Here is a 57,671-nt window from a genome sequence, read left to right as displayed (position 1 = left end):
CTGGCGAACTGTTTGTTCACCGTAACGTGGCCAACCTGGTGATCCATACCGATCTTAACTGTCTTTCTGTCGTTCAGTATGCCGTTGATGTTCTGAAAGTCGAGCATATCATTATTTGCGGCCACTACGGATGCGGCGGCGTCCAGGCAGCGATTGAAAATAAAGAACAGGGGCTGATTGATAACTGGTTACTGCACATCCGGGATATCTGGTTCAAACATAGCTCACTGTTGGGCGAAATGCCGCAGGAACGTCGCATGGACACCCTGTGCGAACTCAACGTCATGGAGCAGGTATATAACCTGGGCCATTCAACCATCATGCAATCCGCGTGGAAGCGCAGCCAGAAAGTTACCATTCACGGCTGGGCGTATGGTATTCACGACGGGCTGCTGCGCAATCTGGAAGTGACCGCCACCAACCGCGAAACACTGGAGCAGCGTTACCGCTCGGGAATTGCCAATCTCAAGCTCAAGCATGTGAATCATAAATAACGTTCTTAAGCGCACATTCGGTGCGCTTTAATATATTCTTAATTATGCGCTCGCATAGCATTTTCATGTTTCCTGTCACGTAACCCTCTAACTCTTTTAGCTTACAGTCCTCCCACCGCAAAGAGATTGTTTCTTTGAATTTTTTTCCTTAATAAAGCAATTCCATCCAATATAAGCAATGGAGTAAAAGATGACGACCAAACCGGTAAAAGCATTTAAAATTATGGGTGCCAGGACCAATAATACCAGTACGTGGCTGTATGCCAGAAAAAAGATCGTAGCGCTGGACAGCAGCACGCTAGAACCGATAGACATTCAGTGGCGATATGAAAATGAAACAAATACTATCACAGCTAAATATTTTACCGATACCGATCCCAACCAGCGTATTATTGCCACCCTGAATAATGAAACGGTCATCCTCAATATTGCCAATATATCAAGTAATGGAGATGCTGTTGTTGCCATCAAAAATAATGGACAGGTGACATCCTGGGGAGGTGTAGCGAGAGGAGTATCACCTGACGACACTAAAAATCATAATATTCGTTTAGCCGCTGGCACAGACCAGGTCCTGTTAGCCGTTAACGGCGAGAATCAGGTGGTTGCTTGGGGCAGCAATGCGAAAAATGAACTTAATGTCCCGGATAATATACAAGAACTGGATATCCAGCAGGTCAAAGGAGCCGCTGACGCCATTTGCGCTCTTGGGAAGCAAGGGAACATCGTCACCTGGGGCGCAGACGCCTTTTTACCTCCGGCAGATATCGCCTCGTTAACGGATGTCAAAAACATCTATTCGGGCTTTGATTTTGCCGTATTAAGAAATACCGGACAGGTAGCGTCCTGGGGAAACAGAACTACTCCCATGCCGCCAGATATTGCCGCCATGACCGATATAGTCGATGTTGCAGCTTCAGGTTATGGATTCGCCGCCATCCGGGAGTTTAAAGTACGCAAAGTAGTGAGTTGGGGAAACTATCAAAGTGGCATGGATCTCCCCGACGAAATTGCCGCACTGGAGGATATTGACGACATAAAAGGGTCTCTTACATTTTATGCTGCGCGGCGAGCCAATGGCTCTGTCGTAGCCTGGGGGGAGAGTGGTTATGGTTGCGAGCAGGTTCCCCCCGACATCGCCGCCCTTACCGACATTGTCGATGTCCAGGTGGCCGGTGAAACCGCCGTCGCCGTTTTACGCGAAAACGGCACCGTAATGGCCTGGGGCGGCCCCACCTCGGGTAAAGTTCCTGAGGGGTTGAATAATGTGGTCGCCCTCTCCGGGATTCGCGGCGCCTTCGCCGCGCTGAAAAGCGACGGCACCGTCACCGGCTGGGGGATCTACACCACCGCAGGGCTGGAAGAACAGTTAACCAACGTGTGCGGCGTTTATTCCAACGGCAACAGTTTCTGCGCAATCAAAGAAGACAACACGGTGGTGGTCTGGGGCGAACAGTGGTATGGAGGTAGCATGAATGACCTGCCTGACGATTTGCAGGGCCATATATCCTACGTAGCAGAATAAAATAGTCTAAAACCGCGCCGGAATGGCGCGGTTTATCATTACTCGTCCAGCAGCACCACTTTGCCAACGTACGGCAGATGGCGATAACGCTGGGCATAGTCAATGCCGTAGCCGACAACAAACTCATCTGGAATAGAGAATCCGATAAACTCAACCGGAACATCCACTTCGCGACGGGAAGGTTTATCCAGCAGCGTACAGATAGCCAGGGATTTCGGCTCGCGCAGGCTCAGAATCTCACGCACTTTAGACAGCGTGTTGCCGGAGTCGATGATGTCTTCGACAATCAGCACGTCCTTGCCACGAATGTCTTCATCCAGGTCTTTCAGGATTTTAACATCACGCGTGGTAGACATGCCGCTGCCATAGCTGGATGCAGTCATGAAATCGACTTCGTGGGAGACATGCACTTCACGGCACAGGTCCGCCATAAACATAAATGAGCCGCGTAACAGACCAACCAGCACCATATCGCTGCCGCTGTCCTTATAACGTTCGTTAATCTGACGTCCCAGTTCAGCAATACGCGCTTTGATCTCCGCTTCCGGGATCATGACTTCAACAGTATGTTTCATATCTCTAACCATATGATTTAAAAACAAATCACTTAATGCTTACTTTTAATAAGCCAGCATCTAAGCGCAAGGCACGCAGTATACCAGCAAAAGCATTCATACGCGGCATCTGTTGATAAAGTTCATAATGTGACAATGGTCACGCGTTTTAGCTCCTATAATTAACTGCTATTAAAGAAATAACACATGTGATGGTATTTTTTATGGCAAATAACAACGTACGTTCTCAACGGCTTATCGTGACCCTGAGCGCCGTGTTCGCGGCACTTTGTGGACTGTATCTCCTGATTGGCGGAGGCTGGCTCGTCGCCATTGGCGGCTCCTGGTATTACCCGATCGCGGGCCTCGCCATGCTCGGTGTGGCGCTTCTGTTATGGCGCAGTAAACGCTCTGCCCTTTGGCTGTATGCCGCCCTGCTTCTCGCCACCATGATTTGGGGCGTATGGGAGGTCGGCTTTGATTTCTGGGCGCTGACGCCGCGTAGCGACATCCTGGTCTTCTTTGGTATCTGGCTTATCCTGCCTTTCGTCTGGCGTCGCCTGATTATCCCTTCCAGTGGCGCAGTAGCGGGGCTGGTGGTGGCCCTGCTGATTAGCGGCGGTATCCTGACCTGGGCTGGCTTCAACGACCCACAAGAGGTTCACGGTATGCTGAGTGCTGATGCCACCGAGGCTGAGGCTATCTCTCCGGTTGCCGATGAAGACTGGCCGGCTTACGGTCGCAATCAGGAAGGTCAACGCTACTCTCCGTTGAAACAAATCAACGCAGACAACGTTCATCAGTTGAAAGAAGCCTGGGTATTTCGTACCGGGGATTTAAAACAACCCAACGATCCCGGTGAAATCACCAATGAAGTTACGCCCATAAAAGTAGGCGATACCCTTTTTCTGTGTACCGCCCACCAGCGACTGTTTGCCCTGGACGCGGCCAGCGGTAAAGAGAAGTGGCATTTCGATCCTCAACTTAATACCAATACCAGCTTCCAGCACGTAACTTGTCGCGGCGTTTCCTATCATGAAGCCAGACCGGATACGGCTTCAGCAGAGGTGATGGCCGACTGTCCGCGCCGTATCCTTTTACCGGTCAATGATGGGCGACTGTTTGCATTGAATGCCGAGACCGGCAAGCTGTGTGAAACCTTCGCCAATAAAGGCATTTTGAATCTGCAGACCAATATGCCGGATACCACGCCGGGTCTGTATGAGCCAACGTCACCGCCCATCATCACTGATAAAACCATTGTGATTGCCGGGTCGGTGACTGATAACTTCTCCACCCGCGAAACCTCCGGCGTTATCCGTGGCTTCGATGTGAATACCGGTAAGCTGCTGTGGGCGTTCGACCCAGGCGCCAAAGATCCTAATTTCATCCCTTCGGATGAACATACCTTCACCTTTAACTCGCCGAACTCCTGGGCGCCTGCGGCCTACGACGCGAAGCTGGATCTGGTATATCTGCCCATGGGCGTCACCACGCCGGATATCTGGGGCGGTAACCGCACACCGGAGCAGGAACGTTATGCCAGCTCCATCCTGGCGTTAAATGCCACTACCGGGAAATTGGCCTGGAGCTATCAGACCGTTCACCACGATCTGTGGGATATGGACTTACCGGCGCAGCCAACTCTGGCGGATATCAACGTCAACGGAGAGAAAGTTCCGGTCATTTATGCCCCGGCAAAAACCGGGAATATCTTTGTGCTCGATCGCCGTAATGGTGAACTGGTGGTGCCAGCCCCGGAAAAACCGGTGCCGCAAGGGGCAGCCAAAGGTGATTATGTCAGCAAAACCCAGCCGTTCTCCGACCTCAGCTTCCGTCCGCATAAAGATCTCAGTGGCGCGGATATGTGGGGCGCAACCATGTTTGACCAGCTGGTGTGCCGTGTAATGTTCCATCAGTTGCGCTATGAGGGCATTTTTACCCCACCTTCAGAGCAGGGCACACTGGTGTTCCCGGGTAATCTCGGCATGTTCGAATGGGGCGGCATCTCTGTTGATCCTAACCGTCAGGTCGCCATTGCCAACCCAATGGCGCTGCCGTTTGTTTCGAAGCTGATCCCACGCGGTCCCGGCAACCCAATGGAACCGCCAAAAGACGCCAAAGGTACAGGCACGGAGTCCGGTATTCAGCCGCAATACGGCGTACCGTTCGGCGTAACGCTCAATCCGTTCCTTTCACCATTTGGCCTGCCGTGTAAGCAGCCAGCATGGGGTTATATCTCCGCGGTGGACCTGAAAACCAATCACGTGGTGTGGAAAAAACGTATAGGTACGCCACAAGACAGCATGCCGTTCCCAATGCCGGTTCCGGTGCCGTTCAATATGGGGATGCCGATGCTGGGCGGACCTATCTCCACCGCGGGGAACGTGCTGTTTATCGCTGCGACGGCGGATAACTATTTGCGTGCGTACAACATGAGTAACGGTGAAAAACTGTGGCAGGGCCGTCTGCCGGCCGGTGGTCAGGCAACGCCGATGACCTATGAAGTGAACGGTAAGCAGTATGTGGTGATTTCCGCTGGGGGCCACGGCTCATTTGGTACGAAGATGGGCGATTATATCGTGGCATATGCCTTGCCGGACGACGCGAAGTAAAATGGAAAACGCCCGCTATTCAGCGGGCGTTTTTTTATTCAAACTTCAGTGACAGTAACGACGCTTTTGCGGCTTCCTGATACTGAGCCACCAGATCTTTGGTCATATTGAAGGAGACCTGCACCGCTTTCTCGTTTTGCGAGGTAATCAGCAGCATATTGAGAATTTCAGTATCCGGCGCTTGAGAACGGAAGGTAATCAGCCACGCTTTATGTCCGTCAACCGTGACAGGTTCGGCCTGCGGGTTGAAGTTGGTCAGCATTTTCAGTGTCGCATCCTTTGCCACATCCAACTGAGCGGCAGGCAACGCGTTGCGCCCGGCGGTAATACCTAAAGACGCCTTACCGCGTTCGTCACCGTAAATCACCTGTGGACGGTTTTCAGAAGGGTATTTGATTTTTGCCATTTCGTCCGGCATCGGCGTGAGCGTCTGCGGAATTTCAAGGCTTAAATTCAGTTTTGAAATCTGTTGGCGTTCCATCTTCATCGCAGCCTGTGCCGAAACAGCCAGAAGCATAATAAAAGATGCCGTCAGTATTTTACGCAAAAGGGTCATGAATACCTCGTGATGAGTGATTAACCTCATCAGTATATGCATGCTTCTACTGGACGATAGGGTAATAATCCGTTTTTGGAATAAACATTTAGCGGATAGCGCCACCGCTATCCGCCGCTGTTTATACGGTAAAACCGAGCATCATCCCGGTGTCTTCATGCTCTAACAGATGACAATGCGCCATATAGGCATGCTCTTTTGGCGCGTCGTGGTCAAACTTCACCAAAACCTCACTCACACCGCCTTCTACCCGTACCGTATCTTTCCATCCCGCGCGGTGCGCGGCAGGCGCTTTGCCATTTTCAGACAAAATGCGGAACTGCGTGCCGTGAATGTGGAACGGATGCAGCATCATGTCGCCCTGACCGGAAATCACCCAGCGCTCATGCTGCCCCTTCGCCGCGGCAAACATCGGTTTATTCATATCAAACGCCTGGCCATTAATCCGATTGGCATTATGGAAATCGAATGTTCCATGCTTCATGTTGCCCATGTCGCCATGCTGCATATTCCCCATCTCACCGTGGTTCATATTGCCATGATTCATATTCCCGTGACCCATATTGTCATTGTTCATATGGCCCATCATTTTCCCATGATCCATACCCGCCATAGCCTGAGCGCCGTACTTCTTCATCAGCATTTGCATGCCCATCATGTCGAGCATCGGATCCATAGACAATTGCAGTTTTCGCACCGTCAGCTCCTCAAGCGATGGCAGCGCGGGCATAGACGTCAGCGTATCCGGCAGCGTGCCGGAAGCGGTAATCAGCAGCGGCTGAACGCGCATCACTGGGTGCGGCTTATCAAATGGCGCAATCGCCATGCCCATCTGGCTGACAGGCAGAGTGACCAGATCAAATGCTTTACCGTCGCTCACATCCACCAGCACTTCGAAGCGTTCGCCCATCAGCATAGGTAGTTCGGTCACTTTTACCGGCTCCGCTAACAGTCCGCCATCGCTGGCAATAACGTACAAAGGACGATTGTCGCTGGCTGCAATATTCAATGAGCGCGCGTTACAACCATTCAACAGACGCAAGCGCAGCCAGCCGCGCGGTGCCGCATGCTGAGGATAAATCGCCCCGTTGGTCAGCAGCGTATCGCCAAACCAGCCGACGGCAGCGGTCATGATGTCGAGTTGATAGTTAACCTGACCATCAGCAGAGAACTGTTTGTCCTGAATAATCACCGGCACATCATCAATGCCCCACTGCTTAGGCAGCAGCAGCTTGCGAATCTCTTCATCTTCAATCAACACGAGTCCGGCCAGACCCATCGCCACCTGGCGACCAGTCTTCCCATGCTGATGCGGGTGGAACCAGCAGGTTGCCGCGCGCTGATCCGGCGTGAAGGTCACTGAACGTTTCCCGCCCGCCGGGATAATGCCCTGCGGCCCACCGTCGACCTCTCCGGGGATTTCCAGCCCGTGCCAGTGCAACGTCGTTTCTTCGGCAAGCTGGTTGTGGATATCCACCGTGACCGCCTGCCCTTTGCTCAGCTTGACCGCTGGCCCGAGCAAGTTGCCGTTATATCCCCATGTGGTGGCGGTTTTACCTGCAAAGCTCGACTGCCCGGCTTGTGCAATCAACTGAATGCGATTAGAAGCATCGGCGGTTAACAGGTCTGGAATGGGTAATGCGGGACGGTCTGCGGCGAATACGCTCCGGCTCCACAAAGGTAACGCTGACGCGACGCCCAGCGCCACGGAGTACTTTAAAAAATCACGACGTTGCATAATCACTTCCTTATATTCAGCAGCTTAAGCAGGCTATCTTTTAAGCATAAGCCTTCCCCTTACGGGAAGGTCAAGTGAACGGCTAATAATAAAGGTCGTCGCTTCGCTCGCAGTGTGCTAACGTTTAAATTCCGTGATGCAGTGGTAGAAGCAATGAAGACGTTTTTCAGAACAGTTTTGTTCGGCAGCCTGATGGCCGTATGCGCAAATAGCTACGCGCTGAGTGAGTCCGAAGCCGAAGATATGGCCGATTTAACGGCAGTTTTTGTTTTTCTGAAAAATGACTGTGGATACCAGAATTTGCCTAACGGGCAGATTCGTCGCGCACTGGTCTTTTTTGCCCAGCAAAACCAGTGGGACCTGAGTAATTACGACACCTTCAATATGAAAGCGTTGGGTGAAGACAGCTACCGCGATCTCAGCGGTATCGGTATCCCAACGGCAAAAAAATGCAAAGCGCTGGCGCGTGACTCGTTAAGCCTGCTGGCGTACGTGAAGTAACAGGCATAGCGGAGCCCGCTGGCTCCGCATGAATTAACGCTGTTGCACAAATTCACGATATGCGGCCACGACCTGAAGAAAATCCTCTACGCCGCAAAGTGAAAAGCTCTCTTCGTCGTAGTAGTTCATCCCTTCTTCCATTTCATCTCCGGTGAACTCCAGCTGATTAGCACGAACCATCACCTCTTCACCATCCAGCCAGAGCGTGTATTCATGCCCTGCTCGCTGCCAGGAGCGCTCACTGCCCTTCACCGCACGCGCCGCCTGTTCCACTTCATCCAGTAAGGCCAGGTTCTCTTTCACTTCTTCATTAAACCAGTGCCCCACCACCTCGTGGCCCATGGACATACGCACTTTTACCACCCCGGTAATATCGCGCAGAAATTCGTAATCCATAATGTCTTCCTCTGCTCCCGGCAATGCGCCAATACCGCATTGCGCCTTGCTGTAATTATCGCAGCAGCGCGGCAGAAAAAAAGCGTAGCGGGTATAAGGAATAGAAATAAAAATGCCCGGAGAAGCAGACTTCTCCGGGCATTGATGCGTTTTTAGACAAAACGCGTTAGCGCATTACACCGCGGTCTGGAAAATCACACCATCGGCTTTCTCGGTGTATTGAGACAGCTGGTCGAAGTTCAGATAACGGTAGGTATCTACGGCAGTTTTATCCACCTGCGCCACATAGGTCTGATACTCTTCCGCCGTCGGCAGTTTACCAATCAGCGCCGCAACCGCCGCCAGCTCAGCAGAAGCCAGGTAGACGTTCGCTCCGGTACCTAAACGGTTCGGGAAGTTACGGGTAGAGGTGGACACTACCGTTGCGCCGTCAGCCACACGCGCCTGGTTGCCCATGCACAGGGAACAGCCCGGGATCTCAATACGCGCGCCGCTCTTACCGAACACGCTGTAATAGCCTTCTTCGGTCAGCTGTGCCGCATCCATACGGGTTGGCGGCGCCACCCACAGACGCGTCGGCAGTTGGCCTTTATGCGCATCCAACAGCTTACCGGCGGCACGGAAGTGGCCGATGTTGGTCATACAGGAGCCGATGAACACTTCGTCGATCTTCTCGCCCTGCACGTCAGACAGCAGGCGCGCATCGTCTGGATCGTTCGGCGCACACAGGATTGGCTCTTTGATATCCGCCAGATCGATGTCGATCACCGCCGCATATTCTGCGTCAGCATCGGCTTCCAGCAGCTGCGGATCCGCCAGCCATTTTTCCATCCCCTGCACACGACGTTCCAGCGTACGGCGATCGCCATAGCCTTCAGCGATCATCCACTTCAGCAGCACGATGTTAGAGTTCAGATACTCAACGATCGGCTCTTTATTCAGTTTGATGGTACAGCCGGCAGCGGAACGTTCAGCGGAGGCATCGGTCAGTTCGAACGCCTGCTCGACTTTCAGATCCGGCAGACCTTCGATTTCAAGGATGCGGCCAGAGAAGATGTTTTTCTTACCTTTCTTCTCAACGGTCAGCAGACCCTGTTTGATCGCGTACAGCGGAATGGCGTGTACCAGATCGCGCAGGGTAATACCCGGCTGCATTTTGCCTTTGAAACGCACCAGAACGGATTCCGGCATATCCAGCGGCATCACGCCGGTCGCCGCGGCAAATGCCACCAGACCGGAACCCGCCGGGAAGGAGATACCAATCGGGAAACGGGTATGGGAGTCACCGCCGGTGCCGACGGTATCCGGCAACAGCATGCGGTTCAGCCAGGAGTGGATAACGCCATCGCCCGGACGCAGCGACACGCCGCCACGGTTCATAATGAAGTCCGGCAGCGTATGGTGCGTGGTCACGTCAACCGGCTTCGGATACGCGGCGGTGTGACAGAAGGACTGCATCACCAGGTCAGAAGAGAAGCCCAGGCATGCCAGGTCTTTCAGTTCGTCACGGGTCATTGGGCCGGTGGTATCCTGAGAACCCACGGAGGTCATCTTCGGTTCGCAGTACGCGCCCGGACGGATACCTTTCACGCCGCAGGCGCGACCCACCATTTTCTGTGCCAGAGAGAAGCCGCGGCTGCTTTCCGCCACGTCTTTCGCCTGACGGAAGACGTCTGAGTGCGGCAGGCCCAGCGCTTCGCGCGCTTTAGTGGTCAGGCCACGACCGATGATCAGCGGAATACGGCCACCGGCGCGCACTTCGTCGATCAGCACGTCGGTTTTCAGCTCAAAGCTTGCCAGCAGTTCGCCGGTTTCGTGGTTGCGTACTTCGCCCTTGAACGGGTAAACGTCAATCACGTCACCCATGTTCATGTTCGACACATCCACTTCGATTGGCAGCGCGCCCGCATCTTCCATGGTGTTGAAGAAGATAGGTGCAATTTTACCGCCGAGGCACAGACCGCCGCCGCGCTTGTTCGGCACATGCGGGATATCATCGCCCATGAACCACAGTACGGAGTTGGTAGCGGATTTACGCGAAGAACCGGTACCGACAACGTCACCCACATAAGCCAGCGGGTAGCCTTTTTTCTGCAGTTCTTCGATCTGTTTGATCGGACCTACCGCGCCCGGCTGATCCGGTTCGATACCTTCACGGGCGTTTTTCAGCATCGCCAGCGCGTGCAGAGGGATATCCGGGCGAGACCATGCGTCAGGAGCCGGAGAGAGGTCATCGGTGTTGGTTTCACCGGTCACTTTGAAGACGGTAACGGTGATTTTTTCAGCCAGAGCTGGACGGTTCAGGAACCATTCGGCATCGGCCCAGGACTGCATTACCTGCTTCGCATATTCGTTGCCCGCTTTGGCTTTTTCTTCTACATCGTAGAAGTTATCGAACATCAGCAGCGTTGAAGAGAGCGCTTTGGCGGCAATCGGCGCCAGTTTTGCATCGTCAAGCGCGTCAATCAGCGGATGAATGTTGTAACCACCCTGCATGGTGCCCAGCAGTTCAATGGCTTTTTCTGGCGTAACCAGCGGGGAGGTAGTGTCGCCTTTCGCGACGGCAGCGAGAAAACCAGCTTTAACATACGCGGCTTCATCTACGCCAGGAGGAACGCGGTTGATCAACAGGTCTAACAGGAATTCTTCTTCGCCCACAGGCGGGGTCTTCAGCAGCTCGACAAGTGCGGCCATTTGGGTTGCGTCTAAAGGTTTTGGCACAATCCCCTGGGCAGCACGCTCAGCTACGTGCTTACGGTATTCTTCTAGCACGACGATATCTCCTCGCTCTCATTGTCATAATGCGGCGCTTTTGTAGATGGGCGATTCTCTTCACGCTCCTGTGAGACAGTAGTTAGTAGGGTAAATGCCCGGTACCGCATAAGGCACAATAACAGGATTTTCATTAAGTGTTAATCCGTTTACAAAAAAGCAACATAAAAAATTGGCTGAATCGTTAAGAATGGTATAGCGACAAGGCGGGAGGCCATTAAGGCTACCTGAAACCGCCCTGAAACGGTTGATTTTCAAGCGTGACCTGCTGAATATTCCAGCGACTTTTCAGCCATCAGATATAATTGTGTAATAAATCTTCACACTCTTTTTCCGGACCTGCCGGGTGAATCCCCAATAAAAGTCAAAACTGTCTAACACGGGTGAATAATACTCGCGGCAACAGGAACGCCTCACGGCACAGCACTTGTCTCGTTGGAGTCATTTTATGAAGTTGCCCTTTAAGCCACACCTGCTTGTCCTTCTGTGCAGTGCCGGGCTGTTTGCCGCCTCTGGCGTGATGTTCGTTAAAAGTCGCGCAACGGAGCCCGCAGCTCCAGCCCCCGTCGCACAACAACCGTCAGCGCCGGCTCCGGCTCCCGTAGAGGCCCCTGCCCCAGCCGCCCCAGCACCTGCTGCAACACCTACGTACACGGCGGCACAAATCGATCAGTGGGTTGCGCCTATCGCGCTCTATCCGGATTCACTGCTGTCGCAGATTTTGATGGCCTCAACCTACCCGGCCAACGTCATCCAGGCCGCGCAGTGGTCAAAAGACAACCCCAAAATGCAGGGTGATGCCGCCATTCAGGCCGTTGCCAGCCAACCCTGGGATCCCAGCGTGAAATCACTGGTCGCATTTCCGCAACTGATGTCGCTGATGGGTGAAAATCCGCCGTGGGTACAAAGCCTGGGCGATGCTTTCCTTGCGCAGCCGAAAGATGTTATGGATTCCGTGCAACGCCTGCGTGCGCTGGCGCAACAGACCGGTGCGTTGCAATCGACACCGCAGCAGACAGTCACCACGAGTGTGAAAAATGTGCCTCCTCCTCGTACCCAAACTCAAGAAGGAGTAACAGTTCAATCGACGGCCCCACCGGCTCCAACGGTAATCAAAATTGAATCCGCCGATCCACAGGTAGTGTACGTTCCCACCTATAACCCGAATACGGTTTACGGTACCTGGCCGAACACCGCCTATCCGCCAACCTATCTGCCGCCAACGCCCGGTGAGCAGTTTGGCAACAGCTTCGTGAACGGTTTAGGCTTCAGCCTCGGTGTTGCCACAACCTATGCCATCTTCAGCAATATCGACTGGGATGACGACGATCACCATCATAACGATGACTGGGATAACCATGGCGGTTATAACCGCAATGGTGATAACAACATTAATATCAACGTTGATAACTTCAATAAAATCAGTGGACAACGGCTGACGGACGCTAACCGTACCTGGCAGCATAACCCGGCCTATCGCGAGGGCGTGCCGTACCCTAACAACCAGCTTAATAACCGCTTTCACCCCACTAACACGGCAACGGGTTTAAGCTCAACCCAGCAAAGACCGGTCAACCGTGATAGCCAGCGTCAGGCAGCCCTGAGCCAGATGGAAAAATCAACGGGGAAAACATTCCCGCAGACGGCGCGTCCAGGCACGAAAGACGCCCAGCGTCAGGCATCCAGCCAACAGCTGAAGCAAATTTCCCAGCGTAATAACTACCGGGGTTACGATACCAAACCGCAAACGGCGAAACGGGCGAACACTCAGCAGCGCGAAAATCGCCAGGCCGCGACCCAACGCCAGGAGAAACGGATCACGCAACCAGCGCAGCAACGCAATGTGCAGCAGCGTAATCTTCAACAGCGGACCAGCCAGCCACGCGCTAATGCACTGAGCGGCAACGACAGTCGCTCCGCCAGTTGGCAGGCGCAGCAGCAGCGAGGTGCTCAAAGCAGACAGGTCGCCCGCAACCAGCCATCTCGCCAGCTTTCCGGCGGTCGTGCTGAACACCGTGAATTCCGTCATCGTTAAGGGAGCCGACATGAAAAATAAACTACTCAGTGGAATGGTGTTGTTCATGGTTTCGGCCACCGCGATGGCACAGCAATCCTTCAGTACGCCAGACCAGGCGACCGATGCCCTGGCAAGCGCTATCAGCGAGCAAAATGAAAGCGCGATGAACAACCTGCTTGGGGAAAACTGGCGCGAGTTTCTGCCGCCGGAAGGCGTTGATCCTGATGCGGTTGATCGCTTCCTGCGAGACTGGAAGGTTCGCCATAACACCATCGTCGACGGCAATACCGCGCATCTGGTGGTCGGGGATAGCGACTGGCAACTGCCGATCCCCGTTGTTAAAACCGCTTCTGGCTGGCAATTTGATATCAAGGAAGCGGCGGAAGAGATCCTGACTCGTGAGATTGGGCGCAACGAACTTTCCGCGATTGAAGCATTACACGCCTATGTAGATGCTCAGCAAAGCTACTTTGCGATGAACCAAAAATACGCGCAAAAGATTGTCAGTTCTGAAGGGAAAAAAGACGGTCTGTACTGGCCTGTTTCGCCCGGCGAAGCCCCCAGCCCGCTAGGCCCGGCCTTTAGCCCACCGGAGCCAGGTACGGGCTATCACGGCTATCATTTCCGTATCCTTCCCGATAAAGCCAGCGGCTTTGCGATGGTTGCCTGGCCCGTCAGCTACGATCACACCGGTGTCATGAGTTTTATCATTAACGGTGAAGACAAGGTCTACCAGGCGGATCTTGGCGAGGAGTCGCAGCAGAAAGCTCAGGCGTTAACCGCATACCATCCGGATAAAAACTGGCAGCCCGTAGCACCCTGATCCCCAGAGGCGAAAAGTTAGGAGGCCGGGTAAGGCGAAACCGCCACCCGGCAACTTTCAACAGATTACAGGATGTTAGCGACGGATTTCGCCAGCTGCGCTTCGAGAACCGGTTTCGCTTCTTCGAACTTCAGATTCACCTTGTTAGCATTCGACACCACGCGGGTCTGGTATTTTGCGCGATCGCCCTGCGCGCTGCTGGTTTGCAGCTTAATGCCAGACGTGCCCTGACGCAGAGCGGCAACGTTATCCGTTGTCACTTTCGCTTTGCTGCGCTCAGAGATTTGCAGGTCGGTAACCATGGTGTAGTTCACATCCTCCACCATAGCATCAGCAGCCATACCGATCAGTCCCGCCGCCAGGCCAACACCCAGCGCCGCACCGGAAGAGTTACTGTTATAGGCGGTAATCCCCGCACCCAACGCAGCGCCCACCGCCGCCCCTTCGTAGCCGGTCTTCAGGAAGCCCTGAGCTTCGCGCAGATCCATTTTGTCTGCTTTCAGTACGTTCGCCTGCACCCAGTAGTAGGCGCTGTCCGGTGAACTGGTCACTTTATAGCCCTTCGCGGACAAATCGTTTGCCAGCAGGGTTTGCAGGTTGCTCATGTCTTTATCAGAAGTGTTTTTTACCTGAATGTAGACGGTCTTCTCGCTGGAAGGCTCCAGCCAGATGGTTTCGCTCATCTGCGTTTTCACTTCGAGGTTACGTTTTTTAACGGCAGTGGTCATCGCGCCACAACCGGTCAGCGTCATTGTCGCGACAACCATGCCAACAACCGCGATTTTTTTTAAAGACATGTATTTTCCTTTTTTCGTGTAATAGAGAGTCCAGAGCCTCTTCTCCGTGCAGCCAGTAGCCACACAATGGCGAAAAAAGTATCGGCAGTTGCGCAGTTTTTTTTAGTGGAAATATCAATAACATGACTACCAAAACTGGTAGCTTTCAGGCAAAAAAAACGCCTCCGAAGAGGCGTATTCACAAAAGCGGGAGATTACTTTTTCTTCGCTTTCGGATTTGGCAGGTCGGTGATGCTACCTTCGAAGATTTCTGCCGCCAGGCCCACGGACTCGTGCAGAGTCGGGTGAGCGTGGATGGTCAGCGCGATGTCTTCAGCGTCACAACCCATTTCGATCGCCAGACCGATTTCGCCCAGCAGCTCGCCGCCGTTGGTGCCGACAATCGCACCACCGATAACACGGTGAGATTCTTTGTCGAAGATCAGTTTGGTCATACCGTCTGCGCAGTCAGAAGCGATAGCACGGCCCGAAGCAGCCCACGGGAAGGTGGCGGTTTCGTAGCTGATGCCTTTTTCTTTCGCTTCTTTCTCAGTCAGGCCAACCCATGCAACTTCTGGTTCAGTGTAGGCGATGGATGGGATAACTTTCGGATCGAAGTAGTGTTTCTTACCGGCGATAACTTCAGCGGCAACGTGACCTTCGTGAACACCTTTGTGCGCCAGCATCGGCTGACCGACGATATCGCCGATAGCAAAGATGTGCGGAACGTTGGTGCGCAGCTGTTTGTCAACGCGGATGAAGCCACGGTCATCAACTTCCACGCCAGCCTTGCCCGCATCGAGGTTTTTGCCGTTCGGTACACGACCGATAGCCACCAGCACCGCATCGTAACGCTGAGCTTCAGCAGGCGCTTTTTTGCCTTCCATGGAAACGTAGATACCGTCTTCTTTCGCTTCAACGGCGGTCACTTTGGTTTCCAGCATCAGGTTGAATTTCTTGCTGATGCGTTTGGTGAAGACTTTAACCACGTCTTTATCGGCAGCCGGGATAACCTGATCAAACATTTCAACCACGTCGATCTCTGAACCCAGCGCATGGTACACGGTACCCATTTCCAGACCGATGATACCGCCGCCCATTACCAGCAGGCGCTTAGGAACAGTTTTCAGTTCCAGAGCATCGGTGGAATCCCACACGCGCGGGTCTTCATGCGGAATGAATGGCAGTTCGATCGGACGGGAACCCGCCGCGATGATCGCGTTGTCGAAGTTGATCACGGTTTTGCCGTTTTCGCCTTCAACTTCCAGGGTGTTAGCCCCGGTAAATTTACCCAGACCGTTAACCACTTTCACTTTACGGCCTTTGGCCATACCAGCCAGACCGCCGGTCAGTTGAGTGATAACTTTTTCTTTCCAGGTACGAATCTTGTCGATATCGGTTTTCGGCTCGCCAAAAACGATACCGTGTTCAGCCAGCGCTTTGGCTTCTTCGATAACTTTTGCTACGTGCAGCAGCGCTTTAGAAGGGATACAGCCGACGTTCAGACAAACACCACCGAGGGTGCTGTAACGTTCTACGATGACGGTCTCCAGACCTAAATCTGCGCAACGGAAGGCAGCAGAGTAACCTGCAGGGCCTGCCCCAAGTACCACGACCTGAGTTTTGATTTCAGTGCTCATCATGACCTCTTAATTTATACCCGTCGTCCACCGGGTCGTTCTATCCGCCCGTATTTTACAAAATTGTTAACAATTTTGAAACAACAAACGGCAACCGATTTGTCTTTCGCACAATAACCTCACTGACTTCATGAGATTACCAGAAAAAAGCCGGCCGTCGGGCCGGCTTTTTCGCTTACATCACCAGGCGGCGAATGTCAGACAGCATGTTGTTGATGATGGTGATAAAGCGCGCACCATCCGCACCGTCGATTACGCGGTGGTCGAAGGAGAGCGAAATCGGCATCATCAGACGCGGCATAAACTCTTTACCGTTCCACACTGGCTCCATAGAGGACTTGGAGACACCGAGGATAGCCACTTCCGGCGCGTTCACAATCGGCGCGAAGTGGGTAGTACCCAGGCCACCGATGCTGGAGATGGTGAAGCAACCGCCCTGCATTTCGCCAGCGGTCAGCTTGCCATCACGTGCTTTCTTGGAGATGGTGGTCAGTTCACGAGACAGCTCGGTAATGCTCTTCTTGTTCACGTCTTTGAAGACCGGAACAACCAGACCATTCGGCGTATCCACCGCAACACCGATGTTGATGTATTTTTTCAGGGTCAGGCGCTGACCGTCTTCAGACAGGGAGCTGTTGAAGCGTGGCATCTGTTCCAGAGCGGCGGCAACGGCTTTCATGATGAAGACCACTGGGGTGAATTTCACGTCCAGTTTACGTTTTTCAGCTTCCGCGTTCTGCTGTTTACGGAACGCTTCCAGATCGGTGATATCAGTTTTGTCGAAGTGCGTAACGTGCGGGATCATCACCCAGTTACGGCTCAGGTTAGCACCAGAGATTTTCTGGATACGGCCCAGTTCCACTTCTTCGATTTCACCAAACTTGCTGAAGTCCACTTTCGGCCAGGGCAGCATGCCCGGGATACCGCCACCAGCAGCAGCCGGAGCAGACTCGGCGCGTTTGATAGCGTCTTTCACGTAAGCCTGAACGTCTTCACGCAGGATACGACCTTTACGGCCAGAACCTTTCACTTTCGCCAGGTTCACACCGAATTCGCGCGCCAGGCGACGAATCAGCGGCGTTGCATGAACGTAAGCGTCGTTCTCAGCAAACTCAGATTTGCCTTCCGCTTTCGCTGCTGGCGCCGCGGCTGGTTTAGCAGCCTGAGCCGGTGCAGCGGCCGGAGCCGGAGCTGCGGCTTGCGCAGGAGCGGCAGCAGGCGCTGCGCCTTCAACTTCGAAGACCATAATCAGAGAACCGGTTTTGACTTTGTCGCCGGTGCTGATTTTGATTTCTTTCACGGTGCCCGCGAACGGTGCCGGAACTTCCATAGAGGCTTTGTCACCTTCTACGGTGATCAGTGACTGCTCAGCGGCAATTTTATCGCCCACTTTAACCATCACTTCAGTGACTTCAACTTCGTCACCGCCGATATCCGGTACGTTAACTTCTTTCGAGCCAGAAGCTGCCGGAGCCGCCGCTGCTGCTGGAGCTGCCGCTTGAGCCGGTGCTGCAGCAGGCGCTGCGCCCGCAACTTCGAAGACCATAATCAGCGAGCCGGTAGACACTTTGTCGCCGGTGTTGATTTTGATCTCTTTAACAGTACCTGCGAACGGCGCCGGAACTTCCATAGAGGCTTTGTCGCCTTCTACGGTGATCAGAGACTGTTCAGCCGCAACGGTGTCGCCGACTTTAACCATGACCTCGGTAACTTCAACTTCGTCACCACCGATGTCCGGTACGTGTACTTCTTTCGCTGCTGAGGCGGCAGGTGCTGCTGCCGGAGCTGCTTCTTTCTTCTCTTCTGCCGGAGCAGGTGCAGCGGCTGCTGCACCATCGGCGGAATCGAAAATCATGATCAGTTTGCCGGTCTCAGTTTTGTCGCCAACAGAGACTTTGATCTCTTTAACGATACCAGCCTGAGGAGACGGAACTTCCATAGAGGCTTTGTCGCCTTCTACGGTGATCAGCGACTGTTCAGCTTCAACTTTGTCGCCCACTTTGACCAGGATCTCGGTGATTTCAACTTCATCAGCCCCGATGTCCGGTACATTGATTTCGATAGCCATTATTCTTTTACCTCTTACGCCAGACGCGGGTTAACTTTATCTGCATCGATGTTGAATTTGATGATTGCGTCTGCAACCACTTTCTTATCGATTTCGCCACGTTTAGCCAGTTCGCCCAGGGCCGCTACAACCACGTAGGAAGCATCAACTTCGAAGTGGTGACGCAGGTTTTCACGGCTGTCAGAGCGACCGAAACCGTCAGTACCCAGTACGCGATAATCATCAGCCGGTACATAAGTACGAACCTGTTCGGCAAACAGTTTCATATAGTCAGTAGATGCTACTGCCGGAGCGTCGTTCATCACCTGAGCGATGTACGGAACGCGCGGAGTTTCCATCGGGTGCAGCATGTTCCAGCGCTCACAATCCTGGCCATCACGCGCCAGTTCAGTGAAGGAAGTTACGCTGTAAACGTCAGAGCCTACACCGTAGTCGTTCGCCAGAATCTGTGCTGCTTCACGCACGTGACGCAGGATAGAACCGGAGCCCAGCAGCTGAACTTTACCTTTCTTACCTTCGAGGGTTTCGAGTTTGTAGATACCTTTACGGATACCTTCCTCGGCACCTGCTGGCATTGCCGGCATGTGGTAGTTTTCGTTCAGCGTGGTGATGTAGTAGTAAACGTTCTCTTGTTTCTCACCGTACATACGCTCCAGACCATCGTGCATGATGACTGCAACTTCGTACGCGTAAGACGGATCGTAAGAGATACAGTTCGGGATAGTCAGAGACTGAATATGGCTGTGACCATCTTCGTGCTGCAGACCTTCGCCGTTCAGCGTAGTACGACCAGAAGTACCCCCTACCAGGAAGCCGCGAGCCTGTTGGTCGCCAGCCTGCCAGCACAGGTCGCCGATACGCTGGAACCCGAACATGGAGTAGTAGATGTAGAACGGAATCATCGGCAGATCGTTGGTGCTGTAAGAGGTCGCAGCAGCCAGCCAGGATGCGCCAGCACCCAGTTCGTTGATACCTTCCTGCAGGATCTGACCTTTCTCGTCTTCTTTATAGTAAGCAACCTGCTCACGGTCCTGCGGGGTGTACTGCTGACCGTTCGGGCTGTAGATACCGATCTGACGGAACAGACCTTCCATACCGAAAGTACGCGCTTCGTCAGCGATGATCGGAACCAGACGATCTTTGATCGACTTGTTCTTCAGCATCACGTTCAGGGCACGAACGAAAGCGATAGTGGTGGAGATTTCTTTGTTCTGCTCTTCCAGCAGCGCACCGAAGTCTTCCAGAGCTGGCAGTTCCAGCTTCTCGGTGAAGTTCGGCTGACGAGCAGGCAGGTAGCCGTGCAGTTTCTGACGCTGAGCGTGCAGATAAGTGTGCTCTTCAGAACCTTCCGGGAAGGTGATGTAAGACAGGTTTTCAACCTGCTCGTCGGTCACAGGAACGTTGAAACGGTCGCGGATATAACGCACGCCGTCCATGTTCATTTTCTTAACCTGGTGAGCGATGTTTTTACCTTCAGCGGTGTCACCCATACCGTAACCTTTAATGGTATGGGCGAGGATTACAGTTGCTTTGCCTTTGGTTTCCTGCGCTTTTTTCAGTGCAGCGTAAACTTTCTTCGGATCGTGACCACCGCGGTTCAGAGACCAAATCTGCTCATCAGTCCAGTCAGCAACCAGGGCTGCAGTTTCCGGGTATTTACCGAAGAAGTGCTCACGTACGTATGCACCATCTTTGGATTTGAAGGTCTGGTAGTCGCCGTCAACAGTTTCGTTCATCAGCTGGATCAGTTTACCGCTGGTGTCTTTACGCAGCAGCTCATCCCAACGACCGCCCCACATGACTTTGATAACGTTCCAGCCAGCACCCGCGAAGATGCCTTCCAGTTCGTTAACAATCTTGCCGTTACCGGTTACCGGGCCGTCAAGACGCTGCAGGTTACAGTTGATAACAAAGACCAGGTTGTCCAGTTTTTCACGGGTCGCGATGGTGATAGCGCCCTTAGATTCTGGCTCATCCATCTCGCCGTCGCCCAGGAAGGCGTAAACGGTTTGTTTAGAGGTATCTTTCAGGCCACGGTGTTCCAGATATTTCAGGAACTTAGCCTGGTAGATGGCACCGATTGGGCCCAGACCCATAGATACGGTCGGGAACTGCCAGAATTCCGGCATCAGTTTCGGGTGCGGGTAGGAAGACAGGCCTTTGCCATGTACTTCCTGACGGAAGTTGTTCATCTGCTCTTCAGTCAGACGACCTTCCAGGAATGCGCGTGCGTAGATGCCCGGAGAGATGTGGCCCTGGAAGTACACCAGATCGCCGCCATCTTGCTCGTTGCGTGCACGGAAGAAGTGGTTGAAGCAAACATCATATACCGTTGCGGAGGACTGGAAGGATGCCATGTGGCCACCCAGCTCGAGGTCTTTTTTAGACGCGCGCAGTACGGTCATGATGGCGTTCCAACGGATAGCAGAACGAATACGACGTTCCAGCTCCAGATTGCCCGGGTATTCCGGTTCATCTTCAACGGCAATAGTGTTTACATAATTGCTGGCCCCTGCACCTGCCGCTACTTTCACGCCGCCTTTGCGGGCTTCTGAAAGCAGTTGGTCGATCAGATACTGAGCACGCTCAACACCTTCTTCACGGATGACCGATTCGATCGCCTGTAGCCAGTCGCGAGTTTCGATCGGATCCACGTCATTTGGGAAACGTTCTGACATGGGGGTATTCCTTATCTATCTAATACGTTGAGTTATCTGGAACCTGTCCCATTACGTTCTCGTCAGAGAGCGTAATAAGACAGGTTCTGCGTTTAGTTGCCGCGCATTTTATTAGCGCTTGATTTACAACATCTTCTGGTTAACGTTCTGCCAGAAAAATCACTAATTCTTTCGTTGCTCCAGGCGGCGTAAGGCGCGTTCACGACGACTTTCCTCACGGCTTCTGTCCAGCAGAATCTCTTCGATAAAGGCCAGGTGACGATGAGACGCTTCACGCGCTTCTTCAGGCTTCCCGGCGATGATTGCTTCAAAGATACGGGTACGATGACTGCTTACCAGCGGCAGCATCTCACGACGCGCATACAGCAATTCGAAGTTTTGCCGAACGTTCTGGGCCAACATCGGCTCCATACACCTTAGCAAATGGAGCAGCACTACATTGTGTGCCGCTTCGGTGACAGCAATTTGATACTGAAGTACCGCATCAGATTCGCCGTCAAGATCGCCGGACTGTTGCGCAAGCTCGATTGCATGGTGGAGTTCACGGATACGCGTTTTGTCTTCATCCGTGCTGCGCAGTGCAGCGTAATAAGCTGCAATACCTTCCAACGCATGGCGCGTTTCAAGCAGGTCAAACTGGGATTCAGGATGGTCGGAGAGCAGCTCTACCAGTGGGTCGCTAAAGCTCTGCCACAGGCTACTCTGAACAAAAGTGCCACCGCCCTGACGACGCAGCAGTAACCCCTTCGCTTCAAGGCGTTGGATCGCCTCGCGTAAGGAGGGGCGGGAGACGTCGAACTGTTTTGCCAGCTCGCGTTCCGGTGGGAGTTTTTCTCCGGGGCGAAGTGTCCCCTCAAGAATTAAAAACTCCAGCTGCTGCTCAATCACATCGGAGAGTTTTGGTTGGCGGATTTTGCTGTAGGCCATGATTTCCTGTCTTAAGCCATTTGCCCGGAGTCAATTGGTCTTACCAATTTCATGTTCTTGACGCTAAAGTAACAAAGTATTCACCTTCTGTCCATACAGGTTTTGATTGAAATCAGTAAAGGGGGCATATTTTAACAACATTACAGAAATAACGTTTCAAACATGTAACTATGCACAAATGTTAAATTTACCCACCACGGGGTAGTTTTAACGGAATTGAAACGAAATATTATCTCATCTGAACCGATTCACCTGCTTATTTATCGACGTATCAACCACAATTAATGAATAGAAATTCAAAACGGAAATTTTGTGGTAGATAAACTCGTATTTACAAATGGTTTCTTTTTATTCAACTCGTCATCTTCCCCGCACAAAGCAGGTGCATTCGCGCTCGCATATCATTATTCTGATCAAGACAAAAGTCTTAAGGCAACATTTTATCTAAAGCATCTGTAAACTAATTAATACAACAAACGGAATTGCAAACTTACACACGCATTACTGCGTAGTTCAAAAAATAAGTACTCGAAATATGAAGAGTAAAACCACACACGAGGTTTAATGATGGAAAGTCAACAGCATGGCGATCAGCTCAAGCGCGGTCTTAAGAACCGCCATATACAGCTAATCGCACTGGGTGGCGCGATTGGTACCGGGTTATTCCTCGGTAGCGCATCCGTTATCCAGTCTGCAGGACCGGGTATTATTCTGGGTTACGCTATTGCCGGCTTTATCGCCTTTTTGATTATGCGTCAGTTAGGTGAAATGGTGGTTGAAGAGCCGGTTGCAGGCTCCTTTAGCCACTTTGCTTATAAATACTGGGGCGGTTTCGCAGGCTTCTCTTCTGGCTGGAACTATTGGGTTCTGTACGTGCTGGTTGCCATGGCTGAACTGACAGCCGTGGGTAAATATATCCAATTCTGGTATCCAGAGATCCCAACCTGGGTTTCTGCGGCGGCCTTCTTCGTGCTGATCAACGCCATCAACCTGACCAACGTGAAAGTGTTTGGCGAAATGGAGTTCTGGTTTGCCATTATTAAAGTCATTGCCGTGGTTGCGATGATCCTGTTTGGCGGCTGGTTGCTGTTTAGCGGCAACGGCGGTCCGCAGGCCAGCGTCAGTAACCTGTGGGACCAGGGGGGCTTCCTACCGCATGGATTCACCGGTCTGGTGATGATGATGGCTATTATTATGTTCTCTTTCGGTGGGCTGGAGCTGGTCGGGATCACCGCGGCAGAAGCCGATAACCCGGAGCAAAGCATTCCCAAAGCAACCAACCAGGTTATCTACCGTATCCTGATTTTCTATGTAGGTTCGCTGGCGGTTCTGCTTTCCTTGATGCCGTGGACGCGCGTCACGGCAGATACCAGCCCGTTTGTCCTTATTTTCCACGAGCTGGGCGACACCTTTGTTGCTAATGCCCTGAACATCGTAGTGTTGACCGCCGCCCTTTCTGTCTATAACAGCTGCGTATACTGCAACAGCCGTATGCTGTTCGGTCTGGCACAGCAAGGCAATGCGCCAAAAGCGCTGATGAACGTCGACAAACGCGGCGTACCAGTAAACACCATTCTGGTCTCCGCACTGGTTACGGCGCTGTGCGTACTGATCAACTACCTGGCGCCGGAATCCGCCTTTGGCCTGCTGATGGCGCTGGTGGTTTCCGCACTGGTGATCAACTGGGCAATGATCAGCCTGGCGCACATGAAGTTCCGCAAAGCCAAACAGCAGCAGGGCGTTACCACACGCTTCCCGGCGCTGCTTTATCCGCTGGGTAACTGGGTGTGCCTGATTTTCATGGCTGCGGTGTTGGTGATTATGCTGATGACGCCGGGTATGGCGATTTCGGTATACTTAATTCCGGTATGGATTGCCATTCTTGGCATCGGCTACCTGTGCAAGCAGAAAACCGCTGGCGCGGTTAAAGCGCATTAATTCTCCCTCCCCCCACCTGCATCGGGTGGGGGTTGTTACCTGCCTCACACTTTCCCACTCACGACTGTTTAGTCCATATCAGCGGCGTTATCCTGCAACGCAAAAACAACGGTGCCAGACAATAATTCTCTCCATATCTCATTAATGGAGTGCAGTTGATGGAAACCAGTAAGCTCACGGTGAAAGAAAAGATCGGCTATGGAATGGGCGACGCCGGATGCAACATCATCTTTGGCGCCATCATGTTGTTTGTTAACTATTTTTATACAGATATTTTTGGTCTGGCGCCTGCCCTGGTCGGCGTATTACTGCTCTCAGTACGCGTTATCGATGCCGTTACTGACCCTATAATGGGCGCGATGGCCGACCGCACCCGCAGCAAATATGGTCGATTTCGTCCATGGCTTTTGTGGATGGCTTTCCCTTACGCATTATTCAGCGTACTTATGTTTACCACCCCTGAGTGGACATATAACAGCAAAGTTATCTATGCGTTCGTCACTTACTTCCTGCTCTCTATCACCTATACGGCAATCAACATTCCTTACTGCTCGCTCGGCAGCGTCATCACCAACGATCCAAAGGAACGCGTCGCCTGCCAGTCATATCGCTTTGTATTGGTCGGTATTGCAACCCTGCTGCTGTCCCTCACCCTATTGCCCATGGCGGACTGGTTTGGTGGAGAAGACAAAGCCAAAGGCTATCAGATGGCGATGGCGGTCCTTGCCTTCATCGGTATGTGTATGTTCCTGTTTTGCTTTGCAACTGTGCGTGAGCGCGTCCGTCCTGCGGTCCCGACTAACGACGACTTAAAAGCAGACCTGAAGGACGTGTGGAAGAACGATCAGTGGGTAAAAATTCTGCTGTTAACCTTGTGCAACGTCTGTCCGGGCTTTATTCGCATGGCCGCCACTATGTACTACGTGACCTGGGTTATGCAGCAAAGCACGCAGTTTGCCACGTTGTTTATCAGCCTTGGCGTTGTCGGCATGATGATCGGCAGCATGCTGGCAAAGGTGTTAACCGATCGCTGGTGCAAACTGAAAGTCTTCTTCTGGACCAATATCATCCTGGCGATTTTCTCCGGCGCATTTTACTTCTTCGATCCAAAAGCCACCATGATGATTATGGTGCTCTACTTCCTGCTCAACATTCTGCATCAGATCCCTTCCCCACTGCACTGGTCGCTGATGGCGGATGTCGATGACTACGGCGAGTGGAAAACCGGTAAACGCATCACCGGAATCAGCTTTTCCGGCAACCTGTTCTTCCTGAAACTGGGCCTGGCGATTGCCGGAGCGATGGTTGGCTTCCTGCTCTCCTGGTACGGCTACGACGCAGGGGCGAAAGCGCAAAGCGACTCCGCCATTAACGGTATTATGCTGCTGTTTACCATCATACCAGGCGTAGGCTACCTGATTACCGCAGGCGTGGTTCGTCTGCTGAAAGTTGACCGCGAGTTTATGCAGCAAATCCAGGCAGATTTAGAAAAGCGTCGCGCCAACTACCGTGAACTGAATGAATACCACGATATAAAAACGACTGAAACCGTAAGGAAAGCCTAATGAATCAGTGGCCTAATCCCTTTATTGAACAGCGTGCCGACCCGTTTATTTTACGTGACGGTAGCCACTACTATTTCATTGCTTCAGTGCCCGAATACGATCGACTGGAGCTCCGTCGCGCTGACACGCTGGAAGGGCTGCGCACCGCCGTCCCGGTTGTCGTCTGGCGCAAACCAGAAAGCGGCCCCATGAGCCAACTCATCTGGGCGCCTGAGATCCATCATCTGGCTGGTAAATGGTACATCTATTTTGCCGCCACCCACACACAGGCGCTCGACAAGCTGGGGATGTTCCAGCACCGTATGTTTGCGCTCGAATGTGCGGACACCGATCCGCTGGCAGGCAAGTGGACAGAGAAAGGCCAGATTAAGACACAGTTTGATACCTTTGCGCTTGATGCCACCACCTTTCATCACCAGGGAAAACAGTGGTATCTGTGGGCGCAAAAATCTCCCGATATCGCCGGCAACTCCAATATCTATCTCGCTGAGCTGGAAAATCCATGGACGATTAAAGGCGAGCCAGTCATGCTCAGCCATCCAGAGTATGACTGGGAATGCCGGGGTTTTTGGGTCAACGAAGGTCCGGCTGTCATGGTTCACGGCGACAAGCTGTTTATCAGCTATTCGGCCAGCGCCACCGATGAGAACTACTGTATGGGATTATTGTGGATTGACCTCAACGCCGATCCGCTCAACCCGCAGAACTGGCACAAATCACCACGCCCGGTCTTTTCCACCAGCTACGAAAACCGCCAGTACGGACCGGGACACAACAGCTTTACGCAAACGCCGGAAGGTGAGGATGTGCTGGTGTACCACGCGAGAAATTACACCGAAATTGAAGGCGATCCGTTGTACGATCCAAACCGCCACACTCGCCTGAAGCTCGTGCGCTGGGACGAAAACGGGATGCCTGATTTTGGCGTGCCGCCAGCGGATACGTATTGAGTCATTGCGCCGTTATCCGGCCTACATATGCGCCAGGCCGGATAAGGCGGTTATGCCGCTATCCGGCAACAATCGCTAGATCAGTGTTCCATAAATTGTCAGCAGCGCAATGACCACCACCACCACAAACGAAGTCTTCTTCGCCATTGAAACAGCCGCTTTTGGCGTTTCGACTTTATCGGTATGGGGTTCACGCGCCAAAGAGAACTGCGCCAGGCGCGTTAGTACCTGATATTGCGAAGTATGTAGATCGGCAAGCGATGCAAACCAGGCTGGCAACGCCTTCTCGCCGTGTCCTAACAGCGCATAGACCACGCCCGCCAGACGCACTGGGATCCAGTCCAGCACATGCAGGATCGCATCAATACCCGATTGCAAACGCTGGTGCGGGGTCTGATAGCGCGCCAGCCAGGACTGCCAGGCACGTAAAAAGGCGTAACCCACCAGCGTTACCGGTCCCCACGGGCCACCGACAATCAGCCAGAATAACGGCGCCAGATAAAAGCGAAAGTTGTTCCATAACAGCGCGTTCTGCAGTTCGCGCAGGAACTCACGCTCATCACAGTCCGGCGGAACACCATGGATAAGCGTCAGCTCGCTGGCCATCGCCTCACGGGCGTGAGCGTCATCGCGAGCCGCCGCGTTCAGATAGGCATGATAATGAAGACGCGTTTTGCCAGCCCCAATACACAGCAAGCCAATTAAGATCCACACCACCAGCAAGGGCACGTTAAACAGCAGTCCATGAAGTGCGCGCAACAGCAGAAACGTCACCCCCATCGCAATCAGGGCCATGCCTACGGTACGCATCATTGAGAAATGCTTCACCCGGCGGAAAAATGCTTCAACCCGGTGATCAAGCTGCCAGTGCTCACCCAGCTTAAACAGGCGTTCAACAATCAACACCAGTAATGTTGTAAACAGCGTCATGTCATCTCCTTTTGCGACGAGGGGGTGACCAGGGCGCGAAACCTTGCCCAGTCAAAAGAGGGCCCGGGATCGGTCTTACGCTCGGGCGCAATATTGCAATGTCCTGTCATATTGTTAGCAATAGCCGGATAACGCGTAATCAGGGCATTGGTCACGGCTGCAAGTTGCTGGTACTGCGCGTCGGTATAGGCCAGCGTATCCGTCCCTTCCAGCTCAATACCAATTGAAAAATCATTACAGCGTTCGCGCCCTTGATAGTTCGACACGCCAGCATGCCAAGCGCGTTTATCAAAGGGGACATACTGCACGATTTCACCATCACGGCGAATTAAACAATGGGCCGACACGCGCAGATGGGCGATCCCGGCAAAATAAGGATGGGCATTAGGATCAATCGTGCCGGTAAACAGCGCATCAATCCACGGTCCGCCGAACTCGCCGGGCGGCAGGCTGATATTATGCACCACCAGCAGAGAAGGGTTTTCGTCATCCGGGCGGCAATCGTAATGAGGAGAGGGTACGCGTCGCGCCTCTGCCAGCCAGCCCTCGTCTAACAACATGCAGAATCTCCTTATTGGTGGTGCTCATATCAGGTTCAGGGTAGCATGTTTCCACCTTATGATTCGTTAGCAATTTGGAGTTTTATCATGCCGCCTCGCCGCTATAACCCTGACTACCGACGTGACGCGCTGTTGGAACGCATAAATCTGGATATCCCTGCCGCTGTAGCTCAGGCGCTGCGTGAAGATTTAGGCGGAGAAGTTGATGCCAATAACGATATCACCGCACAGCTTTTGCCCGAAGATATGCGCTCCCACGCCACCGTGATCACCCGCGAAGATGGCGTTTTTTGTGGGAAACGCTGGGTGGAGGAAGTCTTTATTCAACTGGCTGGCGATGATGTCAACATCACCTGGCATGTTGAAGATGGCGACAGCATCAAGGCCAATCAGCCGCTGTTTGAACTGGACGGCCCTTCCCGCGTGCTGCTGACCGGCGAACGTACCGCGCTTAATTTTGTGCAGACCCTTTCAGGTGTGGCGAGCGAAGTGCGTAAATACGTCGACCTGCTGGCGGGAACAAAAACCCAGTTGCTGGACACGCGTAAAACCCTGCCTGGGCTGCGCACCGCCCTGAAATACGCCGTATTGTGCGGCGGCGGCGCGAATCATCGCCTGGGGCTTTCTGACGCTTTCCTTATTAAAGAAAACCACATTATTGCTTCTGGCTCAGTACGTCAGGCCGTTGAAAAAGCCTTCTGGCTGCACCCGGATGTGCCGGTTGAAGTCGAAGTGGAAAGCCTGGATGAACTTGATGACGCGCTGAAAGCCGGGGCCGACATCATCATGCTCGATAATTTCGAAACTGACCAAATGCGTGAAGCGGTCAAACGCACCAACGGCCAGGCGCGTCTGGAAGTGTCGGGTAACGTCACCTATGAAACGCTGCGCGAATTTGCCGAAACCGGCGTGGATTTCATCTCTGTTGGCGCACTGACCAAGCATGTTCGCGCACTCGATCTCTCGATGCGTTTTCGCTAAATACTGATGGTTTAGCCCGGTAGTGATTTCGCTTATCGGGCCATTCTGCATGCCGGAGAAGGCGTTTTCGCCGCTATCCGGCAGTTTCTTCGAGCCTCTTCGCAAATACGTTGTTTGATTCTGTAATCTCGTAAAGATCCTCGGAACCCGCCTTCCCATTCTGTTTTTTGCCTCTCGCCGTGACCCCGACCGTTTGCCAAAGTAGCGCCAGCTAACTCAAGGAGCGAACGATGGACAAGCAACGCGGCTTCACGCTTATCGAACTCATGGTGGTCATTGGCATTATTGCCATCCTTAGCGCCATCGGCATTCCGGCCTATCAAAACTATCTGCGCAAAGCTGCGCTGACAGACATGCTGCAAACCTTTGTTCCCTATCGCACGGCGGTTGAGCTTTGTGCGCTTGAGCATGGCGGAACAGCAACCTGCGATGCCGGAACGAATGGCATCCCTTCTCCAGCCACTACCCGTTATGTCTCCGCCATGAGCGTTGAAAAAGGGGTGGTCAGCCTCAGCGGACAAGAAAGTCTGAACGGACTAACCATCACCATGACGCCAGGTTGGGACAATGCCAACGGCATTACTGGCTGGAGTCGTAACTGCGTCATCCAGAATGACAGCGCACTGCAACAAGCCTGTGAAGACGTTTTCCGTTTCGACACCAATTAAGGAAAAGAGATGAATACCACCCAACTTACGGCACTGTGCCAACGTTATCAGGGAATATTACTGGATGCAGACAATGAAGTGGTGCACATCGCCGTCGTGGATGCCCCGTCCCACGAACTTCTGGACGCGCTGCATTTTGCCACCACCCGACGTATAGACATTGTCTGCTGGACGCGTCAGCAAATGGAAGGCCACACGCATACGCCGCGGAACATGCTCCCGGCTGTAGTTACCAAAAGCAGCGCCAGCGCAGCAGACCTGCTGAATCAGACGTTTCATTCTGCTCTGGTGCAACGGGCTTCTGATATTCATATTGAGCCAGCGGAAAATCACTACCGAATCAGATTACGTGTAGATGGCGTACTGCATGCTTTACCGGAAGTCACAACTGAGATGGGCATCGCTATCACTGCAAGACTAAAAGTTTTAGGCAGTCTGGATATTGCCGAGCACAGACTTGCGCAAGACGGACAATTTACCGTTGAGATTTCTGGAGAGCCGGTCTCGTTTCGCATCGCCACCCTGCCCTGTCGCTATGGCGAAAAAGTAGTGCTGCGGCTACTGCATCAGGTCGATCAAACGCTGGAGATCGCCGCGCTAGGAATGCAGGACGCGCAACTGGGCGCATTTTCGCACGCGTTACAGCAGCCTCAGGGGTTGATTCTGGTCACCGGACCGACCGGGAGCGGTAAAACAGTCACGCTGTACAGTGCGCTGCAAACCCGAAACACCCCGGATATGAATCTTTGTAGCGTAGAAGATCCGGTAGAAATCCCGATCGCAGGTCTTAACCAGACGCAAATTCATCCTCGCGCCGGTCTCACTTTTCAGGGCGTATTACGCGCGCTGCTGCGCCAGGATCCCGACATTATCATGGTGGGTGAAATCCGCGATGGCGAAACGGCTGAAATAGCCCTAAAAGCCGCACAAACCGGTCATTTGGTTCTATCAACACTGCACACTAACTCCACCACTGAAACGCTGATACGCCTGCAGCAAATGGGGGTCGCACGCTGGATGATCGCCTCCGCGCTGACGCTCGTCATTGCGCAGCGGTTGGTGAGAAAATTGTGTCCCCATTGCCGACAACGACTGGAAACGCCGATCGCGCTCCCGGAAGCGATATGGCCTGCGCCACTGCCACATTGGCAGGCCACTGGCTGTGAACATTGCTATCAAGGATTTTATGGTCGTACGGCATTGTTTGAAGTACTCCCCGTTACGCCGGCATTGCGCCAGAGCATCGCCAACGGTACGTCCGCAGAAGAAGTGGAGTCAGATGCAAAGCAATTGGGGATGAGTACGCTTTTCGAAACTGGTTGCCAGGCAGTCGAACAAGGGCTAACGACATTTGAAGAGCTGATACGCGTACTGGGCATGCCTCATGTCAGCTAAACAGCTTTGGCGCTGGCAAGGCATTAACAACGAAGGTCAACCGCTGGAAGGTGTATTGTGGGCCGATACCCGCCCCTCATTAATGCTTGCTCTCGAGCAACAGCGTATTACACCGCTACGTATAAACCGTATGCGCGTCAAAACCTCACACTGGAGCCGTGAACGAAGCGCCGAAACCATACACCAACTGGCAACATTACTAAAAGCCGGGTTAACGCTCTCGACAGGCCTAACCCTGCTGGCTGAACAGCATCCCAGCCGTCAGTGGCAGGCGCTACTGCGCACGCTGGCTCACGATATGGAGCAGGGCATTTCTCTCTCCACCTCTCTGTCGCAATGGCGCCACGTTTTTCCGCCTCTTTATCAGGCAATGATCCGCACCGGAGAGCTTACGGGGAAGCTGGACGACTGCTGTTTTGAACTCGCCCGTCAGCAGAAGAATCAACAGCAACTTGCCGATAAAGTAAAAAAAGCCCTGCGCTATCCGATTATCATTATCACGATGGCGGTAATGGTCGTGTTTGCGATGCTGCAATTTGTACTCCCTGAGTTTGCCGCCATTTACCGGACGTTTAACACTCCGCTACCAGCACTCACTCAGTGGATTATTGCCATCGCGCACTTTAGCGGCCAATGGGGAGGGCTGATCGGAGCATTCAGCCTGGTCGCGGTTGCTGTATATTATTTGATAAAGCAGAAACAGTACTGGCTTATTCTGCGCCAGACATTACTGCTCGGTCTGCCGGTTATAGGGCCGATGGTGAGAGGCCAAAAACTCACGCAGATCTTCACCGTGCTGGCGTTAACGCAAAATGCAGGAATTCCCTTTTTGCAGGGTCTTGAGAGCGTGACTGAAACGCTGGACAACCCTTTCTGGTCACAGCGCTTAGCGCGGGCACACCACGACATCAGCGCCGGAAAACCGGTCTGGTTAGCGCTTAAAAATTGCGGTGAATTCAGCCCATTGTGTATACAACTGGTCAGAACAGGTGAAGCTTCCGGCTCACTGGATGCCATGCTGCGCAATCTCGCACATCACCACGGCGAGAAAACGTTGTCTCAGGCGGAGAATCTGGCCGCGCTGCTTGAGCCTGCGTTGCTGGTCATTACGGGGCTTATCATCGGTACGCTGGTCGTCGCGATGTATTTACCGATTTTCCATTTGGGAGATGCGATGAGCGGGGTGGGATAGATTCAAATGCCTGATGGCGGCGTAACGCCATCAGGCATTTCACAGAACGACCTGTTTTTACAGGCTATTGAAAACGCGGTTTTCTTGTTCCTGTACGCGAATAAACGTTGTACGTTTGGTCAGTTCTTTCAGACGAGAAGCACCAACATAGGTACAGGCAGAACGCAGGCCGCCGAGGATATCACGCGCGGTATTATCAACCGGGCCACGCAGAGGCAGCTTAACGGTTTTACCTTCCGCTGCACGGTATTGCGCAACACCACCAACGTGACGCGTCATGGCTGATTCAGAGCTCATTCCGTAGAACAGCATGAATTTCTCACCGTTCTCTTCGACAATTTTGCCGCCGCTTTCTTCATGACCGGCCAGCATGCCGCCGAGCATCACGAAGTCCGCGCCGCCGCCAAACGCTTTTGCCACGTCACCCGGCATTGTGCAGCCGCCGTCGCTGACAATCATGCCGCCCAGACCGTGGGCTGCATCGGCACATTCAATAACCGCCGAAAGCTGTGGATAGCCAACACCGGTTTTTACACGCGTGGTACATACAGAACCCGGGCCGATGCCGACTTTAACAATGTCCGCGCCGGAAAGTACCAGCTCTTCACACATTTCGCCGGTGACCACATTGCCCGCACAAATTGTTTTTGTCGGCCATGCTTCACGCGCTTTCGACACAAACTGAACAAAATGCTCTGAGTAGCCATTTGCCACGTCAATGCAGATAAAGTTCAGCGCTGGGTTAAGCGCCAGAATCTGTTTGGTTTTTTCGAAATCTGCGTCAGAGGTACCGGTTGAAACCATCACGTGTTTGAGCACATCGGCAGAACTCTGCGCGATAAAGGCAGCCCAGTCTTCAACAGAATAGTGTTTGTGCACAGCGGTCAGGATGTCGAAGGATGCCAGTGCCGTTGCCATGGCAAACGTCCCGACAGTGTCCATGTTCGCCGCAATAATGGGGACGCCGGACCAGGTCTGACCTGAATGCTTAAAGGTAAATTGACGCTCCAACTCAACATCGGAACGGCTTTTGAGAGTAGAACGCTTAGGGCGGATAAGAACGTCTTTGAAACCTAACTTCAGATCTTCTTCGATACGCATGTGCGGATTCCTGGGGTTAATGGCGAAAAATCGAAACTCACAACTCCAGTGACGCTATCATACGCACTAATCAATGCCGCGCAAGACTGCGAAATTCTCTTTTTTTACGCTACAATCCCATAAATTTACCTGGCGAATAGTAGGTTAATCCTGCAACAGCCTCGCCTTCGCACGCTTAACTTTTAACTGTTTGATAATCAAACTCAAACTCCAGGATCTGCATCTATGAGGTATACGGTAGCCTTAACCGGCGGCATTGGCAGTGGTAAAAGTACCGTTGCAAATGCGTTCGCTGACCTCGGAATAAACGTCATCGATGCAGATATTATTGCGCGCCAGGTGGTTGAACCCGGCACACCTGCCCTTAAGGCGATCGAAGAACATTTTGGTTCCGAGGTTATAGCCGCGGACGGATCGTTGCAGCGGCGCATTTTACGCGAACGCATTTTTTCCAATCCTGAGGAGAAAAGCTGGCTAAATGCCCTGCTTCATCCGCTTATTCAGCAGGAAACACAGCGCCAGTTTCAGCAAGCGACCTCCCCTTATGTGTTGTGGGTTGTACCTTTGCTGGTAGAAAATTCGCTGTATAAAAAAGCCAACCGTGTACTCGTGGTGGATGTTACCCCCGAGACACAGCTCAGACGCACGATGCAGCGCGATGACGTCACGCGTGAGCATGTTGAACAAATTCTTGCTGCCCAGGCAACGCGTGAAGCGCGTCTGGCCGTGGCAGACGATGTTATTGATAATAATGGCGCACCGGAAGCCATCGCCTCGGATGTCGCCCGCCTGCACGCGCTCTATTTGCAATGCGCGTTGCAGTTTGTCTCACAGGAAAAACCGTAATGTACACCCAGGTCCTTTTTGAACACCCTCTCAATGAGAAGATGCGTACATGGCTGCGCATTGAGTTTTTAATCCAACAGCTCTCCGTTAATTTACCTATTACAGACCATGCAGGCGCACTGCATTTTTTCCGTAATATCGGCGATTTACTGGATGTCTTTGAACGCGGTGAAGTCCGCACCGAACTCCTCAAAGAGTTAGAGCGACAACAGCGAAAACTCCAGGCCTGGGTTGAAGTTCCCGGCGTCGATCAAAGCAGGATCGACGCATTGCGCCAGCAGTTAAAAAGCGCGGGCAGCGTTCTGATTTCGGCCCCGCGTATTGGACAGACACTACGCGAAGATCGTCTGATTGGCCTCGTGCGTCAGCGTTTAAGCATTCCTGGCGGGTGCTGTAGTTTCGATTTGCCAACCCTGCATATTTGGTTGCATTTACCACAGCCGCAACGCGACGCGCAGGTTGAAGCCTGGCTTGCCAGCCTGAATCCGCTCAATCAGGCGCTAGCACTGGTGCTGGATTTGATTCGCAACTCTGCGCCGTTCCGTAAGCAAACCAGCCTGAATGGTTTTTACCAGGACAACGGCGAAGATGCCGATCTGCTGCGCTTGCAGCTGCCGCTTGATTCGCAGCTTTATCCGCAAATTTCTGGTCATAAGAGCCGTTTTGCCATTCGCTTTATGCCGCTGGATAGCGAAAATGGCCAGGTGCCTGAGCGTCTCGATTTTGAGCTGGCGTGCTGTTAAGGAGTCAACATGTCTGAACAAACTATCGTCAACTGCCCAACCTGTGGCAAACCCGTGATATGGGCTGAAGTCAGTCCGTTTCGCCCATTCTGCAGCAAACGCTGCCAGTTAATCGATCTGGGTGAGTGGGCCGCGGAAGAGAAACGCATCCCAAGCTCTGGCGATCTGTCGGAAAGCGATGACTGGAGTGAAGAGCAGAAGTAATTGCGCTAAAACGGTTGGCCGGGCAAGCATTGCGCCCCGTTAATAATTTACCGGATGCGGCGTTGCCTTATCCGGCCTACGAACACCATTAGCCAGCAATCAGCTTTTCAATGACCGGCGCATTCGCCGGCGGAAAATCTTCCGCATTTAGAGCAGCTTGCGCAATCCACTGCGCTGGTTGCCCCTCTTTTCCCCATGGTTCGCCTTCCCAGCTTTCAACCAGCCAGAACCACAGAGTGATATGCCGGTCCGGAAACTGATACTCCAGCTTTTCGAACAGCGAGCTATGGGTCGGCGTAATGCCCACTTCTTCCTGTAACTCGCGAATCAGTGCCTGCTCTGGCGTTTCACCCGCTTCAATTTTTCCGCCGGGAAACTCCAGCTTATTTGCCATGTGGGCATCAGCCGCACGCTGAGTTATGAAAATTTCATGGTGCTGATTACGAATAATCCCGACGGCGATCTGCAATATTTTCATCTTCATCGTCCATAAAAAAGGCGCAGAATTCTGCGCCTTTTCAGTAAGTTATTTTATTAGCTCAGACGGCCATGGCACTGTTTGTACTTTTTGCCAGAACCGCAAGGACACGGATCGTTACGACCCACTTTACGATCGCCGGTTTGTGCTGCCAGCTCTTCTGCCGCGGCAGAATCGTCACCTTTATGGCTCAACTGCTGCATCTGCGCTAAACGTTCAGCTTCTTCACGACGCTGCTGCTCCATCGCTTCTACTTCTTCAGGCATACGTACCTGAACTTTGCTCAGGGTGCTGATCACTTCGTACTTCAGTGATTCCAGCATTGATGCAAACATAGAGAAGGATTCACGCTTGTATTCCTGCTTCGGATCTTTTTGCGCATAACCACGCAGGTGAATACCCTGACGCAGGTAGTCCATCGCCGCAAGGTGCTCTTTCCACAGAGAGTCGAGAGTTTGCAGCATCACGCCTTTTTCGAAGTGACGCATCATCTCCGCGCCCACAACTTCTTCTTTACGCTGATAAACTTCGATAGCGTTTGCCAGAATACGTTCACGCAGCGTTTCTTCATGCAGCTCAGGTTCTTTATCCAGCCATTCTGAAATCGGCATGTCCAGATCGAAGTCGTTTTTCAGACGTTCCTGCAGACCCGGGATATCCCACATTTCTTCCAGAGACTGCGGCGGAATATAGGCATCAATCGTCGCTTTGAAGACATCTTCACGGATGCTGTTGATGGTCTCGCTAACGTCAGTTACGTCCAGCAGTTCGTTACGCTGGGTGTAGATTGCACGGCGCTGGTCGTTGGCAACGTCATCATATTCCAGCAGTTGCTTACGAATATCGAAGTTGCGGCTTTCCACTTTACGCTGCGCGTTTGCAATCGCTTTAGTTACCCACGGGTGTTCAATCGCTTCACCTGGCTTCATGCCCAGTTTACGCATCATGCCGGACACGCGGTCAGAGGCAAAAATACGCATCAGCGCATCTTCCATCGACAGATAGAAACGGGAAGAACCCGCATCACCCTGACGACCCGAACGACCACGCAGCTGGTTATCGATACGACGAGATTCGTGGCGCTCAGTACCGATAATATGTAAACCACCGGCGGCTAACACCGCATCATGGCGAACCTGCCACTCTGCTTTGATCTGCGCAATTTGTTCCGGAGTCGGGTTTTCCAGCTCGGCAACTTCCGCCTGCCAGCTACCGCCCAGCACGATATCGGTACCACGACCCGCCATGTTCGTCGCGATAGTCACGGCTGACGGATAACCCGCCTGAGCAACGATATCCGCTTCGCTGGCGTGGAACTTAGCGTTCAGGACGTTGTGCTTGATACCGGCTTTAGTTAATTCGTTAGAGACCACTTCCGATTTTTCAATGGAGATAGTACCCACCAGCACCGGCTGGCCATTTGCGGTACGTTCTTTAATATCTTCAATGATCGCCTGAATTTTTTCCGCTTCGGTCATGTACACCAGATCCGGTAAATCCTTACGGATCATCGGACGGTTGGTCGGCACAACCACGGTATCCAGTTTGTAGATGGAACTGAATTCAAAGGCTTCAGTGTCTGCTGTACCAGTCATACCGGCCAGTTTTTCGTACAAACGGAAGTAGTTCTGGAAGGTAATAGATGCCAGCGTCTGGTTCTCGTTCTGGATATCTACGCCTTCTTTGGCTTCAACGGCCTGGTGCAGACCATCGGACCAGCGACGGCCCTGCATGGTACGACCGGTGTGTTCGTCGACGATGATCACTTCACCGTCTTTCACGATGTAGTCAACGTCGCGGGTAAACAGTACGTGTGCGCGCAGCGCGGCAGTCACGTGGTGCATCAGCATAATGTTGCCCGGAGAGTACAGCGACTCGCCCTCATCCATAATGCCTTCGTTAACCAACAGCTCTTCAATCAGCACCAGACCACGTTCAGTCAGGTTAACCTGGCGCGCTTTCTCATCAACGGAGAAGTGGCCCTCACCCTGGAACGTGTCGGAATCTTCCTTCTCCTGACGAATCAGGTGCGGGATGATTTTGTTCACTTTTTTATACATTTCCGAGCTGTCTTCAGCCGGACCGGAAATGATCAGCGGCGTACGCGCTTCATCGATCAGGATGGAGTCGACTTCATCGACCAGCGCATAGTGCAGTTTTCGCTGAACGCGCTCTTCCGGGCTAAACGCCATGTTGTCGCGCAGGTAGTCAAAGCCGTATTCGTTGTTGGTACCGTAAGTAATATCGGCATTGTAGGCTTCACGCTTGGCTGGCGCAGGCAGGCCAGACATGTTGATACCCACGGTCATGCCGAGGAATTCAAACAGCGGGCGGTTATTTTCGGCGTCACGCTGAGCCAGGTAGTCGTTCACGGTAACCACGTGTACGCCCTTCCCGCTTAATGCGTTCAGGTAGGCAGGCAGCGTGGCGGTCAGGGTTTTACCTTCACCTGTACGCATTTCCGCGATGCAGCGATCGTTCAGGACCATACCGCCCAGCAGCTGAACGTCGAAGTGGCGCATGCCGAACACACGCTTACTCGCTTCGCGGACCACCGCGAATGCTTCCGGGATCAGGCTCTCAACGCTGGCGCCTTTTTCCAGACGGGCGCGGAATTCAGCGGTCTTCGCTTTCAGCTCATCATCGGAGAGTTTTTCCATCTCCGGTTCCATTGCGTTGATGACATTGACCACTTTGCGCATACGACGCAGCGTACGCTCGTTACGGCTACCGAATACTTTTGTTAATAATTTGATTAGCATAATAAAATCTCAAACGCCCCGCATTGCGGAGTCAAAAATTATAAGTTGGAAGGTTCTTTTTTAGCTGAGGCGTTGAGGGCCAGCGCGGATTCCCTGCAGCTGACTGATCCAGACCGGAACGCTAAACGCGGCCTGAGAGGTAAAATGGGCGTATGTCACGCGACTCACGGTCGCGGGCGGTCTGCCTTCTTGCGTCAGCATCGCGCTGAGCGTATTCAGTAACGCAAGATGGTGCGCCTGGATTGGCAACGGCTCTTCGGCAACGGGTAGCGCCTGAGGGGCCATAGCAAAAGAAAGATGGCGAATAACCGTACGAATAGCATGCTGATGCCAGTAGTCGACGGTAAAATTCGGGCGGCGATTGGTCGCTTCCAGCAAAGCAAGCTGGTTAAAGTTAACTTTAGCGCCTTGATCGTGATTGCTGGCGGTCGCCTTCGCAGGGGTATTAGGTTCAGCAGCATTACCGAGCGCGGGCAGGCCAAAACTAGCCGCGACCATCCCCAACAGGAGATGCGGCCAGAAGTACCGTCTGCCTAACTGTCGCCAGCGCGTCAGTATTCCACTCACGTTATTGCCACCTGATATACCCTGCGTTTGGGGTTACAAATGCAAAACCATTTTTGCGCACAAATATTACCATTAATGCGTTCGCACCACAGCAGTAATGACGCAAGTCGCGGGTAAATATGCTTAAGAAAGCAGCGATCGAACGGTATTTTAATCTACCTGTGGGAAAAGTCGCTTCAGAGAAGGTGGTTTGCAATCGGAAGATAAAAAAACGACTGGCTCACCTGGCCGGAGAGAGTGCCAGATTAACCAGTCGAATTTATGCGACAGGTATACACTTCATCTTTCAAGCTGCCCCTTTGTTGGCTGCTTTCTCTCACCCCAGTCACGTACTAGTGTACGCTCCTGCGGATTCGTTCAGTTGCCGCCTTGATGCAACTTGAATGATTTTGTGTATAGTTATTATGCCAGTACGGTCGAAGGTGCTTTGAACGCCAGTGGCAGTTCTGCATCGTCCTGGAAGGTCACATATTCCCAGGCTTCCTGTTTTGCCAGGACCGCCTGCAACAGTTTGTTATTCAATGCATGACCGGATTTATACGCGGTGAATGCACCAATAATGTTATGACCACACATGAACAAGTCACCAATCGCGTCGAGCATTTTGTGACGAACGAATTCGTCTTCAAAACGCAGGCCGTCTTCGTTCAATACGCGATAATCGTCAACAACGATGGCACAATCGAAGCTGCCGCCCAGGCACAGGCCGCGGGACTGCAGATATTCGATATCACGCATGAAGCCGAAAGTACGCGCGCGGCTGATCTGGCGCATGAACGCATCCGCAGAGAAGTTCATCGCGTAGCGCTGCGTGCTGGAGTCGATTGCCGGATGGTTAAAGTCGATGGTGAAATCCAACGTAAAACCATTGTATGGCTTAAACTCAGCCCACTTATCGCCATCTTCGACACGAACGGTCTCTTTGATGCGAACAAATTTTTTGGCGCTGCTCAGTTCTTCAATACCTGCATCAAGCAGCAGATAAACGAACGGAGCGGCACTGCCATCCATAATCGGGATTTCCGGGGCGTTAACTTCAATAACGATGTTATCGATACCTAAGCCCGCCAGAGCAGCATTAAGGTGCTCTACGGTTGAAATCCGCACATCATGCTCATTGACCAGACACGTACAGAGCATGGTATCACGCACAGATTTGGCATCGGCCGGGAAATCTACCGGAGGATTCAAGTCGGTGCGACGATAGATGACCCCGGTGTTGGCCGGCGCAGGGCGTAATGTCAGGGTGACTTTTTTGCCGGTATGTAAACCGACGCCAGTCGCCTGAACGATACGTTTAAGAGTCCTTTGTTTGATCATCGTATAATCTCGCCAAATTACCTATCCAACCGAAGTGTACTATACATTCGGTGGGCCAGTTTAGCACAAAGAGCCACAATTCCCAAATTCCAGCTAATTCTTAATCAGCTTGCTTACGCAGGAATGCTGGGATATCCAGATAATCCGGCTCTTTCGTGGTTTGCGGCGTATTGTCGTTAACCACTTTCGCTACCGGTTTCTGCTCTTGCGTCAACGGCGCCATACCGTGCTGCTGGTAACGATCCATTACCGGCTGCTGTACCTGCTTGTTGGTCACCAGAGTGATTTCAGGACGCTTGTCCATACCAATTCCAGTCGCCACAACGGTCACGCGCAGTTCGTCGTTCATATCCGGATCCAGAGAGGTACCGATAACCACAGTCGCGTTATCCGATGCAAATGCACGGATCGTGTTACCCACGGTTTCAAACTCATCCAGACGCAGGTCGAAGCCCGCAGTAATGTTGACCAGCACACCACGCGCGCCGGACAGATCGATGTCTTCCAGCAGCGGAGAAGAGATAGCCATTTCAGCCGCTTCTTCTGCACGGTCTTCACCGCTTGCCACGCCGGAGCCCATCATCGCGTAGCCCATTTCGGACATCACGGTGCGCACGTCTGCAAAGTCGACGTTCATCAGACCCGGACGAGTAATCAGTTCAGCGATACCCTGAACCGCGCCTTTCAGCACGTCGTTCGCTGCGCCAAACGCATCCAGCAGGGAGATACCGCGACCCAGCACTTTCAGCAGCTTGTCGTTCGGGATAGTGATCAGAGAGTCCACATGTTTGGACAGCTCGGTGATACCCTGCTCTGCGAATGCCATACGCTTCTTGCCTTCAAAGTTGAAAGGCTTAGTCACGACGGCAACGGTCAGGATACCTAAATCTTTTGCTACTTCAGCCACCACTGGCGCTGCACCGGTACCGGTACCGCCACCCATGCCAGCTGCGATGAACACCATGTCTGCGCCGTCAAGCGCTGCACGCAGAGCTTCACGATCTTCGTCTGCCGCATTACGACCGACTTCCGGGTTTGCACCCGCGCCCAGACCTTTGGTGATGCCGCTACCAATCTGAATGGTCTGTCCAACCGCCGTTTTACGCAACGCCTGAGCGTCGGTATTCACAGCGAAGAATTCAACACCTTCGATGCGCTCACGCACCATGTGTTCAACGGCATTACCGCCGCCGCCGCCGACGCCGATGACTTTAATCACCGCGTCATTGGTAAGTTCCATAGGTTCAAACATAGTTTCTCTCTCCGTTGTGCCTGTCGCCTGAGACCGTGAATGTGCGTTGGCCTCTTTAAAAATTAAAACTCTTTTCGCAGCCAGCTATTGAGTCGTTTGATCCACGAGCCAACTGATGCCGTTACGCGTTTTTCAACTTCAGCTTCACCACTCAAATGGGATTCTTTCCCGTAGTGAAGCAGCCCCACCGCCGTGGAATAATACGGCTCCTGAGCATAATCCGTCAGACCGGTAATATTCAGCGGTGCGCCAATACGTACTTGCGTATGGAACACGCGCTGTGCGCAGGCCGCAAGACCTTCAATTTGCGCAGCACCGCCGGTTAACACAATCCCCGCCGCCAGATGATGTTTCACACCCTGCTGGCGAAGCTGTTCTTGTAATTGCAAAATTTCTTCGTTGACCAGGTTGAGCAGCTCGGTATAACGCGGCTCAATGACCTCTGCCAGGGTCTGACGTTGCAGGCTACGCGGTGGACGCCCCCCCACGCTTGGCACTTCAACGCTCTCGTCTTTACCGACGATGGAACCCAGTGCGCAACCATGGCGCACTTTGATAGCTTCTGCATCGCTCGGCGGCGTACCGAAGGCATACGCGATATCGCTGGTCACGACATTCCCTGCATAAGGGATCACTTTAGTGTGGCGCAACGCCCCGCCAGTATAAACGGCGATGTCCATTGTACCACCACCAATATCCACCACGCAGACACCCAGTTCACGTTCATCTTCCGTCAACACGGAATAACTGGCTGCCAACCCGGCAAAAATCAGTTGGTCAACTTTCAGGCCACAACGTTCAACGGCTTTGACAATATTCTTCGCCATGTCGTTGTGGCAGGTAATAAGATGGACTTTTGCCTGCATACGCACGCCGGAAAGACCGACCGGATTTTTGATACCTTCCTGGTAATCGATGGCGTATTCCTGCGGAATAACGTGCAGAACACGATGTTCATCGCGAACGCGTACGGATTTTGCCGTATGTACCACGTTCTCCACATCTTCCTGCGTCACTTCCTCTTCGGAAATGGGCACCATACCAATTTCATTCTGACAGCTAATATGCTTACCGGAAAGCGCCAGATACACAGAGGAGATCTGGCAATCTGCCATCAGTTCAGCCTGGTCAATGGCGCGTTGTACGCACTTCACCACTGACTCAAGGTCATTCACCCCGCCTTTATCCATACCTCGCGATGGGCAACTGCCCACGCCAATGATATTGACCATACCGTCGGGCAGAACTTCCCCTACTAAAGCGGCTACCTTCGCGGTGCCAATCTCCAGTCCAACTACCAGTTTTCTGTCCGTCGCCTTGATCATTGTTGTTCTGCCTGTGCCTGATTCTGTTGCTGATTAGATTCCTCAGGAGGCAAGGGAACCCAGCCTACTGCCGCTCCTGAGTCATAACGCAAATCAACGTAGCTAATCCGTTTGCCATCGGTTTGCGCCTGCTGCTGTAAAACCGGGTAGAGTTCCACAAAGCGAGCCAAACGTTTTATCGTATCGCCCCTGCCCAGATTGAGCTTAATATCGTTATTCAGCGTCAACTGCCAGGAACGACGCGCGGTCATCGCCGCTTCCTTCAGGGTGAATCTATCCTTAGCCAGCACCTGCCCCATATCACGGAACCCTTGCAACACTTCACTTGCGCTGCCTTCCGGTCCGTACAACATAGGTAATACCTGCTTATTGGCCCGACCGGTTGGGACGCTGAACGTATTTCCTTCTGCATCCACCATGTGTTGGTCATTCCAACGCGCTATTGGCACATATTCAACCAGATGAATCTTCAATTCATCAGGCCATTGCTTTCTGACGCTCGCCTGTTTTATCCAGGGGAGACGTTCAATCTGGCTCTGGATGATGTTCACATCCTGAGTCATAAAGGTACCCGGAGCACCCAGCGCCAGGATGGACTGACGGATATCGTCATTGCGCGTGTAATGCCGTTCGCCGGTTAACACCAGTTTTGACAATGGCAAACGCTGCGCATCTTCCATCCACCCCAACACTACCCAGCCGCTGACAAACACGGTGCACAGCACTGTCAGCAGGAACAGTATTCCTGCAAGACGCGTTCCATTATTGCGGCGTGAGGAGTTTACTTCTTCTTCATCACCGTTTCGCGTGTTCAGCGCAGCCTGCGACATATCAGTCCGCCAACTCCAGAATTCTTACCACCAACTGCGAGAAGCTCAGGCCTGCCTGACGTGCCGCCATCGGCACCAGGCTGTGGCTGGTCATACCCGGAGAGGTATTGGCTTCCAGCAGATAAAACTGGCCATCGCTGTCCAGCATGACGTCAATGCGACCCCAACCTTTACAGCCCAATGCGGTCCATGCTTTCAGGACTAATTCCTGCAAACGGGCCTCTTGTTCGGCTTCCAGACCTGCAGGGCAGAAATATTGTGTCTCATCAGAGAGATACTTCGCCTCATAATCATAGAAGGTTCCCGCGGGTTGGATACGTATTGACGGTAAAATTTCTTCGCCGAGTATCGCAACTGTAAATTCCGGGCCACTGAGCCATTTTTCAATCAGTACTTCTTCATCATGCTGAAAAGCCAATGCTAATGCACCCTGCAAAGCATTTTCTTCTTCAACTTTTGACATCCCTACGCTGGAGCCTTCACGGCTTGGCTTCACAATCAGCGGCAAACCTAACGCAGAAATTTTTGTAACTGCCTCATCGCTAAGACCTTTTTCGAACTCAGCGCGGGTCAATGCCACCCATGGCGCGACGGGTAAACCTGCGCCCTGCCACAGCAGCTTGCTGCGCAGTTTGTCCATCGAAATTGCGGAAGCCATGACGCCGCTGCCGGTATATGGCAGGCCAATTTGCTCCAGCATGCCCTGCAACGTGCCATCTTCCCCGCCACGACCATGCAACGCAATAAACACCTTCTGAAAACCCATTGATTTCAGAAGAGTGACATCGACCTCTTTAGGATCAACCGGATGGGCATCAACACCACCTTCGCGTAACCCTGCCAGTACGGCCGCGCCGGAATTCAGCGAAACTTCACGTTCTGCGGAGGTTCCCCCTAACAGGACCGCGATTTTATCAGCCATGTTGTTCTTCCTCCGGGTTTTGCGGCTTCAGTTTGATTTCAGCTAAGGAACGCGCGATTTTGCCGATATTTCCAGCGCCCTGCACCAAAATCAGATCGTTGCCGGTTAATACTGGTGCCAGCATTTCTGCCACCAGGGCCGGATCGGATACCAGAATCGGATCGATCTTACCGCGACCACGAATCGTACGGCACAGCGAGCGGCTGTCGGCCCCCGGAATCGCGGCTTCGCCCGCGGCGTACACGTCCAGCATCAACAGCGCATCGACCTGGGTCAGCACGTTGGCAAAGTCGTCATACAGATCACGTGTACGCGTAAACCGGTGCGGTTGGAACAGCATGACCAGATTTTTGTCGGGCCAGCCCGCACGCGCGGCTTTAATCGTGGCGTCCACTTCCGTTGGGTGGTGACCATAATCATCGACCAGCATCGCGGTCCCGGTTTTACCGTTCACTGGCTCAAGCGGGAATTCGCCGAGGAAGTCGAAACGACGTCCGGTACCCTGGAAGCTCTCCAGCGCACGCAGAATAGCGTCATCTTCAATACCTTCTTCCGTCGCAACCGCCACCGCAGCCGCGGCGTTCAGCGCATTGTGGCGGCCCGGCGCGTTTAACGTCACACGTAAATCGGCCATCCCCTGACGCACCAGCGTGAAGTGCCCTTGTGGGCCAATCTGCTGGTAATCTTCAACGCGCACATCGGCATCATCACTAAAACCATAGGTTGTGGTTTGACGACCAACTCGCGGTAACAGCTCGCGGATCACCGGATCGTCAACGCACATCACCGCACGACCATAAAACGGCAAGTTATGCAGGAAATTAATAAACGTCTGCTTTAAATTTTCGAAGTCGCCATGGTAGGTATCCATATGGTCGGCTTCGATATTGGTGACAATCGCCACCATCGGCTGCAAATGCAGGAACGATGCATCGCTTTCATCCGCTTCCGCAATCAAATAACGGCTATGTCCCAGGCGCGCGTGAACGCCCGCGGCCTTCACCAGACCGCCGTTGACAAAAGTGGGATCCAGGCCCGCTTCCGCATAAATGCTGGAGACCATTGCCGTGGTCGTGGTTTTACCATGCGTACCGGCAATAGCGATGCCGTGACGAAAACGCATTAACTCCGCCAGCATTTCCGCACGACGGATCACCGGAATGCGCGCTTCATGCGCCGCAACAATTTCCGGGTTATCCGCTGAAATGGCGCTGGAGACCACCACTACGCTCGCATCGCGCACATTTTCAGGGCGATGGTTGAAGAAAATCGTGGCGCCCAGATTCGTCAACTGCTGCGTCACCGGATTCGGCGCTAAGTCAGAACCGCTGATCTGATAACCTTCATTGGCCAAAACTTCGGCAATACCGCCCATACCAGCACCACCGATGCCGACAAAGTGGATGTGCCGAACGCGACGCATTTCGGGCACGATGGAACGCAGTTTTGCCAGTTGTTGTGTATTCATTCTTTAGCCATTAACTTCTTAGTTCATGCGATGCAAAAGGCATCACCACAATTACGCCCGGGCAGCCCGGCTCACTTCATTTGCCACGCGCTCAGTGGCATCCGGTATGGATGCGGCGCGCGCACGTTCTGCCATGGTTAATAAGGTTTCTCGCGACCACCCGGCAAGGGTGCTGGCGACGGCATCCACAGTAAACTGCGGCTGCTCGAGAATTTTGGCGGCGCCCGCTTTTTCCAGCGGCAGCGCATTCCAGTACTGCTGTCTGTCTTTATGCTGGAACGGCACAAACAGCGCGGGTAAACCTGCGGCGGCAATCTCGCTCACCGTCAGCGCCCCTGAGCGACAAACCACGACATCCGCCCACGCGTAGGCCGCTGCCATATCATCAATAAACTCAGTAACCTTGTGCTGCGGTTGTCCCGCGTCGGCATACGCCTGCTCGACGGTCTGCTGCGCGCCTTTGCCGCTCTGATGCCAGATAGTTACCGCATCGCCAAGCTTTGCGGCAACCTGCGGCATCGTCTGGTTCAAAACACGTGCGCCCTGCGATCCACCGACCACCAGCACGCGAACCGGACCTTCACGACCGGCCAGACGCGTTTCGGGCAACGGCAGCGCCAGCACGTCGGTGCGTACAGGGTTGCCCACCACTTCCGCATTTGGGAAAGCACCGGGAAAGGCCTGCATCACCTTCGTTGCAATCTTCGCCAGCCATTTATTGGTTAACCCTGCAATGCCGTTCTGTTCATGCAGTACAACCGGAATGCCTAATGACCAGGCAGCCAGTCCGCCAGGGCCGGACACATATCCCCCCATTCCCAGCACCACATCAGGCTTAAACTGCTTCATGATGGCGCGCGCCTGACGCCAGGCGTTAAAAATACGCACGGGCGCGGCTAGCAGCGCGTTGGCGCCTTTGCCACGCAATCCGGAGATGCGAATAAAGTCAATTTCAATGCCGTGTTTCGGCACTAAGTCCGCTTCCATACGATCGGCGGTGCCCAGCCAACGAACCTGCCAGCCCTGGGCCATTAAATGGTGCGCGACCGCCAGCCCCGGGAACACATGCCCGCCGGTACCGCCTGCCATCACCATTAACCGCTTCGGTTGACCACTCATCGTGCACCTCGTGTAAACGCCTGGGCTTTTTCCAGACGCGTTTCATAATCAATACGTAACAAAAACATGATGGCCGTCGACATAATCAACAAACTGGAACCACCGTAACTGATCAGCGGCAACGTCAGACCTTTGGTTGGCAGCATACCTGCTGCAGCGCCGACGTTTACCAGTGCCTGGAAGCTAAACCAGATCCCAATGGAGCAGGCTAAAAAGCCTGAAAAACGGTGATCAATTTCCAGCGCCTTACGGCCAATCGACATCGCGCGAAAAGCGACGAAGAATACCATTAAAAGTGCCAATACCACACCGATATAACCCAGCTCTTCCCCAATAATGGCGAAGATGAAGTCGGTGTGCGCTTCCGGTAAATACTCGAGCTTTTGGACCGAATTACCTAAGCCTTGCCCCCAAACCTCACCGCGGCCAAAAGCCATCAGCGATTGCGTCAGCTGGTAGCCACTGCCGAACGGATCTTCCCATGGGTTCCAGAAGGAGGTTACGCGGCGAATACGATACGGCTCAGCAAGGATCAGCAGCACAACCGCAGAAATCCCCATGCCGATGATGGCAATGAACTGCCACAGTTTCGCACCGGCGAGAAACAGCATCGCCAGGGTAGTGACAAACAGCACCACCACCGTACCCAGGTCAGGCTGTGCCAGCAGCAAAATAGCCAGCACCAGGATCACGCCCATTGGTTTTAAGAAGCCGCGCAGGTTGTTACGCACTTCATCAACTTTACGCACCAGGTAGTTGGCGAGATAACAGAACAGCGACAACTTGGTAAATTCCGCAGGCTGAATACGCAGCGGCCCCAGCGCAATCCAGCGCGACGCACCGTTAACGGAACTACCCACCACCAGCACGATCAACAGCATGATGATCGAGGCTATCAGCATCGTCGTACTGTATTTTTGCCAGAACTCCATCGGCAGACGCAGCGTCACCATCGCCAGACAGAACGCGAGGAAGATGTACAGCGCGTCACGCTTGGCAAACAGGAAAGGATCGCCCGCCAGACGTTGCCCTACGGGCATCGATGCCGATGTCACCATCACAAAGCCGATCGCTGCCAGACCAAAGGTCAGCCACAGCAGCATGCGGTCATACATGATCAGGCTGTCCGCGTCTTTATCACGCGAAGCCATCACCCAGCCTTTAAGTGCCGCGAAGACCCACGCCAGGACACCCAGTCCCGGTAAGCGCGGCATTCTCAGACGAGGGAGAGATAAGCGCATCAACCCAACTCCTTCGCCAGGCGGGTAAAGACGTCACCGCGTTGCTCAAAGTTTTTGAACTGGTCGAGGCTGGCGCAGGCGGGCGACAGCAACACCATATCACCCGGTTTCACGCGCGGTGCGAGCAGGCGCATTGCCTGCTCCATGGTTTCAGTTTGTTCCGTAACGTCAGGTCGCAGAGCGGCAAGCTGCGCGCCATCACGACCAAAGCAGTACAGACGAATGTTGTCGCCGGTCAGGTAACGTTGCAGCGGCATAAAGTCAGCGGATTTCCCGTCGCCGCCCAGCAGCAGGTGCAAAGTACCATCAACATGCAGGCCATTCAGCGCGGCCTCAGTGCTGCCCACGTTGGTGGCTTTAGAATCGTTAATCCAGCGCACGCCATTGTGCTCAAGCACGGTCTGAAAACGGTGCGCCAGACCGGTAAACGTGGTCAGCGCTTTCAGACTCGACGCCCGCGGCAGACCCGCAGCATCCGCCAGCGCCAACGCGGCCAGGGCATTGGTATAGTTATGCTGGCCGGAAAGCGTCATCTCTTTCACGTTGAGGACTTTTTCCCCCTTCACCCGCAGCCAGGTTTCGCCCTGCTGACGGTTCAGGTGGTAGTCACCCATGTTGACGCCAAAGCTCACGCAACGCTGATCCGCCCCGCGAATCGGCATGGTCAGCGCATCATCAGCGTTGACCACGCAGACTTTCGCGTTTTCATAGACGCGCAGTTTGGCCGCACGGTACTGCTGCAAGCCAAACGGATATCTGTCCATATGATCTTCGGTGACGTTCAAAATGGTGGCGGCTACGGCGTGTAAGCTGGAGGTTGTTTCCAGCTGGAAGCTCGACAGTTCCAGAACATACAGCTCACGTTCGTCGTCCAGCAGCATCAGCGCGGGCAGGCCGATATTACCGCCAACACCCACGTTCACACCGGCCGCTTTCGCCATCTCGCCTACCAACGTAGTAACAGTACTTTTCCCGTTGGAACCGGTGATCGCAACGATCGGCGCCTGCGCTTCGCGACAGAACAGCTCAATGTCGCCAACAATTTCAATTCCCGCATCGGCGGCGGCGCTCAGTGAAGGATGCGCCAGGGCGATACCAGGGCTGGCGACGATGAGATCGGCGGCCAGCAGCCAGTCATCATTCAGGCTGCCAACATGACGCTCAACCGCTTCCGGTAATTTGTCCAGACCAGGTGGCGTCGCGCGGGTATCCATTACGCGCGGCGTCACGCCACGCGCCAGGAAGAAATCCACGCAGGACAGCCCGGTCAAACCCAGACCGATAATGACGACTTTTTTACCCTGGTAATCAGCCATGATTAACGTACCTTCAGCGTTGCCAGGCCAATCAGCACCAGCATCAGCGAAATAATCCAGAAGCGCACAATTACGCGCGGTTCCGGCCAGCCTTTCAGTTCATAGTGATGGTGAATCGGCGCCATACGGAAGATGCGCTGTCCGCGCAGCTTAAAGGAACCAACCTGCAGAATGACTGACAGGGTTTCTACGACAAATACGCCGCCCATGATCACCAGCAGGAATTCCTGACGCAGCAGCACGGCAATAATGCCCAGCGCGCCGCCCAGCGCCAGCGATCCGACGTCGCCCATAAAGACCTGCGCCGGATAGGTGTTAAACCACAGGAAGCCTAAGCCCGCGCCGACAATCGCCGTACAGACGATCACCAGTTCGCCGGCATGACGTAAATAAGGAATGTGCAGATAGTTGGCGAAGTTCATGTTACCGGTCGCCCAGGCCACCAGCGCAAAACCCGCGGCCACAAACACGGTCGGCATAATCGCCAGACCATCAAGGCCGTCGGTGAGGTTAACCGCGTTACCAGTCCCCACAATCACAAAGTACGCCAGCAGGACGTAGAACAGTCCCAGTTGCGGCATCACGTCTTTAAAGAATGGCACCACCAGTTCGGTGGCGGGGGTATCTTTACCGGCCAGATACAGCGCAAAAGCCACGCCCAGCGCAATCACCGACATCCAGAAGTATTTCCAGCGTGCGATCAGGCCTTTGGTGTCTTTGCGTACCACTTTACGGTAGTCATCGACAAAACCGATAATGCCGTAACCGACCAATACCACCAGCACACACCATACGTATGGATTCGACGGGTATGCCCACAGCAGTACGGAGATAACAATCGCGGTGAGGATCATAATCCCGCCCATGGTCGGCGTACCGCGTTTACTGAAGTGTGATTCCGGACCGTCGTTACGTACGACCTGTCCAAAGGACATTTTTTGCAAGCGGGCGATCATGCGCGGGCCCATCCACAAAGAGATGAACAGCGCGGTCAGCAGGCTGACGATGGCGCGAAACGTCAGATAGGAAAAGACGTTAAAGCCGGAATAATATTTGACCAAATGTTCGGCCAGCCAAACTAACATGTTCCATTCTCCTGTAATGCGCGTACTACCTCTTCCATGGCGGCACTACGTGAACCCTTCACTAAAATCGTCATGATCTGATGTTCTGCAATCAGCGCCTTAAGATGCGCGGTCAGCGCGGTTTTATCCGCAAAATGCTCACCAACGCCGCTGGCATGGCTAATTGCCTGACTCAGTTTCCCTGTACTCAGCACCCGGTCGATACCTGCAGCCTTTGCAGCCTCACCTACCTGTACGTGGCAGGCTTCGCTTTCCGCGCCAAGCTCTGCCATATCGCCAACCACCAGCACGCGGTAGCCGGGCATTTCGGACAGCACCTGTACCGCTGCGGTCATTGAGCCGACGTTAGCGTTGTAGGAGTCGTCCAGCAGCAGCTGATTTTCTGCCAGTTGAACCGGGAACAGACGCCCCGGCACCGCTTGCAGATCCTTCAGGCCCGCTTTGATCGCCTCTGGCGTCGCGCCTACCGCCATAGAGAGCGCAGCCGCCGCAAGGGCGTTAGCAATGTTGTGACGCCCCGGCAGCGGCAGCAGAACATCAATGCTTCCGGTTGGCGTTTGCAGCGAAAACTCTGTGCCGTGTGAGGTCACATGAACGTTATCCGCCGAAAAGTCGCTGTTAGCCGCATTCGGCGAGAAGCGCCAGACTTTGCGATCGCCGATGATGCTTTGCCAGTTCAGCCAGTCGTTGTTGTCGGCATTCATAATGGCGATACCGTTCGCTGACAGGCCGGTAAAAATCTCACCTTTTGCCTTTGCAACACCGGCCAGAGAGCCGAAGCCTTCCAGATGCGCGGCGGCCAGGTTGTTCACCAGCGCCGCTTCCGGACGTGTCAGACCAACGGTCCAGGCGATTTCCCCCTGATGATTGGCGCCGAGCTCAATTACGGCATAGTCGTAATCGTTGTTTAAGCGCAGCAGCGTCATCGGTACGCCGATGTCGTTGTTCAGGTTGCCCGCGGTATATAGTGTGTTGCCGCATTGACTCAGAATGGACGCCGTCATCTCTTTGACGGATGTTTTCCCGGAAGAGCCGGTCAGCGCAACAACGCGCGCCGGAACCTGGGCGCGAACCCACGCGGCCAGTTCACCAAACGCCAGACGCGTATCTTTAACAATCAACTGCGGCAGATCGGTGTCCAACGGACGGCTGACCAGCAGCGCACCCGCCCCGCTCTCTTGCGCTTTGTCGGCAAAATCGTGGGCGTCAAAGCGTTCGCCTTTCAGCGCCACAAACAGGCAGCCCGGCGTCACTTTACGCGTATCGGTTGTCACCGCATCAAGGGTCAGATCGGCCCCTTTTAATTCGCCACGGAGGATCTCCGCCAGTTGGCTGAGCGTTACGCTAATCATGCGATTACCCCCAGCAGACGCGCTGCCGTGACGCGGTCAGAATAGTCGAGGCGCTGTGAACCAACGATCTGGTAGTCTTCATGACCTTTACCGGCCACCAGCACCACGTCATTTTCTTTCGCCTGCATAATGGCGTTTGTCACCGCTTCTGCGCGACCTTCCATTACCTTCGCCTGTCCGGCATCCAGCATCCCCGCCAGAATGTCGTTAATAATGGCGCGCGGCTCTTCAGTACGTGGGTTGTCATCGGTCACCACGACAACATCAGCAAACTCTTCAGCAATCGCGCCCATCAACGGGCGTTTGCCTTTGTCGCGATCGCCGCCGCAACCAAAGACGCACCACAGTTTGCCAGCACAGTGCAGACGTGCCGCCTGCAGCGCTTTTTCCAGCGCATCTGGCGTATGGGCATAATCAACCACAACGGTGGTTTTACCCGGCGCGCTGAACACTTCCATACGCCCGCAAACCGGCTGCAATTGTGTCGCCGTTTTCAGTAAATCAGCTAACGGATATCCCAGCGCCAGCAGCGTCGCCAGCGCCAACAGCAGATTGCTGACGTTAAACGCGCCCATCAGGTGGCTTTCAATTTCGCCGTCACCCCATGAGGAGGTAAAACGAATCGTTGCCCCGCTGTCGTGATAATTCACGTCAACCGCTTTTAACCAACGACCGTGACAGTTCGGATTGATGTGGTCTTCCATCGAAACGGCAACCGCATCCGGGAGTTTGGCCAGCCAGCGACGACCGACTTCATCATCCGCGTTGACGATGGCCTGACCGCATTGGTGCGTGGAATACAGCAGCCATTTCGCGGCTTCGTAATGTTCCATATCGCCGTGGTAGTCAAGATGATCACGGCTTAAGTTAGTAAATACTGATGCGGCAAACTTCAGCGCCGCCACGCGATGCTGAACCAGACCGTGTGAAGACACTTCCATCGCGCCAACCGTTGCGCCCTGCGCAACCAGCCCCGCCAGCACATGCTGGACATCAACGGCTGAGCCGGTAGTATTTTCCGTCGGGATCACTTTGCCCAGCAGGCCATTGCCTACTGTTCCCATTACCGCGCTGGTTTCGCCAAGCAGTTGGCTCCACTGCGCCAGCAATTGGGTAGTGGTGGTTTTACCGTTGGTCCCGGTCACGCCGACCAGACGCATTTTTTCAGAAGGCTCGTGGTAAAAACGGCCTGCCAGTGCAGATAAACGTTCGTTAAGCTGGCTGAGATAGATAACCGGCACGCCGTGCATTTCACGGATTTCACCGTCAGTAGCTTCATCTTTTGCTTCTGCAATAATGGCAGCCACACCTTGCGCTATCGCCTGCGGGATATACCGACGCCCGTCCGCCTGATGACCCAATACTGCGACAAAGAGATCGCCCGATGCAGCCACACGGCTGTCAAGCGTCATCTCCCGCAGTGCTCGCTCCGGTGCACCCGGCACCCATGGAGCAAGAAGGTCGCGCAAATTACGATCTGCCACCTGTTGCCTCGCCTTGATTATTCACAAATTCATTTTTATCGCCCGTTGTCAGCGCATCCGGCTCGATGTTCATGGTGCGCAGTACGCCGCCCATGATGGCACCAAAGACCGGCGCGGAAACGGCGCCACCGTAGTATTTACCCGCCTGCGGATCGTTGATAACAACAACCAGCGCGAAGCGCGGCTGACTCGCAGGCGCAACGCCTGCGGTATAAGCAATGTATTTGTTGATGTAGCGGCCATCCGGGCCTACTTTTTTCGCCGTACCGGTTTTAATGGCGATACGATAGCCTTTAATCGCCGCCTTCACGCCGCCGCCGCCGGGCAGCGCCACGCTTTCCATCATGTGCACCACGGTACGCACGGTTGATTCCGGGAAGATACGCTCGCCAGGAACCGGAGGGTCAACTTTGGTGATCGACAGCGGACGATATACGCCATAGCTGCCGATCGTTGCATAGACTCGCGCTAACTGTAACGGCGTTACCATTAGCCCATAGCCGAAAGAGAAGGTGGCCCTCTCTATGTCAGACCACCGTTGTTTTTGAGGATATAAGCCACTGCGTTCTCCGACCAACCCCAAATTGGTCGCTTTTCCCAGCCCAAAACGTGAGTAAGTGTCTACTAACGCTGAGGACGGCATCGCTAACGCCAGCTTGGAAACACCGACGTTACTCGACTTCTGCAAAACCCCGGTGAGGGTCAATTCGCTATAACGCGCCACGTCTTTGATTTCGTGACCATTAATTCGGTAAGGGATGGTGTTAAGTACGGTATTTTCACGTACCACACCACGCTGCAGCGCCGTCATCACCACCATCGGTTTGACGGTAGAACCCGGCTCAAACACGTCGGTAATGGTACGGTTACGCATCGCATCTTTCGGCGTACCGGTGAGATTATTCGGGTTGTAAGACGGACTGTTGGCCATTGCCAACACTTCACCGGTGTTCACATCCACCAGTACCGCACTGCCTGACTCCGCCTTGTTAAACGCCACCGCGTTATTCAGTTCACGGTAAACCAGCGCCTGTAAACGCTCATCAATGCTTAGCGCAAGGTTATGCGCCGCCTGACTGTCGGTAGAGGAAATATCCTCAATGACGCGGCCATAACGGTCTTTACGTACAATACGTTCGCCCGGTTGCCCGGTGAGCCACTTGTCGAAGCTCTTCTCAACGCCTTCAATCCCCTGACTGTCGACGTTAGTAAAGCCGATGAGGTGAGCGGTCACTTCTCCGGAAGGATAGTAGCGGCGGGATTCTTCGCGCAGATGAATACCTGGCAGCTTCAGTTTCTTGATGTAGTCAGCCATGTCAGGGTTTACCTGACGCGCCAGATAGATAAAGCGCCCTTTCGGGTTGGCGTTAATGCGGGAAGCCAGTTGATCGAGTGGGAGGTTCAGGGCAGTCGACAACGCCCGCCAGCGTTCACCAACGCTCACGCCGCCTGCATCATGCACCTCTTTCGGGTCGGCCCAAATCGCCTTCACCGGAACGCTCACCGCCAGCGGACGACCTGAGCGGTCGGTAATCATCCCGCGTGACGTAGACACTTCCTGGACGCGCAGAGAACGCATGTCGCCCTGACGCACCAACATGTCCGGCGCGATGATTTGCAGCCAGGCAACGCGCCCGAGCAGAAAACCCAGTGCCAGCAAAATACAGCCGCACAGTAACGCAAAACGCCAACTGATAAAGTTGGCTTGTTCTTCCTGGCGTTTTGGTTTGTGCGTTTTTGCCGCTGCTTTCATGCGTCGCGTTTATCCTTATTTTTGTACTACGATATTTTCTTGTGAGGGATCAACATGCTGCATTTGCAGCTTTTCCGTTGCGATCCGTTCAACACGGCTATGGTCGCCGAGCGCGTTCTCCTCTAGGATCAAGTTACGCCATTCGATATCCAGCGCATCTCGCTCCAGAACCAGCTGCTCACGCTGCGCGGTCAGTAACCGCGTATGGTGTGCTGTTGTCACGACGGTAACCGCCGTCAAAATAATGCAAATGAACAGGCAGAGTGGCAGCTTCCCATACCGCAAAAGATCGTCACCGATCACGCCAGGCAAGGCATGGCGCTCGTTGCTTCCTATCGATCCTTTAACTTTGCTGAGGGCTTCTGTCACTCTGCTGATCATGCGTTCGTCCTCTCTGCAATACGCAGAACTGAACTACGGGCACGAGGATTTTCAGCTACCTCTTCTTCACCCGGCATCATCTTGCCTAGTGCTCTTAACTCACGGCCGCCCAGTTTTTTGATCTGCGCTTCGGTCATCGGTATTCCAGCCGGAACCTGAGGACCACGGCTTTGTTCGCGCATAAAGCGTTTCACAATGCGATCTTCAAGCGAATGGAAACTGATTATCGAAAGGCGACCACCTGGTGCCAGCACGCTGAGCGAGCTTTTTAGCGCCTGCTCTATCTCCTCCAGTTCACTGTTCACCCAAATGCGCACCGCCTGGAAGGTACGGGTCGCGGGATGTTTGAATTTGTCTTTCACCGGCATTGCCGCCGCAATCACCTCTGCCAGCTCTTTAGTGCGGGTCATTGGTTCGATGCGGTTGCGCTCCACGATGGCGCGAGCAATGCGTTTGCCGAAGCGCTCTTCGCCAAAGGTTTTGATCACCCAGGCAATGTCTGCTTCATCGGCGGTTTGCAGCCATTCGGCCGCTGACTGACCGCGTGTCGGGTCCATTCGCATATCTAACGGACCGTCACGCATAAATGAGAATCCGCGCTCAGCGTCGTCAAGCTGCGGAGAAGAAACCCCAAGATCGAGAAGAATCCCGTCGATCTTACCGGTCAGTCCGCGCTCGGCGACGTAGTCAGCCAGCGCAGAAAAAGGTCCATGGACGATGGAAAAACGGGGATCGGTAATCGTCTGTGCAACGGCAATAGCCTGCGGATCGCGATCGATGGCCAGTAAACGTCCCTCTTCGCCAAGCTGGGAGAGGATCAGACGTGAGTGACCACCGCGACCAAATGTCCCGTCAATGTAGATGCCGTCTGGACGAATATTCAGGCCGTTTACGGCTTCATCCAGCAACACCGTTGTATGTTTATAATTTTCCATCATTTTATAGAGACAAATCCTGCAATCGTTCCGACAGCGCGCCGGTAACAGACTGCTCAGCGTCGATATCTTCCTTGACCTGTTGATACCAGGTCGTTTCATCCCACAGCTCAAACTTATTGAACTGCCCAACCAGCATCACTTCTTTCGTTAACCCTGCGTGTTGCCGCAGAATGGGCGCTATCAATAAGCGACCAGCGCTATCCATCTGACATTCGCTGGCATGACCCAACAACAGGCGCTGTACGCGACGCTCAACTGGATTCATGCTAGACAGACGCGATAACTTCTGTTCGATGATTTCCCATTCAGGCAGGGGGTACAGCAGCAGGCACGGGTGATGGATGTCAATGGTGCAAACCATTTGACCGGTAGCGCTCTCGAGCAGTTGATCCCGATAACGGGTAGGCACGGATAAGCGCCCTTTACTGTCGAGATTAACTAACGTTGCTCCCCGGAACATGCCAGCCTCACCCCCGATTACCACTTTATCCCACAAATTCCCACTTAAAGGAGTTTACGGAGCGGAGGAAAACCTTGTCAAGCAAGTCACGGCGCTTAGCGGAGCAAAAAACACATTGTTTACGGCTAATATCAGCGTTGAACAAATTCCGTACAGCAAACGAAGCAAATTAACGTCATGAATATTTGTAAGAAAAAAATCCAACAACTCATGATTGTTTAAAACAACTGAATATCATCAAAAGAAAATATAAAGTGTCAGTTTGCGACGCGAGCGGCATTTTAGGACAATATGCAGCGAGATAACAGTACCAGTTAATCAGTCTGTACGCCGCACAGGAGCGAGGTGAAGGTGAGATTGCCACAACGCAGCAGCAAAGTGTTTGTTAATTCGGCAAATCCCTACAAGCATGTAACAAAATAATACAACCGTAACGCGTCGTTACTTCTCAATAACCCCAAAATG

The 57,671-nt window shown here is 53.4% G+C and carries 48 protein-coding genes (1 of these 48 only partly in view); 16 read left to right on the top strand and 32 right to left on the bottom strand.

The annotated features are described in order from the left end of the window. Together can and LA337_03515 are read left to right on the top strand one after the other, a co-directional pair. Window positions 1-494, top strand: the 3' portion of a protein-coding gene (gene can, locus LA337_03520; GenBank protein UBI16779.1) for a carbonate dehydratase. 169 nt of this gene lie to the left of the window's left edge; only the last 494 of its 663 coding nucleotides appear in the window; its start codon lies off the left edge, out of view; its stop codon occupies window positions 492-494. Window positions 495-684: 190 nt separating this feature from the next. Further along, window positions 685-2,019, top strand: a complete 1,335-nt coding sequence (locus LA337_03515; GenBank protein UBI16778.1) for a hypothetical protein — start codon at window positions 685-687, stop codon at window positions 2,017-2,019. Window positions 2,020-2,057: 38 nt separating this feature from the next. On the opposite strand, the gene hpt is transcribed toward LA337_03515, so the two are convergent. Next, window positions 2,058-2,594 (bottom strand): hypoxanthine phosphoribosyltransferase, encoded by a 537-nt coding sequence (hpt, locus tag LA337_03510; GenBank protein UBI16777.1) that lies wholly within the window; start codon window positions 2,592-2,594, stop codon window positions 2,058-2,060. 203 nt (window positions 2,595-2,797) lie between these two features. On the opposite strand from hpt, the gene LA337_03505 reads away from it, so the two are divergent. Then, on the top strand, window positions 2,798-5,188 hold the full coding sequence (locus LA337_03505; protein UBI16776.1) for a glucose/quinate/shikimate family membrane-bound PQQ-dependent dehydrogenase: 2,391 nt from the start codon (window positions 2,798-2,800) through the stop codon (window positions 5,186-5,188). Window positions 5,189-5,222: 34 nt separating this feature from the next. Here LA337_03505 and LA337_03500 read toward each other — a convergent pair whose 3' ends face one another. Both LA337_03500 and cueO read right to left on the bottom strand, forming a co-directional pair. Then, on the bottom strand, window positions 5,223-5,744 hold the full coding sequence (locus LA337_03500) for a hypothetical protein (GenBank protein UBI16775.1): 522 nt from the start codon (window positions 5,742-5,744) through the stop codon (window positions 5,223-5,225). Between the two features lie 121 nt (window positions 5,745-5,865). Then, window positions 5,866-7,482, bottom strand: coding sequence for a multicopper oxidase CueO (cueO, locus tag LA337_03495; GenBank protein UBI16774.1), 1,617 nt, complete (start codon window positions 7,480-7,482; stop codon window positions 5,866-5,868). A 153-nt stretch (window positions 7,483-7,635) separates the two neighbouring features. Between cueO and LA337_03490 the strand changes: the two genes are divergently transcribed. Beyond that, window positions 7,636-7,983: a YacC family pilotin-like protein gene (locus LA337_03490; GenBank protein ID UBI16773.1), complete on the top strand. Its 348-nt coding sequence runs from the start codon at window positions 7,636-7,638 to the stop codon at window positions 7,981-7,983. A gap of 33 nt (window positions 7,984-8,016) precedes the next feature. Here the strand turns inward: LA337_03490 and yacL are convergent, their stop codons facing one another. Further along, window positions 8,017-8,379: a protein YacL gene (gene yacL, locus LA337_03485; GenBank protein UBI16772.1), complete on the bottom strand. Its 363-nt coding sequence runs from the start codon at window positions 8,377-8,379 to the stop codon at window positions 8,017-8,019. A 174-nt stretch (window positions 8,380-8,553) separates the two neighbouring features. Next, entirely contained in the window at window positions 8,554-11,151 is a 2,598-nt protein-coding gene (acnB, locus tag LA337_03480; protein UBI16771.1) for a bifunctional aconitate hydratase 2/2-methylisocitrate dehydratase, read from the bottom strand. A 448-nt stretch (window positions 11,152-11,599) separates the two neighbouring features. Here acnB and LA337_03475 point away from each other — a divergent pair, with 448 nt between their 5' ends. Together LA337_03475 and LA337_03470 are read left to right on the top strand one after the other, a co-directional pair. Continuing rightward, complete coding sequence (locus LA337_03475) at window positions 11,600-13,186, top strand: DUF3300 domain-containing protein (protein UBI16770.1); 1,587 nt, start codon at window positions 11,600-11,602, stop codon at window positions 13,184-13,186. 10 nt (window positions 13,187-13,196) lie between these two features. Beyond that, window positions 13,197-13,991, top strand: coding sequence for a DUF2950 domain-containing protein (locus tag LA337_03470; protein ID UBI16769.1), 795 nt, complete (start codon window positions 13,197-13,199; stop codon window positions 13,989-13,991). A gap of 65 nt (window positions 13,992-14,056) precedes the next feature. Here LA337_03470 and traT read toward each other — a convergent pair whose 3' ends face one another. The 5 genes from traT to pdhR all read right to left on the bottom strand — a co-directional run bounded on the left by traT (window position 14,057) and on the right by pdhR (window position 22,080). Continuing rightward, entirely contained in the window at window positions 14,057-14,788 is a 732-nt protein-coding gene (traT, locus tag LA337_03465) for a complement resistance protein TraT (protein UBI16768.1), read from the bottom strand. Window positions 14,789-14,982: 194 nt separating this feature from the next. After that, entirely contained in the window at window positions 14,983-16,407 is a 1,425-nt protein-coding gene (gene lpdA / locus LA337_03460) for a dihydrolipoyl dehydrogenase (protein UBI18395.1), read from the bottom strand. Between the two features lie 175 nt (window positions 16,408-16,582). Further along, entirely contained in the window at window positions 16,583-18,475 is a 1,893-nt protein-coding gene (gene aceF, locus LA337_03455) for a pyruvate dehydrogenase complex dihydrolipoyllysine-residue acetyltransferase (GenBank protein UBI16767.1), read from the bottom strand. A gap of 14 nt (window positions 18,476-18,489) precedes the next feature. Further along, window positions 18,490-21,153, bottom strand: coding sequence for a pyruvate dehydrogenase (acetyl-transferring), homodimeric type (gene aceE, locus LA337_03450; protein ID UBI16766.1), 2,664 nt, complete (start codon window positions 21,151-21,153; stop codon window positions 18,490-18,492). Between the two features lie 162 nt (window positions 21,154-21,315). Next, on the bottom strand, window positions 21,316-22,080 hold the full coding sequence (gene pdhR, locus LA337_03445) for a pyruvate dehydrogenase complex transcriptional repressor PdhR (protein ID UBI16765.1): 765 nt from the start codon (window positions 22,078-22,080) through the stop codon (window positions 21,316-21,318). 564 nt (window positions 22,081-22,644) lie between these two features. On the opposite strand from pdhR, the gene aroP reads away from it, so the two are divergent. The 3 genes from aroP to LA337_03430 all read left to right on the top strand — a co-directional run bounded on the left by aroP (window position 22,645) and on the right by LA337_03430 (window position 26,533). Beyond that, window positions 22,645-24,018: an aromatic amino acid transporter AroP gene (gene aroP, locus LA337_03440; protein ID UBI16764.1), complete on the top strand. Its 1,374-nt coding sequence runs from the start codon at window positions 22,645-22,647 to the stop codon at window positions 24,016-24,018. A 158-nt stretch (window positions 24,019-24,176) separates the two neighbouring features. Further along, entirely contained in the window at window positions 24,177-25,583 is a 1,407-nt protein-coding gene (locus LA337_03435) for an MFS transporter (protein ID UBI16763.1), read from the top strand. Next, complete coding sequence (locus LA337_03430) at window positions 25,583-26,533, top strand: family 43 glycosylhydrolase (GenBank protein UBI16762.1); 951 nt, start codon at window positions 25,583-25,585, stop codon at window positions 26,531-26,533. The genes LA337_03435 and LA337_03430 overlap by 1 nt, the downstream gene beginning before the upstream one ends. 75 nt (window positions 26,534-26,608) lie before the next feature. Here the strand turns inward: LA337_03430 and ampE are convergent, their stop codons facing one another. Together ampE and ampD are read right to left on the bottom strand one after the other, a co-directional pair. Further along, complete coding sequence (gene ampE, locus LA337_03425; protein ID UBI16761.1) at window positions 26,609-27,463, bottom strand: beta-lactamase regulator AmpE; 855 nt, start codon at window positions 27,461-27,463, stop codon at window positions 26,609-26,611. Beyond that, window positions 27,460-28,023 (bottom strand): 1,6-anhydro-N-acetylmuramyl-L-alanine amidase AmpD, encoded by a 564-nt coding sequence (gene ampD / locus LA337_03420; GenBank protein UBI16760.1) that lies wholly within the window; start codon window positions 28,021-28,023, stop codon window positions 27,460-27,462. The genes ampE and ampD overlap by 4 nt, the downstream gene beginning before the upstream one ends. Window positions 28,024-28,110: 87 nt before the next feature. Between ampD and nadC the strand changes: the two genes are divergently transcribed. The 4 genes from nadC to hofC all read left to right on the top strand — a co-directional run bounded on the left by nadC (window position 28,111) and on the right by hofC (window position 32,259). Next, a complete protein-coding gene (gene nadC, locus LA337_03415; protein ID UBI16759.1) occupies window positions 28,111-29,004 on the top strand; it encodes a carboxylating nicotinate-nucleotide diphosphorylase in 894 nt (297 codons plus the stop codon). Window positions 29,005-29,234: 230 nt separating this feature from the next. Beyond that, window positions 29,235-29,672: a prepilin peptidase-dependent pilin gene (ppdD, locus tag LA337_03410; GenBank protein UBI16758.1), complete on the top strand. Its 438-nt coding sequence runs from the start codon at window positions 29,235-29,237 to the stop codon at window positions 29,670-29,672. Between the two features lie 9 nt (window positions 29,673-29,681). Next, complete coding sequence (gspE, locus tag LA337_03405) at window positions 29,682-31,067, top strand: type II secretion system protein GspE (GenBank protein ID UBI16757.1); 1,386 nt, start codon at window positions 29,682-29,684, stop codon at window positions 31,065-31,067. After that, window positions 31,057-32,259, top strand: coding sequence for a protein transport protein HofC (gene hofC, locus LA337_03400; GenBank protein UBI16756.1), 1,203 nt, complete (start codon window positions 31,057-31,059; stop codon window positions 32,257-32,259). The genes gspE and hofC overlap by 11 nt, the downstream gene beginning before the upstream one ends. Window positions 32,260-32,316: 57 nt before the next feature. On the opposite strand, the gene LA337_03395 is transcribed toward hofC, so the two are convergent. Beyond that, the gene (locus LA337_03395) at window positions 32,317-33,360 is read right to left on the bottom strand and encodes a GMP reductase (protein ID UBI16755.1); all 1,044 of its coding nucleotides are present in this window, start codon (window positions 33,358-33,360) and stop codon (window positions 32,317-32,319) included. Window positions 33,361-33,585: 225 nt separating this feature from the next. On the opposite strand from LA337_03395, the gene coaE reads away from it, so the two are divergent. The 3 genes from coaE to yacG are packed head-to-tail and all read left to right on the top strand — an operon-like array spanning window position 33,586 to window position 35,153. Further along, the gene (gene coaE, locus LA337_03390) at window positions 33,586-34,206 is read left to right on the top strand and encodes a dephospho-CoA kinase (protein UBI16754.1); all 621 of its coding nucleotides are present in this window, start codon (window positions 33,586-33,588) and stop codon (window positions 34,204-34,206) included. Continuing rightward, window positions 34,206-34,949, top strand: a complete 744-nt coding sequence (zapD, locus tag LA337_03385; protein UBI16753.1) for a cell division protein ZapD — start codon at window positions 34,206-34,208, stop codon at window positions 34,947-34,949. The genes coaE and zapD overlap by 1 nt, the downstream gene beginning before the upstream one ends. A 9-nt stretch (window positions 34,950-34,958) precedes the next feature. Then, complete coding sequence (gene yacG, locus LA337_03380) at window positions 34,959-35,153, top strand: DNA gyrase inhibitor YacG (GenBank protein ID UBI16752.1); 195 nt, start codon at window positions 34,959-34,961, stop codon at window positions 35,151-35,153. An 88-nt stretch (window positions 35,154-35,241) separates the two neighbouring features. On the opposite strand, the gene mutT is transcribed toward yacG, so the two are convergent. The 19 genes from mutT to mraZ form a co-directional block, all read right to left on the bottom strand. Then, complete coding sequence (gene mutT, locus LA337_03375) at window positions 35,242-35,631, bottom strand: 8-oxo-dGTP diphosphatase MutT (protein UBI16751.1); 390 nt, start codon at window positions 35,629-35,631, stop codon at window positions 35,242-35,244. A 56-nt stretch (window positions 35,632-35,687) separates the two neighbouring features. Continuing rightward, window positions 35,688-38,393, bottom strand: coding sequence for a preprotein translocase subunit SecA (secA, locus tag LA337_03370; GenBank protein ID UBI16750.1), 2,706 nt, complete (start codon window positions 38,391-38,393; stop codon window positions 35,688-35,690). 60 nt (window positions 38,394-38,453) lie between these two features. Then, window positions 38,454-38,960 carry a secA translation cis-regulator SecM gene (secM, locus tag LA337_03365; protein ID UBI16749.1) on the bottom strand — a complete coding sequence of 169 codons (507 nt, stop codon included), beginning with the start codon at window positions 38,958-38,960 and terminating at the stop codon, window positions 38,454-38,456. A gap of 402 nt (window positions 38,961-39,362) precedes the next feature. Continuing rightward, on the bottom strand, window positions 39,363-40,280 hold the full coding sequence (gene lpxC, locus LA337_03360; GenBank protein UBI16748.1) for a UDP-3-O-acyl-N-acetylglucosamine deacetylase: 918 nt from the start codon (window positions 40,278-40,280) through the stop codon (window positions 39,363-39,365). A 100-nt stretch (window positions 40,281-40,380) separates the two neighbouring features. Beyond that, on the bottom strand, window positions 40,381-41,532 hold the full coding sequence (gene ftsZ, locus LA337_03355) for a cell division protein FtsZ (GenBank protein UBI16747.1): 1,152 nt from the start codon (window positions 41,530-41,532) through the stop codon (window positions 40,381-40,383). Between the two features lie 62 nt (window positions 41,533-41,594). Further along, on the bottom strand, window positions 41,595-42,857 hold the full coding sequence (gene ftsA / locus LA337_03350) for a cell division protein FtsA (GenBank protein ID UBI16746.1): 1,263 nt from the start codon (window positions 42,855-42,857) through the stop codon (window positions 41,595-41,597). Further along, entirely contained in the window at window positions 42,854-43,687 is an 834-nt protein-coding gene (ftsQ, locus tag LA337_03345) for a cell division protein FtsQ (protein ID UBI16745.1), read from the bottom strand. Before ftsQ ends, ftsA begins: the two co-directional genes overlap by 4 nt. 1 nt (window position 43,688) lies before the next feature. Beyond that, complete coding sequence (locus LA337_03340) at window positions 43,689-44,609, bottom strand: D-alanine--D-alanine ligase (GenBank protein ID UBI16744.1); 921 nt, start codon at window positions 44,607-44,609, stop codon at window positions 43,689-43,691. Next, a complete protein-coding gene (gene murC / locus LA337_03335) occupies window positions 44,602-46,077 on the bottom strand; it encodes a UDP-N-acetylmuramate--L-alanine ligase (protein ID UBI16743.1) in 1,476 nt (491 codons plus the stop codon). The genes LA337_03340 and murC overlap by 8 nt, the downstream gene beginning before the upstream one ends. A 51-nt stretch (window positions 46,078-46,128) precedes the next feature. Then, on the bottom strand, window positions 46,129-47,196 hold the full coding sequence (gene murG, locus LA337_03330; protein UBI16742.1) for an undecaprenyldiphospho-muramoylpentapeptide beta-N-acetylglucosaminyltransferase: 1,068 nt from the start codon (window positions 47,194-47,196) through the stop codon (window positions 46,129-46,131). Continuing rightward, window positions 47,193-48,437 (bottom strand): cell division protein FtsW, encoded by a 1,245-nt coding sequence (gene ftsW / locus LA337_03325; protein ID UBI16741.1) that lies wholly within the window; start codon window positions 48,435-48,437, stop codon window positions 47,193-47,195. The genes murG and ftsW overlap by 4 nt, the downstream gene beginning before the upstream one ends. Continuing rightward, window positions 48,437-49,753 (bottom strand): UDP-N-acetylmuramoyl-L-alanine--D-glutamate ligase, encoded by a 1,317-nt coding sequence (gene murD, locus LA337_03320; protein ID UBI16740.1) that lies wholly within the window; start codon window positions 49,751-49,753, stop codon window positions 48,437-48,439. The genes ftsW and murD overlap by 1 nt, the downstream gene beginning before the upstream one ends. A gap of 2 nt (window positions 49,754-49,755) precedes the next feature. After that, on the bottom strand, window positions 49,756-50,838 hold the full coding sequence (gene mraY, locus LA337_03315) for a phospho-N-acetylmuramoyl-pentapeptide-transferase (protein ID UBI16739.1): 1,083 nt from the start codon (window positions 50,836-50,838) through the stop codon (window positions 49,756-49,758). Further along, entirely contained in the window at window positions 50,832-52,190 is a 1,359-nt protein-coding gene (gene murF, locus LA337_03310; GenBank protein ID UBI16738.1) for a UDP-N-acetylmuramoyl-tripeptide--D-alanyl-D-alanine ligase, read from the bottom strand. The genes mraY and murF overlap by 7 nt, the downstream gene beginning before the upstream one ends. Next, the gene (gene murE, locus LA337_03305; GenBank protein ID UBI16737.1) at window positions 52,187-53,674 is read right to left on the bottom strand and encodes a UDP-N-acetylmuramoyl-L-alanyl-D-glutamate--2,6-diaminopimelate ligase; all 1,488 of its coding nucleotides are present in this window, start codon (window positions 53,672-53,674) and stop codon (window positions 52,187-52,189) included. Before murE ends, murF begins: the two co-directional genes overlap by 4 nt. Then, entirely contained in the window at window positions 53,661-55,427 is a 1,767-nt protein-coding gene (gene ftsI / locus LA337_03300; protein ID UBI16736.1) for a peptidoglycan glycosyltransferase FtsI, read from the bottom strand. The genes murE and ftsI overlap by 14 nt, the downstream gene beginning before the upstream one ends. Before the next feature lie 15 nt (window positions 55,428-55,442). Beyond that, window positions 55,443-55,808 (bottom strand): cell division protein FtsL, encoded by a 366-nt coding sequence (ftsL, locus tag LA337_03295; GenBank protein UBI16735.1) that lies wholly within the window; start codon window positions 55,806-55,808, stop codon window positions 55,443-55,445. After that, window positions 55,805-56,746 (bottom strand): 16S rRNA (cytosine(1402)-N(4))-methyltransferase RsmH, encoded by a 942-nt coding sequence (gene rsmH, locus LA337_03290; protein ID UBI16734.1) that lies wholly within the window; start codon window positions 56,744-56,746, stop codon window positions 55,805-55,807. The genes ftsL and rsmH overlap by 4 nt, the downstream gene beginning before the upstream one ends. 1 nt (window position 56,747) lies before the next feature. After that, a complete protein-coding gene (gene mraZ, locus LA337_03285) occupies window positions 56,748-57,206 on the bottom strand; it encodes a division/cell wall cluster transcriptional repressor MraZ (protein UBI16733.1) in 459 nt (152 codons plus the stop codon). Between the last annotated feature and the right edge of the window lie 465 nt (window positions 57,207-57,671).

Origin of the sequence: Citrobacter europaeus (assembly GCA_020099315.1) — a bacterium.
Lineage (GTDB): Bacteria > Pseudomonadota > Gammaproteobacteria > Enterobacterales > Enterobacteriaceae > Citrobacter > Citrobacter europaeus.
Note: the sequence above shows the minus strand (reverse complement) of the source record. Positions and strands in the feature narration are given on the sequence as shown.

Bases quoted from the DNA above. Each gene is read 5' to 3' on its own strand.
- hpt (UBI16777.1), bottom strand. From the start codon at position 2,594: ATGAAACATACTGTTGAAGTCATGATCCCGGAAGCGGAGATCAAAGCG.
- pdhR (UBI16765.1), bottom strand. From the start codon at position 22,080: ATGGCCTACAGCAAAATCCGCCAACCAAAACTCTCCGATGTGATTGAG.
- coaE (UBI16754.1), top strand. From the start codon at position 33,586: ATGAGGTATACGGTAGCCTTAACCGGCGGCATTGGCAGTGGTAAAAGT.
- LA337_03490 (UBI16773.1), top strand. From the start codon at position 7,636: ATGAAGACGTTTTTCAGAACAGTTTTGTTCGGCAGCCTGATGGCCGTA.
- murG (UBI16742.1), bottom strand. From the start codon at position 47,196: ATGAGTGGTCAACCGAAGCGGTTAATGGTGATGGCAGGCGGTACCGGC.
- murC (UBI16743.1), bottom strand. From the start codon at position 46,077: ATGAATACACAACAACTGGCAAAACTGCGTTCCATCGTGCCCGAAATG.
- LA337_03340 (UBI16744.1), bottom strand. From the start codon at position 44,609: ATGGCTGATAAAATCGCGGTCCTGTTAGGGGGAACCTCCGCAGAACGT.
- murF (UBI16738.1), bottom strand. From the start codon at position 52,190: ATGATTAGCGTAACGCTCAGCCAACTGGCGGAGATCCTCCGTGGCGAA.
- aceF (UBI16767.1), bottom strand. From the start codon at position 18,475: ATGGCTATCGAAATCAATGTACCGGACATCGGGGCTGATGAAGTTGAA.
- nadC (UBI16759.1), top strand. From the start codon at position 28,111: ATGCCGCCTCGCCGCTATAACCCTGACTACCGACGTGACGCGCTGTTG.
- lpdA (UBI18395.1), bottom strand. From the start codon at position 16,407: ATGAGCACTGAAATCAAAACTCAGGTCGTGGTACTTGGGGCAGGCCCT.
- LA337_03435 (UBI16763.1), top strand. From the start codon at position 24,177: ATGGAAACCAGTAAGCTCACGGTGAAAGAAAAGATCGGCTATGGAATG.
- zapD (UBI16753.1), top strand. From the start codon at position 34,206: ATGTACACCCAGGTCCTTTTTGAACACCCTCTCAATGAGAAGATGCGT.
- secA (UBI16750.1), bottom strand. From the start codon at position 38,393: ATGCTAATCAAATTATTAACAAAAGTATTCGGTAGCCGTAACGAGCGT.
- LA337_03395 (UBI16755.1), bottom strand. From the start codon at position 33,360: ATGCGTATCGAAGAAGATCTGAAGTTAGGTTTCAAAGACGTTCTTATC.
- LA337_03515 (UBI16778.1), top strand. From the start codon at position 685: ATGACGACCAAACCGGTAAAAGCATTTAAAATTATGGGTGCCAGGACC.
- LA337_03505 (UBI16776.1), top strand. From the start codon at position 2,798: ATGGCAAATAACAACGTACGTTCTCAACGGCTTATCGTGACCCTGAGC.
- LA337_03500 (UBI16775.1), bottom strand. From the start codon at position 5,744: ATGACCCTTTTGCGTAAAATACTGACGGCATCTTTTATTATGCTTCTG.
- mraY (UBI16739.1), bottom strand. From the start codon at position 50,838: ATGTTAGTTTGGCTGGCCGAACATTTGGTCAAATATTATTCCGGCTTT.
- LA337_03470 (UBI16769.1), top strand. From the start codon at position 13,197: ATGAAAAATAAACTACTCAGTGGAATGGTGTTGTTCATGGTTTCGGCC.
- yacG (UBI16752.1), top strand. From the start codon at position 34,959: ATGTCTGAACAAACTATCGTCAACTGCCCAACCTGTGGCAAACCCGTG.
- cueO (UBI16774.1), bottom strand. From the start codon at position 7,482: ATGCAACGTCGTGATTTTTTAAAGTACTCCGTGGCGCTGGGCGTCGCG.
- mraZ (UBI16733.1), bottom strand. From the start codon at position 57,206: ATGTTCCGGGGAGCAACGTTAGTTAATCTCGACAGTAAAGGGCGCTTA.
- ftsI (UBI16736.1), bottom strand. From the start codon at position 55,427: ATGAAAGCAGCGGCAAAAACGCACAAACCAAAACGCCAGGAAGAACAA.
- ppdD (UBI16758.1), top strand. From the start codon at position 29,235: ATGGACAAGCAACGCGGCTTCACGCTTATCGAACTCATGGTGGTCATT.
- lpxC (UBI16748.1), bottom strand. From the start codon at position 40,280: ATGATCAAACAAAGGACTCTTAAACGTATCGTTCAGGCGACTGGCGTC.
- LA337_03475 (UBI16770.1), top strand. From the start codon at position 11,600: ATGAAGTTGCCCTTTAAGCCACACCTGCTTGTCCTTCTGTGCAGTGCC.
- LA337_03430 (UBI16762.1), top strand. From the start codon at position 25,583: ATGAATCAGTGGCCTAATCCCTTTATTGAACAGCGTGCCGACCCGTTT.
- aroP (UBI16764.1), top strand. From the start codon at position 22,645: ATGATGGAAAGTCAACAGCATGGCGATCAGCTCAAGCGCGGTCTTAAG.
- ftsW (UBI16741.1), bottom strand. From the start codon at position 48,437: ATGCGCTTATCTCTCCCTCGTCTGAGAATGCCGCGCTTACCGGGACTG.
- ftsQ (UBI16745.1), bottom strand. From the start codon at position 43,687: ATGTCGCAGGCTGCGCTGAACACGCGAAACGGTGATGAAGAAGAAGTA.
- traT (UBI16768.1), bottom strand. From the start codon at position 14,788: ATGTCTTTAAAAAAAATCGCGGTTGTTGGCATGGTTGTCGCGACAATG.
- aceE (UBI16766.1), bottom strand. From the start codon at position 21,153: ATGTCAGAACGTTTCCCAAATGACGTGGATCCGATCGAAACTCGCGAC.
- gspE (UBI16757.1), top strand. From the start codon at position 29,682: ATGAATACCACCCAACTTACGGCACTGTGCCAACGTTATCAGGGAATA.
- ftsL (UBI16735.1), bottom strand. From the start codon at position 55,808: ATGATCAGCAGAGTGACAGAAGCCCTCAGCAAAGTTAAAGGATCGATA.
- rsmH (UBI16734.1), bottom strand. From the start codon at position 56,746: ATGATGGAAAATTATAAACATACAACGGTGTTGCTGGATGAAGCCGTA.
- ftsZ (UBI16747.1), bottom strand. From the start codon at position 41,532: ATGTTTGAACCTATGGAACTTACCAATGACGCGGTGATTAAAGTCATC.
- murD (UBI16740.1), bottom strand. From the start codon at position 49,753: ATGGCTGATTACCAGGGTAAAAAAGTCGTCATTATCGGTCTGGGTTTG.
- ftsA (UBI16746.1), bottom strand. From the start codon at position 42,857: ATGATCAAGGCGACGGACAGAAAACTGGTAGTTGGACTGGAGATTGGC.
- yacL (UBI16772.1), bottom strand. From the start codon at position 8,379: ATGGATTACGAATTTCTGCGCGATATTACCGGGGTGGTAAAAGTGCGT.
- mutT (UBI16751.1), bottom strand. From the start codon at position 35,631: ATGAAAATATTGCAGATCGCCGTCGGGATTATTCGTAATCAGCACCAT.
- hofC (UBI16756.1), top strand. From the start codon at position 31,057: ATGTCAGCTAAACAGCTTTGGCGCTGGCAAGGCATTAACAACGAAGGT.
- ampD (UBI16760.1), bottom strand. From the start codon at position 28,023: ATGTTGTTAGACGAGGGCTGGCTGGCAGAGGCGCGACGCGTACCCTCT.
- ampE (UBI16761.1), bottom strand. From the start codon at position 27,463: ATGACGCTGTTTACAACATTACTGGTGTTGATTGTTGAACGCCTGTTT.